The following is a 57,671-nucleotide window of genomic DNA, read 5'->3' on the forward strand; positions in this document are numbered from 1 at the left end:
GTCTTCAGCACTGCCACCGTGTCCGGTGCGGCGGTGGGCCGGGGGAGGATCCGGCGCTATAAGGTGCAGGTCGAGCGGGGGACCGGTGTCTCGGCCGACAGCGCGGCCCGCGAGATCGAGCGGATACTCGCCGACCCCCGCGGCTGGACCGCCGACCGCCACGACGCCTTCCAGCTCGTGTCGGGCGGTTCCTTCGACTTCGAGGTGAAGATCGCCAGTCCGGCGACCGTGGACTCCATCTGCGGGGCCGCCGGACTGCACACCCACGGCGAGGTGAACTGCGACGTCGGCGCCCAGGTGGTCGTCAACCTCAAGCGCTGGAAGACCGGCTCACCAGAATTCCCCGGCCCCGTCGGCGAATACCGCGCGCTGATCATCAACCACGAGGTGGGCCATCGCATCGGCCACGGGCACGAGGGCTGCCCCGGCCCCGGGCGGCCGGCTCCCGCGATGATGCAGCAGATCGACGGCCTGCACGGCTGTGTCGCCAACGCGTGGCCCTACGACTCCCGCGGCCGCTATCTGGGCGGGCCGCACGTGCCCTGAGCGTGCACCTGACCGCGGCCCCGCGTCCCGTCTTCGGGGGCGTGGGGCCGCGGTCCTCTCCTGTCGCCGCCGGGCGCGCTACTTGCCGATGCGCGGCAGGCTGTTCAGCTGGCCGGGAAGCGGGGTGCCGGTCTGCTGAGCGCGCATCAGGGCGATCACGGAGCCGGCGCCCGCGAGGATCAGGCTGATCCAGAAGCTGAAGGCGTGGCCGCCGCCCGGGCCGAAGTCCGAGTGCGCGAAGATCGCGACGAGGTAGAGCACGAAGCCCGCCGCGAAGGCCAGGAAGGACAGCGCCCTGGCCGGCGAGGGCAGCGTGACCGCGGGCGCGAAGAGGCTGACGGCCAGCACGGCCGCGCCGAGCACGGTGAGGACCATCGCGAACCAGGCTATGAACAGCCCGTGGTCGAAGTGCCAGGCGCCCCAACTCACACTCGGGATGTCGATGCCGAGTTGGTTGCCGAAATCCCAGGAGTAGTAGTCGAAGAACGAGAAGACGAACACGACGGCCCCGATACCGAGAATCGCCCAGTCGAGACGGTCGACCGATGCCGGGTCGAAAGAAGTTCCTGACGGGCCGCCTGCGTTCGGCGGCGGAGCCGGCGGGCCGGACGGCGGCGGCACATCGTGCGTCATGGTTCTGTGTCTCCCTGCTGAAGTCGTTCGACGTACACGTGGGGGCTGAGACTAGCGGCACCCCGCCGGTGCCGTAAGCAAGTTGGCCTGCCCGGATTCGCGTGGGTTCAATTGGCCGTATTGGTGCGGGTGGTGTTTTCCGTGGCGCAAGTCCATCCGCCGGGCGCGAGGTTCAAGCGCCCGCAAATTCGATATGCCCCGATTTCCCGGCGCGGACGCCCGGTCATCCGATGTGTGCGCCCATGGAGCGCACTGTTTCCAATGAACTGCGCAAAAATTTCTTTGACAGCGCGGAACCTTGCGAAGCGGTGAGGTGCTCAGTACGGTACGGACGCCCCTCCCCCCACCCTGAAGGAGCATCCGATGCATGCGATCCCAAGGCCGCTGCGGAAGGCGCGGGTCCTCCCACGTATGTCCGCCGCCCTTGCCGCCCTGGCCGGTCTGGCCTGGATGTCCGTCGCGCCGGCGGGCGCCGCCACCCCGCTCGCCGTCGCCGTACCGCGGGCGCAGGCGGTCGCCGCCGCCGGCGCGGCGACACCGTTCACCGTCTACGAGGGCGAGGCCGGGACGCTGGCCGGCGGCGCGACCGCCGTGGCGCTGACCTCGGCGCCCACCACGCAGTACTCCAGCGCGACCCTCGAGGCGTCCGGGCACGCGTACGCCCACCTCGGCGGCACCGGCCAGTCGGTGCAGTGGACGAACACCACCGGCCAGCCGATCAGCTTCGTCAACGTCCGTGCGAGCATCCCCGACTCGGCGTCCGGCGGCGGCATCACCGGCACGCTCGACCTGTACGTCGACGGCACCTTCCGGCAGGCGCTGAACCTCAACTCCAAGCAGACCTGGGTGTACGAGGGCAACAACAACTACAACACCAGCGACAACCAGAACCCGGCGGACGGCTCCCCGCGGGTGTTCTTCGACGAGTCGCACACCTTCGTCACCGGCGCCCCGATCGCCCCGGGCAGCACCCTCACGCTGAAGAAGGACGCGGCCAACTCCGCGCCCTCCTACGACATCGACTCCATCGACGTGGAGAACCCGCCGGCCCCGCTCGCCCAGCCGGCCAACTCGATCTCGCTGACCAGCTGCGGGGCGGTCTCCGACGGCAACCCGACCAACGGCGCCGGCGACAGCCAGGCGGTCGACAGCGGCCCCGCCATCCAGAGCTGCATCGACCAGGCCCAGTCGCAGTCCAGGACGCTGTGGATCCCGCCGGGCACCTTCTACGTGAAGGGCACCGCGGGGCTGCACGCCACGGGCATCACCATCGCGGGAGCCGGCCTGTGGTACAGCACGATCTACCGCGATGTGCCGGTCCCCAACAGCACGCCCCTGGCGGCACTCTTCTCGGTCACCTCGTGCACGGTGAGGAACTTCCACATCGACGCGAACGCGGTGAGCCGCAGCACCGTCGGCGGTGACGGCGGCGCCATGGACACCACGGGCACCAACTGGGTGGCCGACGGCATCTGGACCCAGCACACCATGTCCGGCTTCTGGGCCTCAGGCACCGGCGGCAAGGTCCAGAACAGCCGGCTCACCTCGATCTGGGCCGACGGGATCAACCTCAACAACGTCTCGCTCAACGCCGACACCGGCAACAACCTGACCGCGACCAACAACTTCGTCCGCGGCACCGGCGACGACGCGATGGCGATCAACTCGGTCAACTACAACACCGACAACGGCACGAACACGTACTACCACCCGATGACCGGCATCACCTTCACGGGCAACACCGCCATCGCCCCCTGGGGCGGCAAGGGCATCGGGATCTACGGCGGCAGCGGCCAGCTGGTCAGCAACAACTACATCAGCGACACCGCGCGCTACATCGGCCTGGGCGCCGGGCGTTTCGGCGTCAACGGCAGCGACCTGCTGTCCGCGACGGTCAGCGGCAACGTCGTCGTGCGCTCCGGCGGCAACGCCTACAGCCAGGGACAGCCCGCCCTGCACATCGGCAACGGCGGCGACGGCCAGAACACCGGCGTCGTCGACCACGTCACCGTCACCGGGAACACCGTCGCCGACTCGCTCTACGACGCCGTCGGCTTCTCCACCTCCACCAACACGCTGCTGCAGAACAACACCCTCACCAACCCCGGACGCAACGGTGTGGTGATCTCACCGCCGTTCTACCCGGCGCCCAGCGGGTCCGCCACCATCACCGGCAACACGCTGACCGGCCTGCACGCCGGCGCCACCGCCTACGCCGACAACTCCGCCGCCTTCACCGCCACCCTGAGCGGCAACAGCTGGCAGACCTCCACACCCCCCGCCACCGGCCCCTTCGGCGGCACGCCGGCCGCGGTGCCCGGCACCGTCCAGGCGGAGAACTACGACACCGGCGGCCAGGGCAGCGCCTACAACGCCACCTCCGTCAACGGCAACGGCACCGCCTACCGCGCCGACGGCATCGACCTGGAGGCCACCTCCGACACCGGCGGCGGCTACGACCTCGGCTGGACCAGCGGCGGGCAGTGGTTCCGCTACACCGTGAACGCCGCCTCGGCCGGTTCGTACACCGTCGGCCTGCGGGTGGCGGCGCCCGCCGCCGTCAGCGGCGCCCTGCACCTGTCCGACGCCTCGGGCGCCAACCTCAGCGGCGCGGTGAACCTGGCGGCCACCGGCGGCTGGCAGAACTGGGCCACCGCCACCACCACCGTCACCCTCCCCGCGGGCCGCTCGGTCCTCACGCTCAACCAGGACAACGGCGGCTGGAACCTCAACAGCCTGGTCTTCGCCACCTCCGGCGGCACCACGCCCGCCACCGACCTGGCCGCGGGCCGCCCCACCAGCGAGTCCAGCCATACCCAGGCCTACAGCGCCGCCAACGTGACCGACGCGGACCGCTCCAGCTACTGGGAGAGCGCCAACAACGCCTTCCCGCAGTGGGTCCAGGTCGACCTCGGCTCGGCGCAGAGCGTCTCCCGCATCGTGCTCCGGCTGCCGTCCGGCTGGGGCGCCCGCACCCAGACGCTGTCCGTCCAGGGCAGCACGGACGGCTCCACCCTGAGCACCCTCAAGGCGGCCGCCACCTGCACCTTCGACCCGGCGGCGGACAACACCGTCACCCTCACCTTCCCCGCGGCCACCCAGCGCTACCTCCGGGTGACCATCACGGCCAACTCGGGCTGGCCGGCCGGCCAGCTCTCGGAATTCCAGGTCTGGAAGGCCTGACCTCACCGGCCCCGGGCCGTCGCCTCCTCGGGGGGCGGCGGCCCGTACGTGCCGGCCGCCGTCGCGGCCGCGGGCCGCACACCGGTGGGCCGGGACCCGCCCTCGGCAGCCGCTTCCGGCAGCGGCAGGGACAGCCGTACCAGCGGGCCGTGGCGGAGCATCACCCGGACCTGGCCGAGCGTCAGCGCCAGCAGCGCGGCCGGCACCGCGGCGCACACGAGGGGCGACCAGCCCAGCGGCAGCATCGACTCGTGGGCCAGCAGCACGAGCAGCATGCCGCGGCCGAGGATCGCCGCCGCCGTGATCAGCAGCTCCTCGCGGCGCGGATGGGCCTGCGCGGCGAGCCGGCGCAGCACCCACAGGACCGCCACGAGGTGGACGCCCCACACCGCGACCAGCGCCGGTGTGGGCGACGGGGCGCCGGCGAGCACCAGGGCGCAGCCGACCGTCCAGCCGGCCGCGCTGAAACGGCAGGTCCAGACCCTGCCGTGGCGGACCAGGAAGGTGCGCTTGCCGAACAGCGCGTCGCCGCGCACGTCGCGGAAGTCCTTGAGCAGGATGCGGCCGACGAAGCCGACGTAGAGCCCGGCGGGCAGCAGCAGTCCCCGCCCGTGCGGCGCCGGGGCCGCCGCCAGCCACCCCAGCAGGTAGGGGACCGCGACATAGCAGCCGGGCAGTACGAGCGCCGCCACCGCGCCCCGGTCGGACAGCCGCACCGGCCGCAGCGAGTAGCCGGCGCTCAGCAGGAGCCCCGCCGTGACCACCAGGCCCGGCCACGGGCCCAGCAGGAAGCCGCCGGCTGTCGCGACGGCCGCGCAGACCACCGCGACCGCCGTCATCTCCGCGCGCAGCGCGCCCGCACCGACCAGCGGCCGGCGCGGGTCGCCCGGCAGGTTGACCCGGTCGATCCGCTCGTCGGCCAGGTCGTTGACCGCCACCGAGAACATCAGGAACGCGGCGACGGGCACCAGCGCGCGGCCCAGCAGCAGGTGGTCCTCCGGGCGCCCGGCGCCCGCCGTCCCGAGCGCGGTGTAGACGGCGAGGAGCAGGAAGACCGGTGGCCTGGCCACCGCCACCAGCATCCGCAGCCGGTTCGCCGGCGTCCGCAGCCGCTGTGGGCGCCGCACCGGCCGCCTCACTTGTTCGAGCCGTAGTTGTTCATGCCGACCGCGATCAGCACCACGGACCCGAGGAACGCCAGCCCGGACACCACCAGCACCGTGCACAGCAGCACCCCCGAACACGTCAACGCGGCCCGCGCCGGTGTCTGCCGGGTCCGGCGGCCGTCCGGGACCGGCCGCGCCGGATCGGCGATTCCCGGCGGTCGACGTCGGTGATGCATGAGGCCCCCCGGCGCTCGTGGTCGTATCGGACTCCCTGTCCGCTACGCAGCCTGCCCGCGGGCGCCGGGCGGCACATGAGCACCCGTACTCATATCGCGTGGCGCGCGCCGCGGTGGTGAGCCGCGCGGGGCGAGCGCATAGCATCGGGCGATGCGTTCAACGCCCGCTGGGATATGCGTACTCGCCGGCCTGCTGGCCGGCACCCTGCTGACAGGTTGCGGTGGCTCCGGCGGTGGGGGAGGGGCCACCGGGGCGCCCCCGCCCCCGTCCCTGTCGGCTACGGCTACGGCGACCTCCGCCTCCGCGAGTGCCGCGCCTTCGGCGACCTCGGCCGGCACCCACCGGCCCAGCCCCGCGCCCGCCACGACCGCGCCCGCCACGACCGCGCCCGCGGCGGCGGAGCCCGCCTCCGCCGGCAATCCCGGCGGACACGCGGCGGTGCCCGCCGCCGCGCGGGCGGTCGACACCTCGAAGCCGACCAGGACGGTGGGCGACGGGACGCCCGCGAGCTGTACCTCGGCCGCCGTGGTGGCCGCGGTCGCCGCGGGCGGTGTCATCACCTTCTCCTGCGGGCCGCGCCGGGTGGTGATCACCATGAAGGCGACGGCCAAGGTGCGCAACGCCTCGGCGCGCGTCGTCCTCGACGGCGGGGGGAAGGTCACCCTCAGCGGCGGGGGACGGCGGCGCATCCTCTTCATGGACACCTGCGACCAGGCGCAGGGGTGGACCACCTCGCACTGCCAGGACCAGAGCACGCCGGAACTGACCGTGCAGAACCTGACCTTCGCCGACGGCGACTCGACCGGGGAGACGGCCGAGGGCGGTGGCGGCGGTGCGATCCTCGTCCGCGGCGGCCGCTTCAAGGCCGTCAACGACCGCTTCGTGCGCAACCGTTGCGACCGCAGCGGACCGGACCTCGGCGGTGCGGCGATCCGCGTCCTCGACCAATACCACGACCTGCCCGTCTACATCACGGCGAGCACCTTCGGCGGTGCGCCAGGGCTGGGCGGCTCCTGCTCCAACGGCGGGGCCCTCAGCAGCATCGGGGTGTCGTGGGTGGTGCTCAACAGCGTCCTCACCTACAACTCGGCGGTGGGCAGCGGCGCGAACCCGGCCCGCGGTGGCACCCCCGGCGGCGGCAGCGGCGGCGCGGTCTACACCGACGGCAACCTCTACACCGTCCGCGTCGAGGGCTCGCTCGTCGCGCACAACGACGCCAAGGAGGGCGGCGGCGCCTTCTTCTTCGTCAGCAACGACCGCACCGGCACCCTGGCGGTGCGCCGCTCGACCCTGCACGCCAACCCCAGCCACGGCTTCTCCACCGCCGGCTACCCCGGCGTCTTCTTCCTCGGCGCGGGCAGGCCGGACGTGTCGGGCAGCACCCTGGACTGACCGTCAGGAAGAGGGCTTGCCGTCCGGCTCCAGGGAGAGCAGGGCGAGCAGCGCGGCCACCGTCGGGCCCGCGTCGGCGGGGTGGCGCAGTGACGTGCCGTCCGGGATCTCGTAGCTGTTGGTGCGCCCGTTGCGGGTGTGGGTGAGATACCCGTCCGACTCCAGGTCGGCGATGATCTTCTGCACGGCGCGTTCCGTCAGCATGCAGTGCCCGGCGATGTCGCGGACCCGGATGTCGGGATCACGGGCGATGGCGGCGAGCACGCGCGCGTGATTCGTCAGGAAAGTCCATCCGGTCCTCGGGGTGGCCACGTCATCCATGCGCACATCGTACGACGGAGGATTCACGCCACGCAAAACACGAAACGGATTTCGCGTATCAGTTGACAGGAATGCTCGCGGCCCGCAATGTGGAGCCGTCGAGTTCGGAGCCCGAGGAGGTCAGCCATGTCTGGTGGAAGGAGTTGCTCGATCCCGCCCGCGCGGTCCGGCACCGTCACCGTCACGTCGGCGACGCGGGCCGTGCGCGTCGTCAGGCATCTGCGGTCCGGACTCGTGATGCGGCTCACGGAGGCGGGCGGCCTCGTGCGGGTCGCCGTCCACGGCGAGGTCGACCTGGACTGCGCGGACCTGCTGGAGCATGTGCTGACCGACGCCCTGCGGTCGTCCCCCGACGGGCTCCACCTCGACCTGAGCGGCGTCGGCTTCTTCGACTGCGCCGGGCTCAACACCCTGCTGCGGGCCCGCGCACTGGCCGTCGCCGAAGGCCGCGAGATGAGCGTGACCTCGGCGTCCGCCGCGGTGGCGCGCGTCCTGGACCTCACCCGCACCTGGCCCGCCTTCACGCCGCCCGCCGATGCCCGCGTGGTGCCCGCCGATGCCCTCACGCCCGCCGACGCGCGCGCGGTGCCCGCGCCACGGACCATCGGCCACACCCACCTCGCCTGAGGTCGCGGCTCTCCCTAGACCTGGGCCGCCAGCGCGATCAGCAGGCCGGCCAGGCCCACCGTCAGCCAGGTGACGTAGTCGCCGAGGTGTCCCGAGTGCAGCCGGCGCAGCGGGACGACCAGGCGGCGGTCGGCCAGCCGGACCGCGGTGCGCCAAGGACGTGGCGCGTCCGACACGGCACGGACGGCCGCGCACGCAAGGGCCACCGCCAACGCGGTGGACAGCACGCCGAGCAGCACCCCCGGCACATTCCAGGCCGCCTCCGGCGTCGGGCCGGCCGGCGCGTGCGCGGGCAGTCCCGCGACCTGGGCCAGATAGCCGGCCCGGTCCTGGAAGGCGACCGCCGCGGACGCCAGCGCCCGCCCCACGCCCGGGAAGACCCCGACCGCCAGCGCCCCGGCCAGCAGCACCGCGGGGACCACCGTCATCGTGACGGGCACCGGCCGCAGCGGGTCGCGGACCTCAGGCTCCTCGCTCTCCCCGCCGGTCTCCACCTCCGAGCGGCGGCTCTCGGGCACCGGCCCGGCACCGTGGAAGATCCGCAGCCCGGCGCGCAGGACGGCGCCGCCGGTCAGTGCCGACACCACGACGTACAGGGCCGGCAGCCACGCCGCGTGCCCGCCCGCCGCGTGCTCCGCGACCGCCTTGCCGAGGCCGAGGCCGAAGGGCGGCAGCCCGGCGAGCGCCAGGCCGCTGGTCATGAAGAGCGCCCCGGCCCACGGCGAGCCGCGTTCGGTACCGTGCAGCCCGTGCTCGTCGACCGAGCCGTGCCGGTCGAGCAGGACGCCGGTCAGGCCGAACAGCGCGGCCTTCACCCCGGCGTGCCCGGCGACGTAGAGGGTGGTTCCCGCGGTGGCGGCCGGGTCGAGCAGGCTCAGGCCGAGCAGCCACAGGCCGGTGTGGCCGATGGTCGAGAAGGCCAGCAGCCGCTTGAGGTGCCGCTGCTGCCAGCACATGACGGCGCCGACGAGCGCGGTCAGCCCGCCGAGCGCGCCCAGCGTATGGGTGAAGGCCGCCGCCGGGATGCCGCCGGGGCCCCCGAAGACCGTCAGGTAGACGCGGGCGATGCCGTACACCCCGAGTTCGACCATCACCCCCGACATCAGCATGCAGACCGGCGTGGGCGCGACCGCGTGGGCGTCGGGCAGCCAGAAGTGGAAGGGCACGGTCGCGGACTTCACCAGCAGGCCCGCCATCACCAGGACGAACGCGGTGACGGTGAGCGCGTCGGCGCGGTGGCCGGCGAGCGCGCCGCCGATCTGCGCCATGCCCAGCTCACCGGTGCGCGCGTAGAGCAGGCCGATGCCGAGCAGCGTGCCGTACGCGGCGAGGGAGTTGACCACCCCGAAGGTCAGCGCGCCGTGCAGCGGCCGCGGGTCCTCGATCCGGTAACCGGTCAGGGCGTAGGCCACCACGCCCATCAGCTCGAAGAAGACGAACGCGTTGAACAGGTCGCCGGTCAGGGCGAATCCGCACATGCCCGCCTCGAAGAGCAGCAGCAGCGCGGGGAAGCTGCCGCGGTGCCGTGCGGGCGGTTCGTCGAAGTACCGCCAGGAGTAGACCAGGACGGCGACCACCAGGGCGGCGACCAGCAGCGCGAGTCCGGCGCCGAGCCGGTCGCCGACCAGCACGATGCCGACGCTGTGCCCGTTTCGCGGGGTCCAGCCGCCGAGCCAGGACACCGCACGCCCGCCGCCGGCGTCTCCCACCCGGCTCCACAGCAGGGCCAGTTCGGCCAGCGTGGCGGCGGCGAAGGCGGTCGCCACCGCGTCGAGCGCGGTACGCGGCAGCACGCGGCCCGCCAGTACCAGGACGGCCGCGCCGAGCAGCGGGGTCACGACGGCGAGCGGCAGCAGGTCGGCGCTCTGCCAGCCGGGGTACGGCACGGGCGCCCTCAGCCCTTCAGCTCGGAGAGCGCCTCGGGGTCGACGGTCCCGGTGCGTTTGCGGATCTGGATGACCAGGCTGAGCAGCAGCGCGGTCACGGTGGCGCCGACCACGATGTCGGTGAGCACCAGGGCCTGCACGACCGGGTCGACCACGGGTGTGCCGACGGGGATGTCGGAGAAGACCGGGGCGGTCCCGCCGCGCCGGAATCCGACGCCGAGCAGCAGGACGTACGTCGAGGACTGCGCGACGGCCAGGCAGCCGACCGCGTGGACCAGGTTGCGGCTGGTGACCATCCCGTACACGCCGACCAGGAAGATCCAGGCGGCCGCGAGGAAGGGCAGTACGGTCATCGGTCGTCCTCTCCCTGCCCGGTGGCGCGTGGCGTCTCCGGGGACTCGATCTCCACCGCCTGGTCGAGGAACTGGGCGACCAGCACGATCACGCCGGAGGCCACCTCCACGCCGACCGCGGCGTTCAGCAGCGGCACCAGGCCCGCCGACGACAGCTGGTTGAAGGTGCCCAGCGGCAGCACGTTCTGCAGATACGCGGCCCCCGCGAACAGCCCGGCGAGCCCCAGCGCGGTGAAAGCGCCGGCGGCCACCGCGTCCAGCGCGGCGAAGGCCGCCAGCGGGCGCACCCGGCGCAGCACGCGGTAGTCGGCGGCCACGTAGGCCAGATGCAGCCCGGTGGCCAGCACCACCCCGCCCTGGAAGCCGCCGCCCGGGCTGAGCTGGCCGTGCGCCACGACGTAGCCGCCGACCAGCACCGTGACCGGCAGCAGGGCGGCGCCGAGCAGCACGGTCGACGGCAGCACCCGGCCCGGCTCGGGCTCGGCCCGGTCCTCGTCCCGCGCGCGGCGCAGCAGGACGACGGCGCCCAGCACCGAGCCGAAGAGGATCGACTCCTCGCCGAGGGTGTCCAGGGCGCGCTGGTCGAAGTTGACCGAGGAGATCACGTTGGCGGTGCGGTGCCGCACCGCCGCGGCGACCGCCTTGCTGCCGTAGGGGTGGACGGCGGTGCCGAAGTGCGGCAGCCCGGTGCAGGCCAGGGCGAAGGCGACCGCGAAGACGGCCGCGGCGAGCAGGAAGACCACCTTACGGACCCGCCCGCTCACCGCTCGTCCCCCTCGCCGCGCCCCTCGTCCCGCTCGGGCCCGGCCCGCGGGCCGCGCCGGACCTTGCGGACCGTCAGCAGGAACAGCAGCGGTGTCACCGCGCTGCCCACCGCGAGCTGCGACAGCGCCACGTCGGGCGCCTGCAGAGCCAGGAAGAGCAGCGCCAGGCACACGCCGAGCACCGAGAGCAGCACCGACTGGCGTACCGGGTCGCGAGTGAGCGCCGCACAGGTGGCGGCGGCCCCCACCAGGACGAGGCCGACGGCCACCAGGAAGTCGACCGCTGAGGTGCTCATGCCGGCGGCCCCTGCGGCTCGCCGCTGCCTGCGGCCCGGTCCTCGGCCGCCATCGAGCGGCCGATGACCATGGTGGTGACAGGGCCCGACACGGCCGTCAGGGCGCCGATGACCAGCAGCTTCGCGGCCTGTCTGCCGGCGCCGGCGTCCACCGCGAGCGCGAGGCAGAGCAGCGGCACGCCGAGGCTCGTCGCCGGGGCCAGCGCGTGCAGCCGGCCGTACGGCGTGGGCAGCAGCGCCAGTGCCGCCGCGGACAGCAGCAGCGCCGCGCAGCCGCACCACAGCAGCGCCAGGGCCAGAACGTGGGTCGCGGTCATCTCAGTCCCCTCCCCCCGCCCCTTCTGCCCGGGCGCCGCCGGCGAGGCAGCGGGCGAAGACCAGCGTCCCGGTGGGCGCCAGCACGGCCGTCACCAGGGCGACGTCGACGTACGAGGTGCGGTGCAGGCCGCGCGCCGTCAGCAGGAAGACGGCGACGGCCATCACTCCGGCCAGGGCCATCGCCGGGAGCCGCCGGGCCGGCTCGCCGCGGCAGGCCCGCCACAGGCACGGCCCGAGACCGGAGGGCAGCAGGACGCAGGCGGCCAGCAGCCAGGCGTTCACGCCGGCCTCCGGCCGCCGAGGGCGCGCTCGACCGCCGAGGGGGCGGCCTTGTCGCCGAGCAGATGGACGGTCAGCTCCCGCCCCGCGATGTCGAGTACGCAGGCCCCGGGTGTCGCGGTCAGCAGCGCCGCGGCCAGGGCCGGGTCGGTGTCCGCGGGCACCCGGACGGCGACCGGCCGGTCGCCGTCGTGCCCGCCGGGCCGGGCGGGGGTAGCCGCCGGCCCCACGGCCGACGGGTCCCCGCGCCCGGCCGCGCGGGCGACCGCGACCGCGAGCTGCGCCGTCTCCGCGAACAGCGTCCACGGCAGCGCGGCGAAGGCGGCGGCGAGGCGGCGGCGGCCGTGCACGCGCGGGTGCTCGGCCCGGCGTACCGCCTCGGCGGCCACCCCGCCGAGGACGGCCAGTGAGCCGCCGACCACGGCCTCCAGCGGTGTGACGTCGGTGATGAGGACGAGGTAGAGGACGAAGAGCAGGCCCGACCACCCGCCCACGGTGGCCGCAGTGGCCAGGACCCGGTGTGCCATCCCCGCTCGCCTCCTCACCTGGGGGCCGCTGCGCCTGCGCCGCGCATGCCCCGCTGCCCCGGTATACCGGCCGGCCGGCGCGCACACGGCAGAAGCGGGGGACACGCCTGAGCGTGCCACTCCTCTGCCATGCGCACCGTCTGTCCCGACCGGGCGCGGGGAAACCCCGGCGCCCGGTGGCGGGTCACCGCCGGGGCGGCTCGTCCTGGGAGGCCTGCTGGGCGACCGCCCGGTCGACCTCCTCCCTGCGGACCCGTGCCCGCTCCCGGTCCTGGTGGTCCGCGTCGACGATGTCGAGGAAGACCTCGGCCAGCTCCGGGAACCTCTCCCGCAGTTCGCGCTTGATCCGCTCGCTGACCTCCTCGACCTCCTCGCTGTCCATGCCCTCCCGCAGGTCGACACGCGCGGCCAGCAGCGCCGAGTCCACCCCGAGCCGCATGGTCTGCAGGACGGCCACGGTGTCGATCTCCGGCTGCGCGGCGAGGAGTTCGTACGCCTCCTGCTGCAACCGGGGGTCGACGGCCTGCCCCACCAGGAGGTCGCGCGCGGAGCGGCCGAGCCAGTAGGCGACCAGGACCAGCAGCAGGGCGATGGCCAGGGCGGCGGCGGCCTCCCAGCGCGGCGAGCCGGTGAGCTGGTGGCCGAGCACGCCGCCCGCGGCCAGCAGGACGCCCAGGACGGCCGTGGCGTCCTCGGCGAAGACCGTGCGGACGGTGGGGTCGACGCTTCCGGTGATCTCCCGCAGGAGGGAGTGCCCGTGGGAGCGGGCCTGACCTCGCAGCTGGACGACCGCCCGCAGCAGCGAGGTGCTCTCGGCGACGAGCGACACGGCCAGGACGACATAGGTGGCCAGGAAGCGCTCGGAGCCCCCCGACTCCGGTGACAGCCACCCGTGCAGACCCTGGTAGAACGAGAAGCAGCCGCCCGTCACGAAGATGCCGACCGCCGCGAGCAGCGCCCAGAAGTAGCGTTCCTTGCCGTAGCCGAAGGGGTGCTGCGCGTCCGGACTGCGGCGGCTGGCGCGCACGGAGACCAGCAGGAAGACCTCGTTGAGGGTGTCCGCGACCGAGTGCGCCGCCTCGGCGAGCAGCGCGGGGGAGGCGGTGATGGCGCCGACGACGGCCTTGGCGACGGCGATGGCCACGTTCGCCAGCAGCGCGATCAGTACGGTGCCCCGGGTCTCCTCGTCGTTCTTCGGACGTCCGGCGCCCGCGTCGGTGTCGGTGTCGGTGCTCATGGGTGGTGGGATCCACTCCTCGCCGCGGTGGTGCGGCTTCCGCCGCTCTGTCCGGGCTCGGCTACCCGAGGATGTGGCAGGTTACGCGGGTGCCGGGCGATCCCGCTCGTACGGAGGCGGCGACGTCAGCGGGCGGGCATGACTGCGGCGAGCGGGGGCACACGGCCGCTTGTGTGCGGCCGGCTCCCGCGTGGGGTGAGCGTATGGCGCCGGTGCGGTCAGCCGGCGGTCACCGTGGTCTTCTTACGGGCCCGGTAGGCGGCCGCCTTGATCCTGTTGCCGCAGGACTCCATGCCGCACCACTGGCGGCGCATGCCGCGGGACCGATCGATGTAGACGCGGGTGCACTCGGGATTGCCGCACTCCTTGAGCAGCGGCACGTCCGGACCGCCGAGCAGTTCGACGCCACGGCGGGCCACGGTCGACAGCGCCTCGGCGGGCGTCGCCTCGGTCCGGCGGCCCGCAGGGGTCAGTTGCGGTACCGCGGCCGGGGTGCGTGCCGTGGCGTTGACCAGGGCCAGCGCCTCGGGGTCGTAGTCCTCCCCGAGGCGTCGCGCGGTGATCAGCCGGTAGAGCGCCTCCCGTACGGCCCTCGCCCGGTCGACGTCCCCCTGCCCGCCCGGGGTGACCGCGTCGACCACCCCGGACTCCGCATACCAGGCGTCCAGCCGGCCGGGCGTCGCGAACATCTCGAAGCGCAGCGACCGGCGGGCCCGCAGCGTCGCGGCGAAGTCGAGCGCCGGGTCGCCGCAGACGAAGACGTGCTCAAGGTTCATGTCACCACCCTGGCAGGTGACCGTCGCGGTCGCAAGATTCGCCCCGCCAGATCGGTGCTATGCGGGCAGCGCCGCCTCGCTCACCCCTCGGGCGCCCCGGTCTCGGCCAGTTCGCCGCCGGCCAGCCGCAGCCACCGGTCCACGCCGATCTCGCGCAGGAAGCGTGTGTCGTGGCTGACCACCACGAAAGCACCCCGGTAGGCGTTCAGGGCGCCTTCCAGCTGGCCCGTGCCGAGCAGGTCGAGGTTGTTGGTCGGTTCGTCCAGCAGCAGCAGATGCGGTGCCGGCTCCGCACACAGCACGCAGGCCAGGGTGGCGCGCAGCCGCTCGCCGCCGGACAGCACGCCGACGGGCAGATGGGCGCGGGCACCGCGGAAGAGGAAGCGGGCCAGCAGGTTCATCCGCTCCGCCGCCGGCCGGCCGGGCGCGTAGGCGGCGAAGTTCTCGGCGACCGTGCGGTCCGGGTCGAGCAGGTCGAGCCGCTGTGACAGGTACGCGATCCGCCCGTCGGCCCGCCTGACCTCGCCGCCCTCGGCGGTGAGGTCGCCGTGCACCAGCCGCAGCAGCGTGCTCTTCCCCGCCCCGTTGGGACCGGTCAGCGCGATCCGCTCGGGACCGCGGATCGCCAGGTCGACGCCCTGCCCGGCGAAGACCCGGCGGCCGCCGAGCGCCACCCGCAGCCGCTCGCCGAGGAAAAGGGTGCGTCCCGCGGGTACCTGGGTCTCCGGCAGGTCCAGGGTCAGGCGCTGCTCGTCGCGCAGCGACCGCCCCGCCTCGTCCAAGCGCGCCCTGGCCTCGTCCACCCGCCCTGCGTGCACCTGGCCGGCCCGGCCCGCCGACTCCTGGGCGCCGCGTTTCATGTTCCCGGCGAAGATCCGGGGCAGGCCGGCGCTCTTGAGATTGCGGGCGGCGTTGCTCGCACGGCGCTCGGCGCGCTCGCGGGCCTGCTGCAACTCCCGCTTCTCCCGCTTCAGTTCCTGCTCGGCATTGCGGACGTTCTTCTCCGCGACCTCCTGCTCGGCCTGCACGGCCCGCTCGTAGTCGGTGAAGGTCCCGCCGTACGCGCGCAGTTCGCCTCCGTCCAGCTCCGCGATGCGCTCCATGCGGTCGAGCAGCGCGCGGTCGTGGCTGACCAGCAGCAGGCAGCCGGTGAAGTCCTCGACCACGTCGTAGAGCTTGTTCCGCGCCTCGCGGTCGAGGTTGTTGGTGGGCTCGTCGAGCAGCAGCACGTCGGGCCGCGCGAGCAGCCTGGCCGCCAGGCCGAGGGAGACGACCTGGCCGCCGCTGAGGGTACGCAGGCTGCGGTCCAGGTCCAGGCCGGTCAGGCCCAGGCGATCCAACTGGGCGCGGGTGCGCTCCTCGACGTCCCAGTCGTCGCCGATGGCGGTGAAGTGCTCCTCGCCGACGTCGCCGGACTCGACGGCGTCCAGGGCGCGGATCACCTCGGCGATGCCGAGCACCTCGGCCACCGTGAGGTCGCCGGTCAGCGGGAGCGTCTGCGGGAGGTAGCCGAGCGTGCCGGCGGTGGACACCGACCCGGCGGTGGGCCGCAGCTCACCGGCGATCAGCCTGAGCAGGGTGCTCTTGCCGGAGCCGTTGGGCGCGACCAGGCCGGTGCGGCCGGCGCCGAGGGTGAAGGACAGGTCCTGGAAGACCGGTGTGTCGTCGGGCCAGGAGAAGGACAGGGCGGAGCAGACGACGGATGCGTCGGACATGGAGGTGACCTCGGGGGAGCGGGGCAGCCACAGATTTCTGCCCCGGTGGCGGGCATGGAAGAGGGGGACGACGACATGGCCACGGCGGCGGCGCTCCTCGGCGCCGGCCGGTGGCCGGTCGGATCCGGGTCTCACCCGGAGATGTCGTCGTCCACCACCATGTCCGCACTCCTCGACAAACGATCAACGTCGCCGGCCATTTTATCAGCGGGCGCCTTCCCGCCCGCGGATATCAGGACCGGCCCGTCTGCCCGGAGCCTGACCGCCCCCGCCCGCGGGGGCCGGCGGCGCGGAATCGTACGGTCTCCCGGCGCGTTGAGTCCACAGGAGCCGGTGGGCCGGCGGCGGCGGTGAGCCGCGCCCCCACCCCGGCGGCTGTCCACGACGTGATGACTGGGAGAGGATCGAGATGGCCACGCAGTTGCAGAAGGCGGTTCTGGCGGGCGGCTGCTTCTGGGGGATGCAGGACCTGCTGCGCAAGCTGCCGGGAGTGACCGGGACCCGGGTCGGCTACACGGGTGGTGACGTGCCGAACGCCACCTACCGCAACCACGGCACCCACGCCGAGGCCATCGAGATCACCTTCGATCCCGAGCGGACCGACTACCGCGCGATCCTGGAGACCTTCTTCCAGATCCACGACCCGAGCACGAAGAACCGTCAGGGCAACGACATCGGCCTGAGCTACCGCTCGGCGATCTACTACGTGGACGACGAGCAGAAGCGGATCGCCGAGGACACCATCGCCGACGTGGACGCCTCGGGCCTGTGGCCCGGCAAGGTGGTCACCGAGGTCGAGCCCGCGGGGCCCTTCTGGGAGGCCGAGCCCGAGCACCAGGACTACCTGGAGCGGTATCCCGACGGTTACACCTGCCACTTCCCCCGGGCCGGCTGGCGGCTGCCCGCCCGCTCCCAGGGCTGACCCCGCCCGTCCCGCGGCCGAGCCGCTGCGGGACGGCGGCACCCGTGTTGTACTGGCCAGATGGAGCGCAAGCACCCACTGGCCGGCTGGCGGTCCGGACACTCCGGGCGGACGGGAGCGGCGGCCGAAGAGGCCGCCGCCGCCGCCCGGCAGGCCGAGCAGGTGCGCGACAGGGTCCGGCTCACCATTGAGATCACCGCACGGGCCGGCGCGTACCGCAAGGGTCTGCTCGCCGCCGTCGGCCGCCTGAGCCCCGAGGAAGCGGTGATCGTCGCCGACCTGGAGCAGCACGGCCTGCAGGTCCCGCAACTGCACGACGTGCTGTGCGGCGGTCACGTGCTGGTGGACGACCCGGCGCTGTACGAGAAGTGGCGGGCGGCCAAGGGCAGCCACCCGCGGCTGTCCAGCCACCACCGCGACATCGACAAAGCGCGCTACCCCGACATCGGCATGCGCGGCCACGTCGTTCGCGAGAAGCTGCACGGCCGCACCGCGACCGGGACCTGGGTGCAGCTGGAGAAGACGCCGGCCGCCTTCGGCGGCAGCAAGATGCCCAGCGTCGACGACCTGCGGCACCTGATGGACTATGTGGTCTACCGCTTCACCGGCAGCAACGTCGGCCCCTGGGGTCTGTCCCGGATGACCGAGCGGCGCCCGATGTACCTGTCGCCGATCGTGGCCGTCCCCACCTCGCTGACCCCGCCCGTCGCACGGTCGCTGACCCGGGCGCTGCGCAGGATCGAGGAGTCCGACGACGTCACGGCGGTCTCCCAGCAGCTCGCGGCCCGCTTCCCGCCCCCGGACCGGGAGGACCTGGCCGGCGAGCTGGGTCAGGCGCTGTCCGACAGGGGCGGCCGCGGGCTGTTCGGCAATTCCGAGGTGTGGATCACCCAGACACCGTCCCGCACCGCTGCCGCCGTCCTGCGCGGGCGCAGCGACCAGGCGTCCGCCGGGACCGTATGGCCGACGGGAGGCCCGCGATGAGCGACGAGCAGAGCGACGGCGAATACCGGCCCGCCACCCCCGAGCAGCCGCCGGGCCAGGGACCGGGTGAGGCGGCCGTACCGTCCGGGCTGGTCACCGCCGTGGTCAACCTGGTGCACACCGGGCCCGTCATGCTCGGCGCCTACACCATCGCCGAGCTGACCGCGGTCGACGCGATCGTGGACTTCCTTGAAGCCAGGCCCTCCGAGGACGAGCTGACCGAGGCCGTCAGGTCGCTGGCCGCGCGGGAGCTGCTGCTGGCCGGCGAGAGCGGCGAGCAGGTGCAGGTGCGCGGCGACCTGGGCATCGCGGTGGCCTTCCAGCAGCGGGCCCGCATGGTGCTCGACGCCCGTATCACCGGCTCGGAGCCGGGGGAGCCGTGGCGCATCCTGCTGATGCCGCAGCCCGAGCGGATCTGCCTGATGGTCCGCATCGACGCGCTCGGCGTCCACCAGATCGGCCTGTACGTCCTGGACGAGGCCCTGCGGATGCTCGCCGAGTGGCTGCCCAGGGGCGCCGCGGCCGAGCACGACCGCGCCTTGGACGTCGACGCGCTGCTCGCGGGGGCGTCGCGCTCCGCCCTGGTCACCGTCACCCACTACACGGCGGAGGGGTCCGCGGAGATCGCCGGTGTGAGCACCGACCTGGTGCTGGCCCGGCACGACGGCCGCCTGCACGCGCTGGCCCGCGACCCCGACCGCCACGACCAGCTGGGCCCGACCCCGCTGGAGGGCAAGGAAGGCGTCCGCGACCGGCTCGCGGACCTGCTGGCGTAAGTCCCGGGGCGCCGGCTGACCCCTCGGGCCCGGCGGGACGGCCGAAGGGGCCGGTGCGGTTCGCGCGGGCGCGAACCGCACCGGCCCCACGGCAGGGCAGGAGGGGTGTCAGGAGCAGGTGATGGCGGCGCCCGCCCAGTCGGCGTGGTCGCTGTCGTTGCCGTCACCGCCGTCGGTGACGAGCAGGTGGACCTCCTGGGCGCCGGTGACGTCGGCGGTCAGCGGCCTGCTGCCGTCGGCGTTGGTCAGGACGCCGCTGTCGGCGACCTGCTTGCCGTCGGCCACGACCTGGAATTCCACCGAGCCCTTGCTGTTCTTCTTCTCGTCGTCCACGCCGACGGTGGCCGTCAGCGTGGTGCACTTGCCGGCGGTGTAGTAAGCCACGTCGCTCGGGGCGTGCACGCCGAGGCCCTTGGCGTAGACGGTGCCCTGCAGGGTGATCGGGTGGCCGTCGCCGGCCTGGCTCTCACCGTTGCTGGTGTCCAGCTCCACCGGGCCGTAGCCGTTGGCGGCCGACTCCCACGGCAGGTCGCTGAGGTAGGAGGTGCCGGCCGGCGGCGGTACCGCGACCGAGACCTGGCCGTTCAGCGGCCGGCTCACGGCGCTGTGCGGCAGCAGGCCGCTGTAGCCGACCGTGCCGGACAGCGCGTATGTGCCGGTCGTGGTCCCCGCGGGCACGTCGATGTGCCAGGTGGTGGCGAAGGTGCGGCCGCCGGGCAGCGCGACGGTGCTGGTGCGGCCCTGCGGCCGTATCGTCCAGCCCTCGGGCGCGGTCAGCTTGACCTTGACGTCCAGTGCCGGGGCCGTGCCGAGGTCGGTGGCGTAGGTGGTGACGTCGGCGCCCTGGCCGGGCTGGAGGTGGACGGTGGTGCCGTCGACACCCGAGTCGACCAGCGGCGCGTCCTGCAGCGGGCGACCGGGCCTGCTCACCCGCAGCAGGGTGGTGCCGTGCGCGGGCACGGTCGCGGCCAGGGTGCCCGCCGACTGGTAGGAGCGGTGCTCCCACAGGTCCCGTACCTGGTAGCCGAGCGCGGAGCGGGACAGGCCGATCGCGGCGGCGGTGGTGGAGAGGTGCTGCGGCTGGTCGGACTCGTTGTAGAGGGCGACCGCGCGGTCGCCGTTCGCCAGCTGCTTGACGACCACCGAGGCGCCCCCTGCGGAGGACAGCACGGCGGCCTGCTTGCCGAGCGGGTCCTGGTCCAGGGCGATGACCTCCTTGTTGAGCAGGATGTCCATCGTCGCGGGGGTGGCCTTGCGCAGGTCGGTGCCGATGAGCAGCGGCGCGTCCATCATCGACCACAGCGAGAAGTGGGTGCGGTATTCCGTGTCGGTCATGCCGCCGTTGCCGACCTCCAGCATGTCCGGGTCGTTCCAGTGGCCCGGTCCCGCGGCGGCGGCCAGCGGCAGGTTCTGGGCGGTGATGGACTTCAGGCTGGCCCAGTTGTCGCTGATGTCGCCGGTGGTGCGCCACAGGTTGCCGACCGCGGCGGCCCATTCCCACGGCTGCTGCTGGCCCCACTCGCACAGCGAGTAGACGATCGGGCGGCCGGTCGCCTTGAGCGCGTCGCCCATGGCGGTGTAGCGGTTCACGAAGTCGGCGCGGGTGCCGTCGCTCTTGTTGTTGCAGTTGTCGTACTTGAGGTAGTCCACGCCCCAGTCGGCGAAGCTCTGGGCGTCGGTGGTCTCGTGGCCGAGGCTGCCGGGGTAGCCGGCGCAGGTCGCGGTGCCCGCGTCCTCGTAGATGCCGAGCTTGAGGCCTTTGCTGTGGACGTAGTCCGCCGTGCCCTTGATGCCGTCGGGGAATTTCACCGGGTCGGGGACCAGGCGCCCGTCGGCGTCGCGGGAGTGGGTCAGCCAGCAGTCGTCGATGTTGACGTAGGTGTAGCCGGCCGCCTTGAGCCCCGAGCTGACGAAGTAGTCGGCGGTGTCCTCGATCAGCTGCTCGTTGACGTCGCAGCCGAAGGAGTTCCAGTCGTTGAAGCCCATCGGCGGGGTGATGGCCAGGCCGTTGTCCAGTGCCGCGGCGGAGGGCGCGGTGGCGACGCCGGCGGTGAAGGCGGCCAGACCGAGCCCGCCTGTCCACAGGGTTCCGGCGGTGACGCAAGCGAGGAGCCTGCGGGGGATCGGCATACGGGGTCCCATCGTTCGTTCCGGGAGGATCGGTGTTCCTTGAGGGCGGCCCGGCCGGATGCGGCTCCTCCGGGCCTGTCAGGTCGGAACATAATCCGACGCAACTCAACAGTTGGCCACATGACAGCCCTCAACAGCCCGAGCTGTCAAGGGATCTGACGTGAACCGTTCCAACTCGTCACCCCTGCCCCATGCCTGGCCCTGTGCCTCGTTCGGGCAACCTTCGTCCGCACTATTGTGCCGTCGTTCACCCGCTCCTATTGTTCGACTCCGATTGAATCTGTTTGGACTTGGCTCATCGGGCAGTGTGGAGGCCGCAGTGCACAGACAGCAGAACCGTTCCGGGGCGGCAGGACCGGGCCGCCGCGCGCGATGGTGGGCGGCCATCGCGGCGGGCACGGCCATCGCCCTGTCCGCGGGCATGACGGCGCCCGCGATGGCGGCCGGCGCCGCGCGCCACGACACCGCCGCGAGCGCTGATGCGGCGCCGGCGGCCACCACCGCGTCCAAGCCGCGGACGGTGACCTTCGACGGCTACTCCTTCCTGGTCGACGGCAAGCGCACCTACCTGTGGTCGGGCGAGTTCCACTACTTCCGGCTCCCCAGCCCCGACCTGTGGCTGGACATCTTCCAGAAGATGAAGGCGGCCGGCTTCAACGCCACCTCCCTGTACTTCGACTGGGACTACCACTCGCCCGCGCCGGGGGTCTACGACTTCACCGGCGTGCGCGACGTCGACAAGCTGCTCGACATGGCCGAGCAGGCGGGGCTGTACGTGATCGCCCGCCCCGCGCCGTACATCAACGCCGAGGTCGACAGCGGCGGGCTGCCCGGGTGGCTGACCACCAAGGAGGAGAAGAACCGCACCGACGACCCGCAGTTCCTGAAGTACGCCGACGAGTGGCTGACCCAGATCGACCGGATCATCGCCCGCCACCAGGTGACCAACGGCACCGGCTCGGTGATCGCCTACCAGGTCGAGAACGAGTACTACAACGGCTCGGCCGACGCCCGCGCCTACATGAAGCACCTGGAGGACAAGGCCACCGCCGACGGCATCACGGTGCCGCTCACCGGCAACAACAACGGCACCTTCAACGCCGGTGACGGCGCCCTGGACGTCGACGGCCCCGACTCCTACCCGCAGGGCTTCAACTGCTCCAACCCCACCAAGTGGAACGGCGTCCCCGACCTCAGTTATGACCACCCGGCCGGCAAGCCGCTGTACTCGCCGGAATTCCAGGGCGGCGCCTTCGACCCGTGGGGCGGCCCCGGCTACGACAAGTGCGCCCAGCTGATCAACGACCAGTTCGCCGACGTCTTCTACAAGCAGAACATCGCCGTCGGCGCGACCGCCCAGAGCTTCTACATGACCTACGGCGGCACCAACTGGGGCTGGCTGGGCGAGCCGCAGAACTACACGTCCTACGACTACGGCGCCGCGATCCGGGAGAACCGGCAGCTCGACCCGAAGTACGACGAGGACAAGCTCATCGGCTACTTCACCCAGTCGGTGGCCCCGCTGACCAAGACCGACGCGATCAGGGCGACCCCGCCGGACAACAGCGCCGTGGTCGACACCGCCCGGAAGAACCCCGACACCGGGACGCAGTTCCACGTCCTGCGGCACGGCGACTCCACCTCCACGACGGTCGACACGACCCACATCTCCCTGGACTTCAACGCCCAGCCGGTCACCGACACCACCTACACCTGGGACGACACCGACGCCGCCCTGCAGTACGCGGGCACCTGGTCGCACGTGGCGAACCAGAGCTACACCGGCGGCGACTACAAGAAGACCGAGTCGTTCTCCAACCAGGCCGGCGACTCCGTCACCGTCCCCTTCGACGGCACCGCGGTCCGCTGGATCGGCCCGAAGACCGGCAACCACGGCTACGCCGACGTCTACATCGACGGTGCCAAGGCGGCCACCGTCGACGACTCCGGCAGCGAGAACCAGGCGGTGGTCTTCCAGAAGTCCGGCCTGGCGGCCGGGGCGCACACCCTGAAGATCGTCGCCACCGGCACCCACAGCTCGGCGTCCACCGACAACTTCGTCTCCGTCGACGCCGTCGACGTGCCGGCCGCCGGCACCGCGACACCGACCTACCCGGTCGTGCCGCAGCAGCCGGGCACCGCGATCACCCTCGACGGGCGCGACTCGCACATCATCGTGGCGAACGACAAGCTCGGCGACTCGCAACTCCAGTACTCGACCTCCGAGATCATGACCACGGCGACCATCGGCGACCGGGACGTCTCCGTGCTCTACGGCGACGCGGGCAGCGACGGCGAGACCGTGCTGCATTACACCTCCCGGCCCACCGTGACCAGCAGCGGTGGCCAGGTCACCACCACCTGGGACGCGGCCACCGGCGATCTGCGGCTGAACTACCGGCACCAGGGCCTGATCCGGATCGCCGTCAGCGGCGGCGGCCCGCGCCCGCAGTTGCTGCTCGTCGGCGACAAGGCCACGGCGGCGACCTTCTGGCGCCAGGACACCGCGACCGGCCCGGTACTGCTACGCGGCAGCCACCTGCTGCGCACCGCCACCAGCGGGGACCACGGCCGTACGGTCGCGCTCACCGGCGACAACGCCGACGACAAGGACATCGAGGTCTTCACCTCGGCCGACCGCGTCAGCTGGAACGGCCGCGCCCTGAAGACCGAGGCGTCGGCCACCGGCAGCCTCACCGGGCAGATCCCCGTCGCCGCCCCGGTGCAGCTGCCGTCGCTGACGAACTGGAAGCACCAGGAGGAGTCCCCGGAAGCCGCGGCGGCCTTCGACGACTCCAGCTGGCAGGTGGCCGCCAAGACGACCACCAACAGCTCCTCGGGCGTCAACTCGCTGCCCGTGCTCTACGCCGACGACTACGGATTCCACACCGGCAACACCTGGTACCGCGGCCGCTTCCGCGCGGACGGCGGTGAGACCGGCGTCCACCTGGTCTCCGACTCCGGCGGCAAGGCACAGGCCTTCTCCGCCTGGCTCAACGGCACCTTCCTCGGCAGCTCCACCACCGGCAGCGCCGACTTCACCTTCCCCGCCGGGTCGGTGAAGCCGACCGGGGACAACGTCATATCCGTCCTGACGGTCAACATGGGCCACGAGGAGGACTACAACTCCTCCAACGGCAACAAGACCGCCCGCGGCCTGACCAGCGCCTCGCTCGTCGGGGCGCCCCTCACCCCGGTCACCTGGCGGCTGCAGGGCGTCCGCGGCGGCGAGGACCTGCTCGACACGGTCCGCGGCCCGCTGGCGAACGGCGGCCTGTACGGCGAGCGCGCCGGCTGGTCGCTGCCCGGCTACCCGGACGGCAAGTGGAAGACGGTCTCGCTGCCGACCACCGACGACCGCCCCGGCGTGTCCTGGTACCGCACCGACGCCGCCCTGGACCTGCCGCGCGGCCAGGACACCTCGCTCGGCCTGACCTTCACCGACGACCCGTCGCGCCGCTACCGCGCCACGATCTTCGTCAACGGCTGGCAGGTCGGCAACTACGTCAACTACCTCGGCCCGCAGCACACCTTCCCGGTGCCCGACGGCATCCTCGATCCCCATGGGCACAACAGCATCGCCATCGCGGTGTGGAACCTCGACGGCAGCACCGGCGGGCTCGGCAAGGTGGCGCTGACGAACTACGGCAGCTACGCCTCGTCGCTGCACGTCGCGCAGAACGCGAGCCCGCGCTACGACGGCGCCGCGTACGCGATGCCGGCCGCGCCCGGGGTCGGCGTGACGCTCGACGTGCCGAACACCGTGCAGTCCGGGCAGGCCTTCACCGCCTCGGCGACCGTGGGCGTCCCGGCCGGCCGGCCGGCGGCGGCGGCGCTGACCGCGTCGCTCGCCGTGCCCGACGGCCGGACCGCGGCCGCCGACGGACCCACGTCCGCGGCCGTGCTGCTGCCCGGCAGGTCGGCCACCTTCCACTGGACGGTGAAGCCACCGGCCGGAACGCTGCCCTCCGCGTCGGTGCTCGGCGCCACCGTCCACTACGTGCAGCGCGGCCGCGAGGCGACCGCCGGTGACGAGCGCGTCGTCGGCGCGATCCCGCCGGCCCCGGCGGCGGGCGAGGACGCGGTGAGCGACCTGCCGTTCCTGTCCTCCACCAACGGATGGGGACCGGTGGAGCGCGACAGCAGCGTCGGCGAGCAGTCGGCCGGCGACGGCCGACCGCTCAGCATAGCCGGCACCGCCTACGCCAAGGGCCTCGGCACCAACTCCGTGAGTGACGTGCAGCTCTACCTCGCGGGCACCTGCACCCGGCTGACCGCCCGGGTCGGCGTCGACGACGAGACCGGCGGCGGCGGTACGGTCACCTTCTCGGTGATCGCCGACGGCAGGACGCTGGTCACCACCCCGACGGTCCGCGGCAAGCAGGCGGCCGTACCGATCGACGTCGACGTCACCGGAGCCAAGGTGCTCGACCTGGTGGTCGGCGACGCGGGCGACGGCAACGGCAACGACCACGGCGACTGGGGGACGCCCGTCGTGACCTGCGGCTGACGCCCGCTCATGCGGCCACGGGCCGGCGGGGGACCTTTCCCCCGCCGGCCCGTCCGGCATGCGCGCCACACGGTCCTCGCCGCCGGACCGGCGGGCGTCAGGCCAGGAAGGCCGCGGTCGTCGCGGTGAAGGCGGCGGGGTCGTCCAGCCAGGGGTAGTGGCCCGCGGCCGGCTGGACGGTGAGGGCGGCGCGCGGGAGGAGGGCGGCGACCTCGGCGGTCGGCTGCGGGGGGCTGTTCAGGTCGAACTCGCCGGTCAGCAGCAGGACGGGGGAGGGGAGGGCGGCCAGGGCGGCGCGGGTGGCGGCCGGGGTGAAGGCGTCGCCGGCGCCGAAGAGGGCGACGGCCGTGTCGTTCGCCGGGCGGCCCAGCGCGTGGTGCTCGCGGGCCGCGGCGTCCCAGCGGCCGTAGCGGAAGGGGACGACGGCCTCGGCGTCGGCGGGGGTGCCCGCACCCGAGGTGAGCGCTTCAAGGGCGGTGAAGGCCGCGGGGAACCACGGCTCGTGCGCGCGGCCCCGGGCGACCTCGCGGCGGGTGGCGCCGCTGATCGTGATGCCGACTGCCCGGGTGCTGGGCCCGATCAGGGCGAGCCTGCGCAGCCGCCGCGGGTGGCGGGCCGCGTACTGCATCGCGGTGTTGGTGCCGCCGGAGTGGGCGAGCAGGTCGATCAGCGGCAGGCCGAGGTGGACGCGCAGCGCCTCGACGTCCTCGACCTGGCGGTCGCTGCGGTAGGAGGAGGTGTCCGCGGGCACGGCGGAGCCGCCGGTGCCGCGGGGGTCGAGGAGGATCAGCCGGCGGTGCGCGGACAGGCCGCCCAGGTCGCCGAGGTAGCGGGCGTCGGTCGGGCCGCCCGGCAGGCAGAGCAGCGGGTCGCCGTCGCCGGCCGTGCGGTAGGCGAGCAGGGTCCCGTCGGGAGCGGTGAAAGTGGGCACGGAGCGCAGTCTGGCAGGCCATCACCCGGTTGTACAACCAGGTTATATTCGGTGGGCTCGGGTATACACCCCAGATATGGCAGAGCACACGCACCGCACGCCCGAGACGCTGACCGAGGAGCAGGCCGCCCGCATGCTCGCGGACATGAACGACGTCATCCGGGCCGGCGAGGAGATGCGCAAGCTGCGTACGGAGATGATCAGGGTCTTCGCCGGCTTCGGCTGGACCCAGGACAAGATCGCCCGGCTCACCGAGGTCAGCCAGCCCGCGGTGTCCAAGCAGATGGCCAGGCACCGCACGGGCGAGCAGCCGCCCCCGCTAGGGCTCGACCTCGACCAGCACGACACGCCCTGGCTCGAAGGGCGGCTGTGGGCGCTAGCCGAGGCGATCGCCGAGACCTGCGACGCGGCCGCCTGCGCACGCCTGGTCCACGCCATGGCCAGGGGCCGCAGGCGCTTCACCCCGCAGCACGTGGACGAGCTGCGCCGGCTGGTCGAGGAGGACCTGCGGCTGCGCCACGCGGAACTGCCCGCCGGCTACCGGGCCGCGTACGACACGATCAGCCGCGGCCTCGACGTGCCCGCCACCGCGCCCGCCGCCCCCGCCGCGCCGGCCTCGGTGCGCCGCGCGCTGGCCCGCCAGGTCCAGCGCGACCGGCTCGCCGGGGGCTGACCGCCCCCGCGGTCACAGGCTCGCGAAGAGCCCCTCCAGCGGGGCCGGCACGCGGTCGGGGTCGAGCGCCTCGACCAGGACGCGGCCGTAACGGATCTTGCGCCCCTTCTTCGTCCCGAGGAAGCGCCGCAACCGCTGCTCCGCGGTGCGGCCGCGCTGGGCCGGCTGGCCCAGGAAGGTCTGCAGCGCCCGCGCGTCGCCCTCCGCCCGGACCAGCTCGGCCACCCGGGCCGCGCCCAGGGCCCGGATCAGCTCGTCCTCCAGGTCCGCCGCGCACACGAAGAAGTCGCGCTCCGGCAGGCCGGCCGCCGCCAGCGCGCGGGCGTAGAAGCGGCGCTCACCCTCGTCGCACAGCCCCGTCAGGCGCAGGCCGAGGCCCGCCGGCCCGAGCAGCCGGACGAAGCGCCCGACGCTCATCGCGCCGCCCATCGGCAGCACGCAGACCCCCTCGGCCGCCAGGTCCCTGCCGCGGCTCGCGGCCAGCGCGTCGACCGCGGCGGCGTCGCTCGGCCCTTCGAGCAGGACCGCCGTCGTCGCCGGCAGCGGCCCCGCCAGCTCGCGGGCCCGGTCGCCGGGGCCACCGGCCGCCCACGCGGTGACCGCCTCGCGGAACGCCGCCATGTCAGCCATGGCAGGAGTCTGCCCCCTCCGCGGCCACCGCGGTACGGGATTTCCCCCGTCAGGGCGGCCCCAGCGCCCCGGTCCTCACAGGCCGCCGCCCGTGGCGCCGCCGTTCATCGCCGCGTGGAAGGGGTCGCCGGGACCGACCTCACCGGCCTTCACGGTGGTGTCGGTGAAGGCGGACTTGTAGAGCGCGGCGGCCAGTTCGAGACTCGTGCGCCCGTCCGCGCCGCTGGCCCGCGGCCGCCGCCCGGCCCGCAGGTCGGCGACCAGCGGGCGCAGCTGGGCCAGGTGGGAGCTGGGCACGTTCTCACCCATGCCGCGCCAGGCGGCCAGCTCCTCCAGGGCGACGTCGGGCGCGGGGGTGATCCGCCAGTCGTCGTTGGAGTGCTGGTAGAGGTGGGTCAGCTCCACGGTGGCCCGCTCGCAGTCGATCCTTATCCGGCTCACCTCCTGCGGGCTGAGCACGCTGTTGACCACGGTGGCCAGCGCGCCGCTCTCGAAGCGCACCAGCGCGGTCGACACGTCCTCGGTCTCCACGTCGTGCACCAGCCGCCCGGTCATGGCCCGTACCTCGGACCACGGCCCGAGGAGGTCGAGCAGCAGGTCCATCTGGTGGATGCCGTGGCCCATGGTGGGGCCGCCGCCCTCCGCGGCCCAATTGCCGCGCCAGGGCACCCGGTAGTAGTCCGCGCCGCGGTACCAGGTGGTCTGGCAGTGGGCGACCAGCGGCCGGCCCATCGCCCCGCGGGCGATCAGCGACCGGATGTGGCCGGCGCCCGAGCCGAACCGGTGCTGGAAGACGATCGCCGCGTACGGCCCGCCGTCACCGCCCTCGGCCGCCTCCATGGCGGCGTACTCCGCCAGCGAGCGCGACGGCGGCTTCTCGCACCACACCCACGCACCCGCCCGCAGCGCCGCCACCGCTTGCTCGCGGTGCACCGCGGGCGGCGTGCAGACGCTCACCAGGTCGGGGCGCTGCTCGGCGAGCAGCTTGCCGAGGTCGGTGTAGGCGTACGGCACGGAGCCCGCGGAGCAGAAGGCGCGGCAGGCCGCCTCGTCGATGTCGAAGGCCGCGACGACCTCCACCTCGCCGCCCAGCGCGCGGTAGGCCGGCAGATGCGCCTCGCGCGCGATGGCGCCCGTCCCGACGATCGCGACCCGTACCGGCCGGCCCTCCAGGCCGCTGGTGCGCTCAGGCATCGGAGTCCTCCGGCAGGCTCGCGTTCCGGTTGCGGGCGACGACGGCCGAGACCGCGAAGGCGAGAGGTCCGGCCATGAAGCCGGCGAAGGCCGGCACGATGGCGATCAGCGCGGCCGTGAAGGCCATCGCGGTCACCACCAGCGGCAGCGTGGACAGAGTCGCCCGCGCGTGCTCCGCGGCGTCGCGGACCGCGTCCCGCCAGGTCAGACCCGCACCGGCACGGCAGGCGACCGCCAGCAGCACGAAGCCCGCGAGCAGCCCGCCGAGCAGCACCAGTGCCGCCGCCTCCAGCGCGTAGCCGGGCATCCGGGCGCCGAGGACCACATGGACCTCGAACCAGGTCGCCGCGGCCACCGCGAGCAGCACGCCCTCCACCGCGAGGCCGGCCGACAGGTCCCGGCGTACGACGGCGGCGAAGGTGCGCAGCAGCGGCAGTTCCCGCTTGCGGTGCCAGCCCGCGACCACCTCGGCCGCGGCGCACCACGCGGCGCCGGCGGTGACCACCGGCAGCGCGAACAGCAGGAAGAGCGCTCCGACGGCCATCGTCTCGGCCGCCGTCCGCACCTGCTCGCCCCGCTCGGGGCTCAGCGCCCAGCCCGGCCGCCCCCGGCGGCGGGCGTCCGGCGATCCCTGGAAAGCCATCGGCGTCATCCCTTCAGACCGCTGGACGTGGCCCCGTCGACCAGCAGCCGCTGGAAGGCGAGGAAGAACAGGAACACCGGCAGCAGCGCCAGGATCGACATCGCCATCATCGGGCCGTACGACGTCGCCCCGGTCTGGTCGACGAAGAGCGACAGACCGATCGGCACGGTGAACCTGTCGGTGTCGTTGAGATACACCAGTTGCGTGAAGAAGTCGTTCCACGTCCAGATGAAGCTGAAGATCGCGCTGGTGATCAGCGCCGGCCGGGTCAGCGGCAGCAGGATGTAGAGGAACGTGCGGTACGGGCCGCAGCCGTCGATCCTGGCCGCCTCGTCGATCTCCCGCGGGATGCCGCGCATGAACTGGACCATCAGGAAGATGAAGAAGGCCTCGGTGGCCAGGAACTTCGGCGCGACGATCGGCAGGTCGGTGTTGATCCAGCCGAACTGCTTGAAGATGGCGTACTGCGGCACGATCAGCACGTGGTAGGGCAGCAGGATCGTCACCACCATGCCCGCGAAGAGCACGGACCGCCCGCGGAATTCCAGCCGGCTGAAGGCGTACGCGGCGAACGAGCAGGACAGCAGGGTGCCCACCACCGCGAGCACCGAGATGAACAGGGAGTTGAGGAAGAACCTCCCGAAGGTGACCCCCGGGTTGGCGTGCCAGCCGTCGGGGAAATTCTGCAGCGTCCAGTGCAGCGGCCAGGGCCGGTTGGACGTGACGATCTCGGTGGCCGGCTTGAAGGACGTGCCCAGCATCCAGATGACCGGGTAGATCACCACGAGGACGATGACCACGACCCCCACGTGCCACAGCACCGTACGGCCGGGCCGCCGCCCGGCGTTCCGGCGCGCGGCGGCCGGTGGACCGGGCAGCGCGGCCGCGGTACGACTGCTCATCGGTTTCCTCCATCCCCGTAGAAGACCCAGACCCTGGAGACCCTGAACATCAGCGCGGTCAGCACCGCGACAGCCGCCAGCAGGACCCAGGCCATGGCGGACGCGTAGCCGAACTGGAAGTCGGTGAAGCCCTTCTGGTACAGGTACAGCGTGTAGAAGAGCGTGGAGTCCGCGGGCCCGCCGGTGCCGCCGCTGATCACGAACGCCGGGGTGAAGGCCTGGAAGGAGTTGATCGTCTCCAGCAGCACGTTGAAGAAGATGACCGGCGACAGCATCGGCAGCGTGATGTGCCGGAACCGCTCCCACTTGTTGGCGCCGTCGACGTCCACCGCGTCGTACAGCTCCGACGGGATCTGCTTCAGACCGGCCAGGAAGATCACCATCGGCGCCCCGAACTGCCAGCAGGCCAGCAGGATGATGGCGGGCAGCGCCCAGCTCGGGTCGTTGATGAAGTCGGTCTTCGGCAGTCCCAGCGAGGCGAGCCCGTCGCTCACCGCGCCGCCCTGCGAGAACAGTGAGCGCCACACCAGCGCCACGGCCACGCTCGTCCCCAGCAGCGACGGCAGGTAGAACAGCGAGCGGTAGACCCCGATGCCGCGCCGCTTGCGGTTCAGCAGCATCGCCACACCCAGCGCGAGCGCGAGCTTGACCGGCGTCACCACGACGACGTAGATCAGCGTCACGCGCACCGAGTGCATGAAGCGGGGGTCGGCCGTGAACATCTGGTGGTAGTTGGCGAAGCCGACCCACTTCGGCGACTGCAGCAGGTCGTAGTTCGTGAACGAAAGATACAGCGAGTACACCAGCGGCCCGATAGTGAAGATCGCGATCCCGGCGAGCCAGGGCAGCAGAAATACATAACCGGCGGTTCGATCGGCGAAGCCCTGCTTCCGATTCGTGCGGTGTTCCCTCGTCGCAGGCGTCGGCGACGCCGATGCCCGCTTGTCAAGCCTGGCCGTCGAACTCACCAGCTTCCTCCTTCTCCTGTCAGGCCCCTGGGCGAACGGCCGTCAGCTGCCGAGGATCTGCTCGGCCTGCTGCATGAAGGAGCCGCCGCCGTCGGCGGGGCTCTGCTGGCCGAAGCTGACGCCGCCGTAGATGCGCTGCATCAGGGTGATCAGCTGGCCGTCGCCCTTCGGCGGGGCGGTCGGCGTCGCCGCCAGCTGCGAGGCGTTGGCCGCCTCGAAGTCGGCGACGACCTTGTCGTTGCCGGTGGCGGTGGCCGCCAGCTGCTTGCGCACGGCGACGTTGGGGAAGAGTCCGCGGCTGGTGCCCAAGGCGGCGCCCGCCGCCGGGTCGTTGATCAGGAAGCTCAGCAACTTGGCCGCCTCGGCGGGGTGCTTGGACTTGGAGTAGACCGACAGCAGCATCGACGGCTTGGCGTACATCCCCGTCCGGCCGCCGACCGTCGGCAGCGGCACCAGCGCCAGCTTGTCCTTGGTCGCGGCCGCGTGGCTGGCGTAGATGCTGTCGTAGTCCCACTCGGCGGCAGCGGTGCCCTTGGCCAGCGGGTCCTCGGCGGGGCCGTTGGTCAGCGTGGCGGTCAGGTTCGCCGCCGTCGCCGCACCGGACTTGCGCAGGTTGTCGCAGTACGTCCAGAAGGCCGCCAGCTCGTCCTTGCCGAAGCCGAGCTTGCCCTCGGGGGTGTAGAGCTGCTTGCCCTGCTGGAGCAGCCAGGACTGGAAGGCGGCCCAGGTGGTGCCGGGGTCGGTGATGCCGTACAGCTTCCCGCCGGACTTGGCCTTCACCTCGGCGCCGTACGTCGCCACGTCGTCCCACGTCCAGCCCGCCTTCGGGACGGCCACGCCGAGGGCTTCGAGCTTGGTGACGTCCACGACGATGCTCTGCGTGGCCTGCCCGAAGGGGATCGCGACCTGCTTGGCGCCGGCCTTGCCGCTGCCGGCGAACTTCGGGTCGAGCCCGGAGATGCCGACGGCGCCGGGACCGGCGGCCAGGTCCAGCAGGGTGTTGCTCTGCGCGTACTGGCTCTGGTTGCCCCAGTCGATCTGCATCAGGTCGGGCGCGCCGCCGCCGGCTATCTGGGTGGCGAGCTTCTGGTTGTACGGCCCGAAGGTGGCGTACTGCGTGCTCACCGTGATGGTCGGGTTGGCCTTCTCGAAGGCCGCGACGGCGGCCTGGGTGGCCTTGGCCCGGGAGGCGTCGCCCCACCAGGAGAAGGACAGTTTGACCTTGCCGCCGGAGCCGCCCGAGCCGCCGGAACCCCCTCCGCACGCGGTGAGCGACAGCGACGCGACCACTGCCGCGGCGACGGCTGTGACCTGGACCGAGCGACGGTGCGCGGTGGTGGTCTGGGTTCTCATGGGAGGTGCCTTTCTGGGAAGTGCCTGATTTCGGGTGACGGGGGGGCGGTGCGGGGGTGCGGCCGGCCGCGTGCACGGCGGCCGGCGGTGCATGCGGGGGTAAGCGCTTGCACTGCGGGCGTGCGGACGGCGGCGAGGCGATGGCCCGGTTCAGCGCGGTGCGGTCACCAGGACCTGACCGTTTCCGCCTCGATGTAGTCCAGGTCGAAGCTCTCGCCGAGGCCCGGCTCGGGGCTGAGGTGGACGTAGCCCTCGGCGTCGATCGGGTCCACGGCTCGGGTCAGGTGCGGTGGCACCTCGTCGAAGTCGTGGAAGGGGTGCAGCAGGCCGCGTTCGTACCAGCGGCTGTTGGAGACCGCCCCCAGCACGGCGAGCGTGCCCGCGCCGCCGCCGTGCATCTCGCAGTCCATGCCGAAGGCCTCGGCGAGCTGCACGGTCTTGAGCGCGGGGCCGATACCGCCGGCGGTGTGCACCCCGATCCTGAGGATGTCGCAGGCGCCGGCCATGACCCACTCGGCTCTGGCCTGCAACCGGCCCTCGACGCTCTCCGGGCCGATGACCAGGGTGTCCAACTGGTCGGCGAGCCAGCGGTAGGACTGGGTGGAGTGCTCCTCCATCGGCTCCTCGAACCAGTGGAAGCCCAGCCTGTCCAGCGCGCGCCCCAGGTCGAGCGCGTCGGACCGGCTGTACCAGTGGTTGGCGTCCAGCATCAGCGGTACGTCGGGTCCGACCGCCTCGCGGACCGCCGCGCAGGCCCTGATGTCCATCGCCACGCTGGGCGCGAAGGACACCGGCGGCATCCAGGTGTGCAGCTTGATCCCGTGGTAGCCGTCCGCGACCAGCTTCTCCGCGAAGGAGGCGTAGTCCTCGGGGGTGGCGAGCCCGCCGGGGATCTCGTCGCCGCACATCGTGCTTCCGTAGGCGGGGACGCGGTCGCGCATCCCGCCGAGCAGCTTCCACACCGGGAGCCCGAGCCGCCGCCCCGCCAGGTCCCACAGCGCCTGCTCGACGGCGGCGAGCGTACGGTCGCCCAGCGTGCCGGCGCTGCCCCGCTGCCGCCGCGCCAGCTCCTGCCACAACCGCGCCCGGTCGAACGGATCCTGCCCGAGCAGCACCGGCCGTACGTGGTGCGCGAGTTGGTCCTCGCCGGTATGAGCGGCGCCGGCCAGGCAGCGCCCCTGGTTGCCCTCGCTGTCGGTGAGCGTGAGCAGCACCCGGTTCACGCTCCGCCGGTCTCCGGGGTGGGCGTGCCCGTCGGAATCGCTCACCAGCCGGGTCGTCGTACGGAACAGCCGGGCCGACACGGCCACGATCGTGGTGGGAGCTATACCGGACACCATAGCGCCCCTCATTTCATCCATGTGAACGTAGTTCATCGCTCTAGATGGTTGGGGACGCTACGGGGCCTCCGTCAGCAACGTCAATAGGCTGCGTTGAATCGATTTTGCACCGGGGATGGCCTCGGCGTCGAGAGGTGCGGCAGGATTGCCCGATCCCGCGATCGCGACTGCCGACCACCGTCTGACCGGGGCGTAGGCCGTGCGGGTCGGGCTGGCGCCTGGGCCCTGCGGGAGCCCGCGACGACCGGACCTCGGCGCGGGGTCGAACCCGTGGCGTGCGAACGTATGGATGCGGTATGAATCGATGCAGAGGTGCCGGCACGCTCCCGCAGGTGGGCGGGGGCCGGGCCGCCGCGGGCCGGGCGCGGCACGGGCCACCGGATGCCCGCGGGGGCCTGGTCCCGGCGTGGCAGCAGCAGCCGCAACCGCCGCCGCACCACCCGTATTACACGAACGAGGTCGCAGACATGCAACGCACCCTGCTGGTCACCGGAGCCGCCGGCATGCTCGGCAGGTTCCTGCTGCGCCGACCGCCGGAAGGCTGGGCGCTGCGGCTCTCCGACGTCGCCGTGCCGGAGGCGGCGCCCGGAGAGGACTGGCGGCAGCTGGACGTCACCGATCCGGTCGCGACCGCCGCGGCCTGCGACGGGGTGGACGCCGTGCTGCACCTGGGCGGCGTCGCCAACAACCTCGCGGCGACCCGCGACCGGCTGATCCCCGTCAACGTCGGCGGTACGCGCAACGTGCTCGACGCCGCCACCGCCGCCGGGGTCCGCCGGGTCCTGCTCGCGAGCAGCAACCACGCGGTGGGCTTCCACCGCAGGCCGCCCGGCGGGCGACCGCTGCCCGACGACGTCGCGTGCCGCCCCGACTCGCTGTACGGCGTGACCAAGGCGGCGATGGAGTCGCTCGGCGGCTTCTACGCCGACCGGTACGGCACCGAGGTGGTGCTGCTGCGGATCGGCTCCTGCTTCGAGCGGCCGACCTCGGCGCGCATGCTCGCGACCTGGCTCTCGCCGGGCGACTTCTGCCGCCTGGTCGGCGCCGCGCTCCGCGCGCCGGTCACCGGCTGCGTGCCGGTGTGGGGCGTGTCGGCGAACACCCGCCGCTGGTGGTCGACCGAGGGCGGCGACGCCCTCGGCTACCACCCGCGCGACGACGCCGAGGCCTTCGCCGCCGAGGTGCCGCCCGAGCCCGCCGAGCAGGTCCCGGCCGCCGAAACGGTCGGCGGCTCCTTCCCCGCCGGCACCCGGTGACGTCGGGGCCGACGGCAGGCCGGCCTGGCCCCGGGAGCGGGGCCAGGCCGTAGAGGGTTCCTGACCAGCGGGTCAGCGGGTCAGCGGGTCAGCGGGGTTCGGGTCCGCGGGGCGGCTGGTCAGCAGGCGCCGAGGTCCTGCCAGACACCCCACTCGCCGGTCGTGCCGGGCTCCTCGCCCTGCGTCCACCACTTGGCGTTCCAGTTGTGGCCCTTCCAGGAGGCCTTGTTGCCGGCGGTGTAGATCTGCGTGGAGCTCCAGGAGGCGGTGGTGCAGGTCGTGCCGCCGGTGGTCCCGCCCGCGGTGGTGCCGCCGGTCGTGGTCCCGCCCGCGGTGGTGCCGCCGGTGGTGGTGCCGCCCGTGGTCGTCCCTCCGGTGGTGCCGCCCGAGCCGCCCGCGTACCGCATGAAGGTGTCGGTGAAGGCCAGGCTGCTCTGGCTGATCTGGCTGCACGTCGGCAGCGAGTTGGCGCTGCCGCCGCACGGCTGGTCGCGGTTGATCGACCAGAAGGCCAGTCGCGCGATGCTGTGCTGCGCCGCGAAGGTCTCCACCGTCTGGGCGTCCGCCAGGGTGAAGGTGGACCCGTCGTCGTTCTTGCCGATCATCGGGGTGATCCCGAGGTTGGCGTAGCCGTAGCCCGAGTCGACGGACTGCATCTGGGCCAGCGTGGCCTGGGCCGCGGAGACCGAGCCCTGGCCCATCTCGGTGCCGGTGCCCGCGTAGAAGTCCATGGTCATGATGTTGACCACGTCGATCCTGACGCCCGCGTTCTTGGCGGCCTTGAGGATGTTCACGCCGTCGTTGGTCAGCCCGCTCGTCAGGACGGGCAGGGTCACCGAGAACTTGAGGTTGGGGTTGGAGGCCTTGAGGTCCTTCATCGCCTGCATCTGCCGTGCCGTCGCGGCCGTGTCCGCGATCGCGGCGCCCTCGATGTCGAAGTCCAGCTGGCTGACGCCGTAGTCGTTGACGAGGGCCTGGTAACCGGCGTCGATCGAGCCCTGGTTGGCACAGGTCCAGGCGAGCGGCAGGCCGCTGGCGCCGCCGGAGGAGATGATGAGGGAGGCGCCCTCGGATTTCGCCTTGGCGATCAGCGGGTCGGTGAAGGAGTCGGCGCCGATGGGGAGGGTGTCGCCCCATATCTGGTTGCAGCCGGAGCCGAGCACGAAGGCCGCCGTGTAGGCCTTGAGCCCATGCCCGGTGATGGCGGTGTCGAGCAGGCCTTCCTGGCTGTTCGACATGTCGACGTAGGGGGCCACGGAGTAGGCGCCGGCCGCCGCGGCATTGCCGGCGGGGGCCAGGGCGATGACCGCGCCTGCGGTCGCGAGCGTGAGCACGGAGGCGGCAGCCGCCCATTTCGCAAGGTGCATGGGAGTCCCTCGGGCGTGGAAGCGGTGGGGGGAACGTGCGTTTCTCGGACCTGAGTTGGTACGTACCAAACAGCGCGCAGCCATGCCGCGTCAAGAGGACTAGACCAACTTCTCGGTTCTCTCCGCGTGCCGCGGCCGAGTGGCGGAATGGCGTCGGGAAGCGCCCGGACGCGGCGCGGGAGCCGCGTCGGCGGGCGGCCGTCCAGGTGGCGGCCGACGTCCCGTTCGCGGCGTGGCCGGACGACGAAGGCCCGGACCGGGGCCCCTTCGAAAGTGACCGCACGGCGCCTCGCGCCCAGTCGGCGGGTTGTGGTCCGCCCCTCCGGGCGGCGGCAGGTGTGCCCACGCCGTGCCGGAAGGGCCCTGATGGGCAGGATATTTCAACCGATTCAATGGCCGGACCCCCGCCGGCCCCCGCTGTCCGGCTGCGGCCGCCGATCTGAGTGCGGGCCGGATGCGCGCCCTCCCGCTCGCGCGGGCGCGCGGTGCGGCTCGCCGTCAAGGCTGTTGACCTGCGCTTTCGTCGTGCGGCATCGGTAGCGCGCCCGCAGGTCGGTGGCAGGGCGCACTGGCCGGGGCACCGGCGGTGCGCCCGGAAAGCGGCTTGCGGCACGCCTCTTCCCTTCCGGGGACCCACTCGCTAGCTTGGTCGCGAGAAAGCGCTTGCTACGTTTCAATTCCCCCACGGTGTCCCTGGCGGAGCTGTGTCCCGCACCGCCGTGCGCCCGATTCCGGGCCGGCGCCCTGATCGTTCGTGTGCCCGACCGTCACCAGCACGAGGAGCCTTGATGTCCTGGCAAGAAAGCCACCTGACGCGTAGATCCACGCTCGGCCTCATCGGTGCCGGCGCGGCCGCGACCGTCCTGGGCGCCGAGGGCACCGCGTCCGCGGAACCCGCCGCGCAGAGCGCGGGCCACGGCGCGGGCCACACCGCCGGGGTCACCCTCCTGGTCGACGGCGAGCCGGCCGCGGTCGGCAGCTACGCCTTTCCCGCCGAGGCCGGGGAAGTCGTCCTGGACAACGGCCTGGTGCGCTTCACCTTCGGGCGGGACGACGCGGCAGGCGGCGTGGTCACCGGCTGGACGGACACCTCGATCACCGCGACCTCCGTCGTGGTCGACGGCACCGAACTGGCGCACAACCTCAACGGCGTCGACCCCCGCGACCCGGACCGCCGGCACTCGTTCTACATCGACGCCGCGGGCGGCAAGTCCCGGCTGATCTGCGGCGAGGTCAAGGTCGTCCGGGTGAGCCGCGACCTGGTCGAGGTCGCGTTCGTCGACCTGACCAGCGAGCCGCTGCGCCACGAGCACCACCTGATCATGCGCACCGGCAAGCGCGGCCTGTACGGCTACGACATCCTCACCGCCACCGCGGCGACCTCGATCAGCGAGATCAGGATGAACACCCGCTGGGACCGCGCCATCCTCGACCACTGCTACAACTGGGAGCGCGGCAAGGGCCAGCAGCCCACGTACGCCTACCTCGCCACCCAGCAGAGCGTCGGCGACGAGACGTGGCTGGTGGACGGCGTCAACAACCCTGAGCTGCCCTCCCCGGGCAGCAACGCGGGCGGTACGAAGCCGGGGGACGTCTACACCAAGTACGACTGGAGCCACTACCACTACGAGAACCCGATGTTCGGCCACTACGGCAACGGCTTCGGCGTGTGGTTCACCCCGCTGAGCGGCGTGTCGGACAAGACCCTCGCGGGCTTCTACGGTGTCGGCCCGCAGCGCCAGGACCTGGCCATCCACCAGGACGCGCTGATCCTCAACTACTTCTCGCCCAACCACTACGGCCTGCCCTCCTACAGCCTGCCCGCGGGCTACCGGCGGCTGTACGGCCCGTGGTTCAGCTACGTCACGGTCGGCGACCCGGCGCACCCGGACGACGTGATCGACCAGGCCGCGCTCATCGCCCAGCAGGAGATCGAGGAGAACCGCGCGGGGTCGGCGTGGGTCAGCGACCCGCTGTACCCGCCCCCCGGGCGGCGGACCACGGTCACCGGCCGGATACGTATCGCCGACGGCCGCCCCGCCGCCGACCTGTGGGTGCTGCTGAGCACCCAGGACGTGGACGACGTCTACACCATCCACGAGGCCACGCACTTCGTGAGGACCGACGAGAACGGCTTCTTCACCATCCCCGGCGTGCCGCCCGCCTGGCAGCCGGGCACGACCGACGCCGGCACGTACGTCCTCTACGCTTTCGCCGCCGACGGCTCGATCACCGGCCAGTACAAGCAGACCGGTGTCCCGGTGGGCGGGCGCGAGCAGAACCTGGGCACGATCACCTGGTCGCCGGTCGAGCACTCCACCTTCCTGTGGCAGATCGGCCGGGCCGACCGCACCGGCGGCGAGTACGCGCTGGCCACCAAGTCGCCGGTGCGGCCCAGCCCGCGCGACTACTTCAAGCCGGGACTGATCCCGCCGAGCCTGTCATTCACCATCGGCAAGGACTGGGAGCCCGAGGACTGGTATTACGCCCAGGTCGGCTCCGGGATCTGGACGGTGCACTTCCCGCTCGACGCGCCGCTGGACGGCACCGCCTACCTGACGGTGTCCTCGTCCATGCAGTCGGGCAAGCCGCCGGTCGTCACCGTCAACGGCACGGCGGCGGGCATCGTCGGATCGCTGCCGAACCACAACGACTCCACGATCGGCCGGCAGGCCGACCGCAGCGGCTATCCGCGGCTCGCGGTGCTGACCTTCCCGGCCTCGCTGCTGAAGGCGGGCGACAACACCCTCACCTTCACCACCGGTGACGGCGGCGCGTCCGGCACCCCGCAGCCCAACCCGCCCTCCGGCGGCTTCGGCTGGGACACCGTCGTCCTGGAGGTCGACGGCACGCAGGCCGCCAGGCCGGCCCGGCTGGCCGGCAGGGTGACGAGCCTGGGCACGTCGCACGGGTCGAGCACCTGGCGGGTGGAGGTCGCCAACCACGGTTCTGGACCGGCCAACGACGTACGCCTGGTGTCCCTCGACTGGTCGGACGGCCGGCGGCAGGGCGGTACGGACCGGCCCGCCGTGGTGGGCGCCGACCCGAACAGCTTCCCGGTCCCGGTGGCCGCCACGATCCCGCCCGGCGGGACCGCGTCGCTGACCGTGACGACCCGCGGCGGCCGCCCGCCGGGCGGCTCGGGAGCGCTGGAGTTCGGCCTGTCCGCCAACGGCGGCCGCACCCGGGCCACCGCCGAAGGCCGCCCGGGGCACTGAGCGCGTACGGGCCCCCGCCCGGCAGGTGGCCGGACACGTCGTCCGGCCGCCGCCGGGCGGGGGACCCGCGGCCGTCCGCTCAGCGGCAGAAGGCCTCCCGCACCGTGCCGCCGACCACGGCGCACCAGGTGCTGAGGTCGACCTTGCCGTTCGGGGTCAGGCCGTGCAGGTGCTGCATGGACTGCACCGCCTTCATCGTCGGGTGGTCGAACTCCCCGCTGGCGGTCACCTCCGCGTAGCCCTTGCGGACCAGCATGAACTGGAGCGCGGTGACGGGCAGCCCGGTGGCGTGCTTGTCGAGCGGCGGGGCGAGCGCCTCCCAGGTGGCGGTGTCGAAGGTGGCGTCCGGGGTCACCGGGATGCCGTGGGTGGTCTGGAAGTCGGCGAGCGCGGCATTCATGTCGCGACCGAAGACGCCGTTCGCGGTGAGCGCGTATCCGGCGTTGTCGAGCAGGTACTGCCCCACCTGGACGACCGGGCTGTCGACGAAGCGCCAGATGTCCGGCCACCGCCGCTCGGGCGCCGCGGAGGACGGGACGCCCAGCTCGTGCAGCACCCGCGTGCGGATCGTCGGGAACTGCGCGTAGAAGGCGATGCCCGGGCAGTCGGTGATCCGGAAGTCCCAGTGGCCGAAGATGTCCCACGCGTTGAGGCGGAACTGGCGGCACACCGCGACGCACAGCTGCACGAGCGAGTCGAGCAGCGCCTCGGGCGGCGTCTCGGTGATGTACGTGCCCTCGTTCTCGATGCCGATGGCGTTGCCGTTCTCACCCGGACAGTGGGCCGACACCACCTGGTGCCCGCCGGCGTCCAGGGTCTCCAGGCTGCGGTGCCTGCCCTCCAGGACGTAGCCGCCCCGGCTGACGGTGAAGTGCTGGCCGGTGTCCGCCCAGCCGTTGGTGTCCATGTGCAGGTTCTGGCAGTCCTTGGCCAGCTGGACGGCGTGCTCGCGCGAGTAGTCCGTGACGTTCGGGAACGCCATGTGGTGCAGGATGATCTTGTTCGTCGTGTTGCCGGTGATCTGGATCGGGCTGGACGGCGGCCGGGCGCCCCAGCTGTCGCAGTCGATGATCCAGGGGAACTCGGCCGAGGGCGCTGCCTCGGCGGTACCGGAGAAGGCGAGTTCGGTGCCGACAACCGCGGCGACCGCGGTTCCCAGTCCGACCCTGAACAGCGTTCGGCGATCCACCTCGTGCTCGTGCAAGGCCATGCATACTCCGCAGTGGACAGTGGGCGGCAGCTTTCGACTGCCGATGACTACCGGAGAATAAGGAGCGAGCGGGCGCCCGGCCGGGAACTTCTCAAGATTGGGGTCCGCTTGAGGGGAAGATCCCCTTTGCGGCCCGCCCCGCGCCGTTCCCGCGCCGTCTCCGTGCCGCGCCTGCGCCGTCCACGTGCCCGGAATGGGTAGCCGGACCGCGCATGGGTAGCCGAGGTGCGCACGGAGTTTCCCCGGCCGAGCATCGGAGGACCCACCATGGCGGTCACCCACCCCGCACAGCCAGTGAACCCGCACCTGCCGGACGAGGGGCTGAGCGTCCCGGAGGACGCGGTGCAACTGGCCGGTCACACCTCGCCCGCCGAGTCGGGCGTCTCCTCGCTCGACGCGCCGGAGCGCGACCCGCTCAGCCGCGGCTGGGCCACCGCCCCGGTCATCGGCATCATGCTCGTGGTCGCGGTCTTCGCCGCGGGCGCGCTGGGGATGGCGATCGAACTCATGCTGTGACCTGCGGTGACTCCTTGTCGCGAGAGGGCCCCCGACGTGGCGGTTGTCACGCCGGCGCCGGGAATCGATCGGTCCGCCGGGCGGCTGTCCCAGTCGGCGGGCCGCGGACCTCTGGGGCCCCTTCGGGCAAGGAAGTTGATCGTATGTACAAGAACATCCTGGCCGCCGTCGACGGTACGTCCCACGGCGCAGGGGTGCTGGACACCGTGGCGTCGCTCGCCGGACTGACCGGGGCGGCCGTCCACGTCATACACATCAGGCCCGCCCAGGTCGTCACGGACGGCATCTCCGGCGGCGTCTACACCACCGAGGAGGCCGCCGAGGGCCGTCAGGTCGTCGAGGAGGCCCTGGCCCGCCTGCGCGCCGACGGCGTCAGCGCCGACGGCGAGGTGGACGAGGGCCTGCGCGAGGACCTGGCGGGCATCCTTGTCGACCGTGCCTCGGCTCTCGGCAGCGACCTAATCGCGGTCGGCCCCGGCCACTACAGCGGTATCTCCGCGCTGCTCCACAGCAGTGTCAGCCGCGGTGTCGCGAAGACGTCCCCGGTCTCGGTCCTCCTCGTCCGCACCGAGGCCTGACCCCGGAGGCAACGCATCGGCCCGGCCCGACCGCGCATCCGCGGTCGGGCCGGGTCGATCCGTTTTCCTCGTGCGGCGAGATGTCCCCTCCTGGGCCCCCCGCACGAGCTGGGCGACCCGCTAGGGCCTGTCCGGCGGATCTTGCCGGGCCTGCGACGCCCGGCACCGCACCCCTCCCCCTGCCTTCGGCGGGAGGTGCCCCCAGCGTTGTCGAATCATCCTTGTACGACCCGGTACGAGGACGATTCTCCGCCTTGCGATGTACGGCACCGGACGCCGCAGGCTGATCCGCCAAGATCCGCCGGACAGGCCCTAGGCGGTGACCGCGGTCCGGAGGTGCGAGTCGGCCTGAAACGGTTCACCGTTTGACGAACTCGTGCCGGCGGCCTCTCGGCCCCCGCAACGCCGCGCTGACCTGCGGCGATTGACGGGCTGCCACCTTCCGGAGCGGCTCGAATCACCGGCTCGGCAATATTGATGCGTGTTGCATCATTGACGCTGCCGGGTACGGAGTACAGGATTCCTCACGGCTCACTTGTGTGTCCGGCACCTCAGGCCTCTGGCGTGACAGGTGTAGTTGACCCTCTGACAACGTTGTCAGGGGGGCGGAGAGAGGAAAGTATGGCTCCACGAACGCAGCGCCTGCGGACCGCCGCGGCGACCGCGGCCACAGCGCTCCTCGCCGCGGCGGCGGCGATGCTTCCGGCCCAGCCCGCCGGTGCCACCGGCGCCGCCGGAAGCGGCGGCGACCTCACGCACCTCGTCGACTCCTTCATCGGCACCCAGAACGACGGCAACACCTACCCCGGCGCGGCCGTCCCCTTCGGCATGGTGCAACTGTCGCCCGACACCGGGCACAACACCGGCTACGACTACAACCAGGACCACATCCTCGGCTTCAGCGCCGTCCACCTGTCGGGCGTGGGCTGCGGCCTCGGCGGCGACCTGCCGGTGCTGCCGACGACCGGCGCGATCACCGCGACCGACGACACGCAGTACGCGGCCCGGTTCAGCCACGCCGACGAGACCGCGTCGCCCGGCTCGTACAAGGTGAAGCTCGGCACCGGCATCACCGCGGAGCTGACCGCCACCGACCGCACCGGCTGGCAGCGTTACACCTTTCCCGCCACCGACCAGGCCAACGTCCTGCTCAACTCCGGCCAGGCGCTGCACAAGGTCACCTCCAGCACCGTCAGGGTGCTCGATGACCGCACGGTCGTCACCGCCATCACCGGCAGCGGCTTCTGCCAGGACACCCGGCCGTACACGGTGTACACCGAGACCCGCTTCGACCGCCCCTTCACGGCCTACGGCACCTGGAACGGCGCCGACGTGACCGCCGGGAGCCGCACCTCCACCTCCACCGGCCTCGGCGGCGCCTACGTCCGCTTCGACACCACCGCGAACCGCAGCGTCACCGCGGTCACCTCGCTGTCCTGGGTGGACGCCCGCGGCGCCGCCGCGAACCTCGCCGCCGAGGGCCGCGGCGGCTTCGACGCCACCGCTGCCGCCGCCAAGCGGGCCTGGCAGGACCGGCTCGGCCAGATCCGCGTGCAGGGCGGCACCGACGAGCAGCAGCGCACCTTCTACTCCTCGCTCTACCGCTCCTTCCTCGCGCCGAACATCGGCAGCGACGTCGACGGCCGCTACACCGGCTGGGACGACAAGGTGCACTCCGGCGACGGCTCGACGTACTACCAGAACTGGTCGCTGTGGGACACCTACCGCACCCAGCAGCAGCTGCTCTCGCTGCTGGCGCCGCGCGAGTCCCGCGACATGGCGCTGTCGCTGCTGCGGGTCGCCCAGCAGAGCGGCAGCCTGCCGCGCTGGGGCTACGCCACCGTCGAGACGAACATCATGACCGGCGACCCCGTCACACCCTTCCTGGTCGACGCCTACCGCCAGGGCCTGCTCAAGGGCCACGAGGAGGAGGCCTACCAGGCGCTGAAGAAGCACGTGGACACCGTCCCGCCGGCGTCCTCGCCCGCGGCCGGGCGGCAGGCCGACGCCGAGTACCTGGCCGGCGGCTACGTCCCGTACGACCCGGCGCACCCGGGCAAGCCGGGTGACAACGACTTCCAGCACGGGCCGTCGGCGACGCTCGAGTACGCCCTCGCCGACGCGGCACTGGGCGGTATGGCCCGCGACCTCGGCCACACCGCCGACGCGCGGCGGTACCTGGCCAGGGGCCAGAACTACCGCAACGTCTTCGACCCGCGCACCGGCTTCTTCCGCGCCCGCGACACCGACGGCGGCTTCGTCGGCCCCGCCGACCCGGCGGCGAGCACCGGCTTCCACGAGGGCACCGCCTGGCAGTACATGTGGCTGGTCCCGCAGGACGTGCCCGGCCTGGTCGGCCTGATCGGCAGCAGCCAGGCGGCCAACGCCCGGCTGGACTCCTTCTTCGCCTACGACCAGCTGGTCGCGGACCCCGCGGGAACCGCCCGCGACGTGTGGGTCAACGGGCCGTACTCGTACTACAACCAGGACAAGTACAACCCGCAGAACGAGCCCGACCTCAGCGCCCCCTACACCTACCTGTCGACCGGTCAGCCGTGGAAGACCACCGACGTGGTGCACGCCGCGCTGACCCTCTTCACCGACGCGCCGAACGGCGTCACCGGCAACGACGATCTCGGCACCATGTCGGCCTGGCAGGTGCTCTCCGCGATCGGCGTCTACCCGATGGCGCCGGGCACCGACCTGTGGGGCCTGTCGACCCCGCTGTTCAGCCGGGTCGACCTCACCCTCGACCGGCACTACTACCCGCACGGCCGGCTGGCGATCACCGCGCCCGGCAGCTCGGGCACCGACCGCTACATCCAGTCGGCGCGGCTCGGCGGCCGCGGTCTGACCCACACCTACGTCACCACCGGCGACATCAGGGCGGGCAAGGACATCGCGCTCACCGTCGGCGGCTCGCCCTCGGCGTGGGGCACCGCGCCCTCCGACGCGCCGCCCGCCCTGGACACCGCCACCGACACCACGCGCCGCACCGCCGCCTCGGTCTCCCCGTCCCCGGTCGGCGTGCTCGGCGGCGGCACCGCGGCCGACGTCACGGTCGACGCGGTCCTCACCGCGCCGGGCACGGCGTCCGGCACCGTCACGGTGACCGCGCCCGCCCCGCTCACCGCGGACCCGGCGCACAGCTCCTTCACCGTCGCCTCCGGCATGCTGCCCGCCACCCACGAGGTGCCGGTGCACATCACCGCCCCCGCGGGCACCCCCGACGGGACCTACCCGGTCACCGTCGGGGTTGCGCAGGCCGGCGGCCCCGCCGTCACCAGGACGGTGCAGGTCTCGGTGACGACGGCGACCTGCCAGGGCGCCACCGGCTCCTGCCCGCAGGACCTGTCGGCCCAGTACACGGTCGACGGCGTCGGTACGGCGGGCGGCACCGGCGCGGACTTCGACGGCACGGGGACGAGCTTCCCGGCCGAGCAACTGCCCGCGCCCGGCACGGGCGTGCTCGGCGGGCACGCCTACCGCTTCCCCGACACCGCGGGCAGCGCGCCGAACTTCGCGACCGCCCACGGCCAGACGGTGCCGCTGACGGCCCGCGCCTACTCGGCGCTCGACGTCCTGCTCACCGCCCACCACGGCGACGTCCGGGCCACCGGCACCGTCCACTACGCCGACGGCACCACCGCGGACGTCCCGCTGACCGCGACCGACTGGGCGGCCGGCGGCCCCCGGCTCGGCGAGGACCGGGCGGTCCACGCCGGCAGCCGCTACAACGCGCAGGGCGCACCGGACGGCGTCGCGGTCGACATCTGGCATCTGACCGTACCGCTGGACCCCGCGCGGACCGCGGTCTCCCTCACCCTGCCCGACGACCCGCGTCTGGCCCTCTACGCGCTCAGCGGGCGCAACGCATGACGCGGACGGACCGCCGGCTCACCGGCACGAGCACCGCCGGCACCAGCGCCGCCGGCACGAGAACAGAGAGCACGAGAACAGAAAGGCAGCACCGCATGAGAAGTGGCCGAACCCGCCGCACGCTCACCAGACCACTGCTGGCCGCAGTGGTCGTCCTGGGCCTGACCGCACCGGCGTCCGCCCTCGCGCACGCCGAGTCGGCCGGCTCGGGGCAAGGCCCCGCCTTCGCGACGTCCTTCGAGTCCGGTGACCCGCAGCCGACCTGGACCGATACCGCGGAGACCGACGCCAAGGGCGACCCGGAGGTCTCCGGGGTGACCGCGGGCACCCTGCCCGTGCTGCCCGGCAGCGTCAAGGACAAGATCGCCGAGGTCACGGCCAGTTCGGACAACCCGCCGAACGAGGTCGCCAAGAACGCCGCCGACGAGGACGCCAACACCAAGTGGCTCACCTTCGCCGGCACCGGCTGGCTGCAGTACAAGCTGTCCGAGGACGTGACGGTCAAGAAGTACGCCCTCACCTCCGCCAACGACTCCCCGGAGCGCGACCCGAAGGACTTCACCCTCCAGGGCTCCGCCGACGGCGCCGGCTGGACCACCCTCGACACCCGCAGCGGCGTGAAGTTCAGCGGCCGGCTCAAGAGCAACGTCTACGACGTCGCGAACCCCGGCGCGTACCGCTACTACCGGCTGAACGTCACGGCGAACACCAGCGGCGGCATCGTGCAGCTCGCCGACCTGATCCTGTCCGACGGCTCCGCGCCCCCGCCCCCGGTGTCGGGCATGACCAGCGACATCGGCGCCGGCCCCTCCTCGGGTCCGAACGTCAAGCCGAGCGTCGGCTTCACCGGCCTGAAGGCGCTGGAGTACGCGGGCAGCCACACCCGCTCCGGTGCCGTGCACGCCTGGAACAAGCTCTACGACGTGCACATCCCGGTGCACCGTGACACGCAGCTGTCGTACGACATCTTCCCCGAGCTGACCGGCGGCGACCTGAAGTACCCCAGCACGTACGCCTCGATCGACCTGCACTTCACCGACGGCAGCTACCTCAGCAGGCTGCGGACCCCGGCGCAGGACCAGAACGGCGTCACGCTCAGCCCTGACGGCCAGGGCGCGGGCAAGATCCTCTACGCCTCGCAGTGGAACGCCGTCGCCTCGGCGATCGGCAAGGTGGCGGCCGGCAAGACGATCGACCGTATCCTGCTCGGCTACGACGACCCGGCCGGCAGCGCGGAGGCGGGCGCCAACACCCAGTTCAAGGGCTGGATCGACGACCTCGCCATCGGCGCGGCCCCGGCCCGCGACACCTCGGCGAGCTACGCCGAGCACGTCGACACCCGGCGCGGCACCAATGCCTCCGGCTCCTTCTCGCGCGGCAACAACCTGCCGCTGACGGCGGTTCCGAACGGCTTCAACTTCTTCACGCCGGTCACCGACGCGGGCTCGACCGGCTGGGAGTACAGCTACGCCGCGCAGAACAACGCCGACAACCTGCCGACCCTCCAGGCGCTCGGCATCAGCCACGAGCCCAGCCCCTGGATGGGGGACCGCGACACCTTCCAGGTGATGCCGTCCGCCGCGGCCGGCACGCCGGACCTGAACCGGAGCAAGCGGGCGCTGGCCTTCGACCACAAGGACGAGGTGGCGCAGCCGCACTACTACGGCGTCACCTTCAAGAACGGCATCAAGGCCGAGATAGCGCCCACCGACCACGCCGCCGAATTCCGCTTCACCTTCCCCGGCGACAACGGTGACCTGCTGTTCGACAACGTCAACAACAACGGCGGTCTCACCTTCGACGCCGCCGCGGGCACCCTCGACGGCTACTCCGACGTCAACACCGGCGGCGGCGAGGCCGCGACGCGGATGTACGTGCACGGCGAGTTCGACCGGACCCCGGGCACGGCCACCAAGGTCACCGGGCAGGGCCGGGACAACGTCACCGGCTACGCAGGGTTCGACACCTCGGGCGACAAGACGGTGACGATGCGGATCGCCACCTCGTTCATCGGCGCCGACCAGGCGAAGAAGAACCTGGACCTGGAGATCCCCAAGGGCACCTCCTTCGACACCGTCAAGAACCGGGCCGAGCGGCAGTGGAACGCCAAGCTCGGCAAGGTCGAGGTCCAGGGCGCCGGTGACGACCAGCTCACCACGCTGTACTCGAACCTCTACCGGATGAACCTGTATCCCAACTCCGGTGCGGAGAACACCGGTACGGCCGCCAAGCCGGTCTACCAGTACGCCAGCCCGTTCTCCCCGGCCACCGGGGCCAGCACGCCCACCCGGACCGGCGCGAAGATCGTGGACGGCAAGGTCTACGTCAACAACGGCTTCTGGGACACCTACCGCAGCGAGTGGCCCGCCTACTCGCTGCTGGAGTCCGACACCGCGGGCGAACTCGCCGACGGCTTCGTCCAGCAGTACAAGGACGGCGGCTGGACCGCCCGCTGGTCCTCGCCGGGATACGCCGACCTGATGACCGGCACCAGCTCCGACGTGGCCTTCTCCGACGCCCTCGCCAAGGGCGTCGACAACTTCGACGCCAAGGCGGCCTACGAGGCGGCGGTGAAGAACGCCACCGTCTTCCCGACGGCCGGCGGCGTCGGCCGCAAGGGCCTGGACACCTCGGTGTTCGACGGCTACACCGACACCTCGGTCGACGGCAGCGTCTCGTGGTCGCTGGACGGCTACATCAACGACTACGGCATCGGCACGATGGCCGCCAGGCTCGCCAAGGCCCCGCACACCTCCGAGGCCGACCGCGAGCGCTACCAGGAGGAGTCGGCGTACTTCCTGGGCCGCGCCCGGAACTACACCACGCTGTTCAACCCGAACGTCGGCTTCTTCGAGGGCCGCACGGCGGACGGCTCGTGGCGCGTCCCGGACGCGCAGTACGACCCGCAGCAGTGGGGCAACGAGTACACCGAGACCAACGCGTGGAACTACGCCTTCACGGTGCCGCAGGACCCGAACGGCCTTGCCGCGCTCTACGGCGGCCAGAAGGGCCTGGAGAAGAAGCTCGACGCCTTCTTCGGCACCCAGGAGACCGCGGACGGCGACGCCGGCGGCTACGGCGGCACCATCCACGAGATGCTGGAGGCCCGCGACGTCCGGATGGGCGAGCTGGGCATGAGCAACCAGCCCTCCTTCGGCATCCCCTACATGTACGACTACGCGGGGGCGCCGGCCAAGACGCAGGCCGCCGTACGGCAGATCCAGCAGCGGCTGTTCACCGGCAGCTCGATCGGCCAGGGCTACCCGGGTGACGAGGACAACGGCGCCACGTCCACCTGGCAGATATTCAGCGCGCTGGGCTTCTACCCGCTCCAGGTCGGCAGCGACAGCTACGTGATCGGCTCCCCGCTGTTCACCAAGGCCACCGTCCACCTGGACAACGGCAAGGACATCGTCGTCAACGCGCCGAACAACAGCCGCGACAACGTCTACGTCCAGTCGCTCAAGGTCAACGGCAAGAGCTGGGACAAGGTCTACCTGACGCAAGGACAGCTGTCGGCCGGCGCGGTGCTCGACTTCACGATGGGCGCCAAGCCGTCCTCGTGGGGCACCGGGAAGAACGCGCTGCCGGCCTCGCTGACCCCGGCCGGCGGCACCCCCGACCCGCTCACCGACACCACGGGACCCGGCCTCGGCGCCGGCTCGGCCGCCGGCGGCACGGACGTGGCCGGCCTGTTCGACAACACCTCGGCCACCCAGGTGGACCTGCCGGGCGCCAACCCGGCCGTCACGTACGCCTACAGCGGTACGGGCGGCAAGCCCGCCACGGCGAGGAAGGCGGCCTTCTACACCCTCACCTCGGGCAGCACCGCCGCCGCCCAGGACCCGAAGAGCTGGCAGCTCCAGGGCTCCTCGGACGGCACGCACTGGCGGACGCTGGACACCAGGAGCGGCCAGGCCTTCACCGACCGGCTGCAGACCCGACCGTTCGAGATCGCGCACCCCGGCGCGTACACCTCCTACCGGCTGGTGGTGACCGCCAACAACGGCAGCAGGGACACGACCTCACTGGCGGAGGTGGAGCTGCTGGCCCACCGCTGACGCCACGCCGGAACGCCGGACCCCGCCGCCCGTCCAGGGCGGCGGGGTCCGGCGTGCCCGCACGGACTACTCGCCGCGCCACACGTTGTCGAAGGCCGCCTGCTCGATGTCCCGCCGCTGCCGTACGGCGTCCAGCTCCATCACCGCCTCGCCGGTCGTCGCCAGCACCGTCACGACCTCCTCGTCGGCGACCGCGGGGGCCGGCTCCACCGCTTCCGCGGGGATGCCCAGGGTGGCGGCCAGCAGCGTCAGCACCGGCTCGCGCGAGGTCCAGCGCTCGGCCGCGGCGCGGCGGGCCGGCGAGTCCACCAGCTCCGCCGGACCCGGGCGGCCCGGGAGCAGCCGCCGGTGCCCGCGGGTGACCAGCCCGCCGTCCTCCAGGGCGGCAAGATAGGCCGCGGACAGCGCCCGGCCCCTGCGCCACAGCCAGTCCTCGACCGACTCGTACGGCAGCCGCCGCACCAGCGCCGCCTCGGCCTCGGCCAGCAGCCGGTCGCCCGGCGTCGCCCCTACGCCCGGCACGATCAGGTCGCCGTCCAGCGAGGCGAGGCCGCCGTCGAGCAGGTCGACCAGCTCCGCGCCCGCGAGGGCGAGCGAGAGGTCGCCCGACTCCACGGGGCGGCCGGACTCCACGTCCATGGCGACGATCATCAGGTCCTGCGCTGTGGTCATGGGGCACTCCACGTCAGGGTGGGGGCGGCTGGTGCTCCGCCCGGCCGGGCGACACGTCCTTGCCTACAGCACCGACGGTAACCCGGCAGGGCGGGTCGCCGTGCCGAGCGCCCTGTTCAGGTGGCCTGTAGCGTGAGGAGGAGGATTCCGGGCGGGATGCCGGGACGGGCGATCGACGGCCGGGGACGAGTGGAGAAGGGGCTCTGCATGGGAGCGGATGCGGCCGGCGCCGACCGTGCCGGGCGGCCCGACGGGCAGGCCGGGCAGCCGGACGGGCAGGCCGGCGGGCACGGCGGCCCCGCGGACGCGCGCGGGCCGAAGATGGCCTCCGTGGTGGTCTTCGTGCGCGACCTCGACCGGGCCGTCGACTTCTACCAGGACCTGCTGCTGATGCGGGTCGCGGTCCGCGCGACCTCGGCGACGCTGCTGGTCGGCGCGGACGACACGCAGCTGTACCTGCGCGTCATGGGCTCCGGCGGCGAGCACCCGCTCGGTGCCATCGGCGTGCAGTACGTCATCTGGACCGCGGACAGCGCCGAGGACCTCCAGCGCTGCGAGCGGCTGCTCAAGGAGCGCGACGCGCACGTCGCCTCCAGGGAGTCCGGCGAGGGCGTGACGGTGGTCGAGGGCCGCGACCCCGACGGCCTGCCGCTGGTCATCACCCATCCCGGGCCGCACGGTGCGGCCCGGCAGGAGATCATGGCGCGGATCTACGCCTGGTGACGGGCGCGGCGGTCCTGCCGGTCCGCCCGGCGAGGAGGTGCGGGCATGACCGAGGACACCGCGGACGGCGAGCCGCGCCGTGACCGGTCGGTGGCGTCCCTGGAGGAGAGGCTGCGCCGGCTCACCGACGGCCAGGGCAGGCAGCGCCGGCTGCTGGACGCGGTCGTGGCCATCAGCGCCGACATGGACACGCGCACCGTGCTGCGCCACATCGTGACCGCGGGGACCCACCTGATCGACGCCCGCCACGGCGCACTGGGGGTGCTCGGTGAGGACGGCGCCGTCGTCGACCTCATCACGGTCGGCGCGCCCGAGTGCGACACGTCGGGCGCCCCGGCGGGCCACCCGTCGACCCGCGCGGTGCTGGGCGTACCGCTGACCGTACGCGGCACCGTCTACGGGAACCTGTGCCTGACCGGCAAGAACGACGGCACGCCCTTCACCGACGACGACGAGGCCCTGCTGACCGCGCTGGCCAGCGCCGCGAGCGTCAGCATCGAGAACGCCCGGCTCTACGAGCGGCTCAAATACACCACCGAGCAGTTCCAGCGGCGCATGCTGCCCGACCTGCCCGACCTGGGGCCCATCGAGGTACGCGCCCGCTACCAGCCGGCCTCCGAGCTGCCCAGGCTCGGCGGCGACTGGTACGACGTGCTGGTGCTGCCCGACGGCGTGCCGTGCGTCGTGGTCGGCGACGTCACCGGGCACGACCCGGGCGTCGCGCCTGTCATGGGGCAGTTCCGCTACATGCTGCACGCCCTGGCCCACGACCGGGGCGGGCCGCCCGGCACCGTCGTGTCGAAGCTGGACGACGTCGTCGGCACCCTCGACGACCCGCCCGCCGCCACCCTGGTGTTCGGCCGGCTGGAGGAGCGGCACCCCGGGCGGTACACCTTCCACTGGACCAACGCCGGCCACCCGCCGCCGCTGCTGATCCCGCAGGAGGGCGCCGTCCGCTTCCTCGCCCCGCCCCGGCACGGCATCCCGGTCGGCGTCGACCCCCGGCTGCCGCGCCCCGACCACGAGCACCCGCTGCCGCCGGGCAGCACACTGGTGCTGTTCACCGACGGCCTGGTCGAGCGCCGCGACCAGGACATCGACGAGAGCCTGCGCGCGCTGGCCGCGCACGCGGGCTCGCTGGCCACGGTGACGCCGGACGCGCTGTGCGACGAGCTCCTCGCCCACCACGGCCAGGTCTTCGACGACGACGTGGCGATCCTGGTCGTCCGCGTCCCGCCGCTGCCCGGCAGCAGACCCGGTCCCCAGCCGCGGTCCCAGTCCTGGTCCCCGTCCTAGCCCTGGTCCTCGCCCGCCAGCCACTGCGTGAGGACCGCGGCCTGGCTGTGGTCTACGTCCTTGGTGGCCGTCAGCAGTGTCAGCCGCCGGCCGTCGCCCGCGAGGCCGCGCAGGTGCTCGGCGGCCGCCTGGTGCTCCGCGTCGCGCAGTTCGGCGCGGTAGCGGCGGCGGAATTCGGCGAAGCGGTCCGGCTCGTGGCCGTACCAGCGGCGCAGGTCCGTCGAGGGGGCGACGTCCCGCAGCCACTCGTCCAGGTGCGCGTCCTGCTTGCGCAGGCCCCGCGGCCAGACCCGGTCCACGAGCACCCGCGTACCGTCTCCGGGCGCGGCCTCCTCGTAGACTCGGCGGTAGGTGATCGACTCGGCCATGGCGGCACCTCTCCCTGACGGGTCGCCCCCGGCGGGTCCCATTTCACCGGCGGTCCACGCCGCCGGTCCGGTACGCGGGGGAGAGGCGGAGGAGGCCATGGCAGCCGGTACGCCGGGCGCCGTCCCGGATGACCCGGACGCCCCGGGCTTTCCCGCGGCGGCCGCCGCCCGGGCCGGCTCGGTGCCCGCGCTGGACGGCGCGCTGACCACCTGCCGGGCCTGCCCGCGGCTGGTCGCCTGGCGCGAGGAGGCCGGCCGGGTCAAGCGGCGGGCGTACGCCGACTGGACGTACTGGGCCAGGCCCGTGCCCGGGTTCGGCCCGCAGGACGCCCCGCTGGCGATCGTCGGGCTCGCCCCCGCCGCGCACGGCGGCAACCGCACCGGGCGGATGTTCACCGGCGACCCGTCGGGCGACGTGCTCTACGCCGCCCTGCACGCGGTGGGCCTGGCCTCCCGGCCCACCGCCGCGGACCGCGGCGACGGCCTCGAACTGTTCGGCGTACGCGTCACCGGCCCCGTGCACTGCGCCCCGCCGGACAACCGGCCCACCACCGCGGAACGCGACACCTGCCGCCCCTGGCTGGCCCGCGAGTTCCAGCTGCTGCGCCCGACGCTGCGGGCCGCCGTCGTGCTCGGCGGCTTCGGCTGGCAGGCGCTGCTGCCGGTGCTGCGCGACGCCGGCTGGCAACTGCCGCGGCCTCAACCGGCGTTCGGGCACGCCGCCCATGTGCTGCTGCACGACGCCGGCGGCGAGCTGCACCTCTTCGGCAGCTACCACCCGAGTCAGCGCAATGTCTCGACCCGCACGCTGACCCCCGCGATGCTCCGCGACGTGTTGCGCACCGCGGGCCGAACAGCAGGTCTGCCGGTGCGCGACTGACACGGACCCAGGCAGAGGGATTGACAAGCGGCGGCGGGGGTTCCAGTCTATGGCAACGTTGTCAGTCTCGATCAGGGCTTCGGTTCCACCGCGCTACGGCAACGTTGTCATCAGGGGTCGGCGTACCTGCCCCTGACCGCTGGTCAGCAGGACTCGTACTCGTGATTGGACCTCGCGCATGGCGCATCAGTCGCAACCGTCGGCCCACCCCTCCCGGCGGACCGTCGTCGCCAGCGGCTCGACCCTGCTGGCCGGATTCGGACTGGCCGCCGTCCCGGGAGTGAGCGCCGCCGCGGACCCCGGCGACCGGCCGGCCGGGCCCGCGGTGCCGGGTGGACCGGCCGCGCCCGGCGAACTGGCCGCCTACCGACCGGTCGAGGTCTCCTCGACCGACTACGCGCCCACCCCGGCCGCGTTCGCCGTCGACACGGTCAACTCACCCGGCGTGCGCGGCACCGGATGGCGGGCGGCGGACGGCGACCCCCAGTGGATCTCCGTCGACCTGCAGGCCGACTGCCAGGTCACCGCGATCCGGCTCACCTTCGAAGGCGAAGCGCACGACCCGGTCTTCACCAGGCCCGCCTCGGGGAACTGGTCCGACGGCACGACAGGGCAGGAGATCCTGTCCAGTTACGCCGTCGACTTCGTCGTCGAGACCTCCCGCGACCGGCGCTCGTGGACCAGCGTCCACCGCACCACCGCCGGCACCGGCGGCGTCGTGGACATCGCCCTCGACCAGCCGGTCGTCGCCCGCTGGGTGCGGATGACCTCGCGCAAGCGGTCGAACCCCAACCCGCTGGGGCTCAACGGCTTCGAGGTCTACGGCACCCCGCCCGCCCACCGGGCCGTCGCCACCGGCTGGACCGACTGGGGCCGCCACGACCACCGGCCGCCCGCGCTGACCGTCGCCGCCGACGGGACCGTGCCGCTGGAGTCCGGCTGGACGCTGACCATGGACGACTGGGCCGGCGGCGAGGGCGCGGACCTGTCGCGTACCACCGTCGACACCAGCGGCTGGCTGCCCGCGACCGTACCCGGCACCGTGCTGGCGTCCCTGGTCGACCAGGGCAAGCTGCCCGACCCGGTCGCGGGCCTGAACAACCTGCACATCCCCGAGGCGCTGTCGCGCCACTCCTGGTGGTACAAGCGGGACTTCGAGCTGCCGAGCGGCCTGCGCACCGGCGCCGGCCGCCGGGTCTGGCTGGAGTTCGACGGGGTCAACCACCAGGCCGACATCTGGCTCAACGGCCGGCACGTCGGCGGGCTGACCTACCCCTTCGCCCGCTCGGCCCACGAGGTCACCGGCCTGCTGGCGGCCGGCGGCAACGGGCTCGCCGTGAAGATCACGCCGATGCCGATCCCCGGCAGCCCCGGCGACAAGGGGCCCGCGGGGGAGTCCTGGGTGGACGCGGGCGCCGGGCAGATGAACCTCAACTCGCCCACCTACCTGGCCGTCTCCGGCTGGGACTGGATGCCGGCGGTGCGGGACCGGGTCTCCGGGATCTGGAACCACGTCAGGCTCCGCTCCACCGGCGACGTCCTGATCGGCGACCCGCGGGTGGACACCGTACTGCCCGGTCTGCCCGACACCTCCGTCGCGGAGCTGACCCTCACCGTGCCGGTGCGCAACGCCGCGGACGCCGACCGCACCGCGACGGTCTCGGCCTCCTTCGGCGACGTCCACGTCTCCCGTACGGTCACCGTCCCCGCCGGGCAGAGCCTCGACGTCACCTTCGCCCCCGACGCCTTCAGCCGGCTGCGGCTGCGCGACCCCGAGCTGTGGTGGCCCAACGGGCTCGGCGACGCCGTCCTGCACGACCTCGCCACGACGGTCTCCGTCGGCGGCACCGTGAGCGACCGGCGCACCACCCGCTTCGGCATCCGCCAGTTCGGCTACGAGTACGCGGTGCCGCTGCCCTTCACCGGCGGCGGCGACGCCTGCACCCAGTCGGTGGACGTCGGCCCGCGGACCGCCCGCCACGTGCGGATCCACTGCCTGACCAGGGCGACCAACTGGGGCGCCTCACTGTGGACGGTCGCTGTCGTGGACAGCTCGCAGCCGTCCGTGGACCTCGCGCTGCACGCGTCCGCGACCTCCTCCACCGTGGACGAGGACGACCACGGACCCGGCAACGCCACCGACGGCGACCCCGCCACCCGCTGGTCCTCCGCCTTCCAGGACGACCAGTGGCTCCAGCTGGACCTGGGGTCCGTCCGCTCCTTCGACCGGGTCGACCTCACCTGGGAGCAGGCGTACGCCAAGACGTACGTGGTGCAGGTCTCCACCGACGGCTCGGCCTGGACGGACGCCGCGGCGGTGGACAACTCCGCCGTGCCGCTGCCCTTCAACGGCGGTGACGCGAGCCTGCAGACGGAGGAGTTCGGCGCCCGGACGGCCCGCTACGTGCGGATCGACTGCGGTGTGCGGCAGACCAGTTGGGGCAACTCGCTGTGGTCCCTCTCGGTGGTCGACAGCAACCGCCCCGGCACCGACCTGGCCCTGCACCGCGGTGTCACCGCCTCCAGCGAGGACCCGTCCAACCCGGCGGCCAACGCCACCGACGGCGATCCGAACTCCCGCTGGTCGTCCCTCTACGCCGACCACCAGTGGATCCAGGTCGACCTCGGCTCGCCGCAGGCCTTCGACCGGGTGGTGATCCTCTGGGAGGCCGCCTACCCCAAGACCTACACCATCCAGGTCTCGGACGACGGCCAGGCCTGGACGGACGTGAAGTCCGTGAAGAATTCACCCGACCCGCTGCGCATCAGCGTCAACGGCGTACGGGTGCTGTGCCGCGGCGGCAACTGGGGCTGGGACGAACTGCTGCGCCGGATGCCCGCGGAGCGGATGGACGCGGCCGTGCGCATGCACCGCGACATGAACTTCACCATGATCCGCAACTGGGTCGGCAGCAGCGACCGCGAGGAGTTCTTCGCCAGCTGCGACGAGCACGGCATCCTCGTGTGGAACGACTTCCCGAACGCCTGGGGCATGGACCCGCCGGACCACGACGCCTACAACGCCCTCGCCCGCGACACCGTGCTGCGCTACCGCAGCCACCCCTGCGTGGTGGTCTGGTGCGGTGCCAACGAGGGCAACCCGCCCAAGGCGATCGACGACGGCATGCGCGACGCCGTGCGGTCCCAGGCCCCCGGCATCCTCTACCAGAACAACTCGGCCGGCGGCGTCATCACCGGCGGCGGCCCGTACAACTGGATCGAGCCCGAGCGCTACTACGACCCGGCGTCGTACGGCAGCAACAGCTTCGGCTTCCACACCGAGATCGGCATGCCGGTGGTCTCCACCGCCGAGAGCATGCGCAACCTCGTCGGCGACAGCCCCGAGTGGCCGATCGGCGGCGCCTGGTACTACCACGACTGGAGCGAACGCGGGAATCAGGCCCCGCAGAACTACAAGGCCGCGATCGAGGCCAGGCTCGGCACCGCACGGGACCTGGACGACTTCGCGCGCAAGGCGCAGTTCGTCAACTACGA

At 72.7% G+C, this 57,671-nt stretch carries 45 protein-coding genes and 1 pseudogene (2 of these 46 running past the window's edge); 19 read left to right on the forward strand and 27 right to left on the reverse strand.

All coding sequences use genetic code 11. From position 1 onward, the window contains the following. Positions 1–546 carry the 3' portion of a DUF3152 domain-containing protein gene (locus tag BUE44_RS14800; protein WP_079189741.1) on the forward strand. Its footprint begins 243 nt before the window's first position, so 546 of the gene's 789 nt are visible here — the last part of the coding sequence; the start codon falls outside the window, past its left edge; its stop codon occupies positions 544–546. A gap of 78 nt (positions 547–624) precedes the next feature. Here BUE44_RS14800 and BUE44_RS14805 read toward each other — a convergent pair whose 3' ends face one another. Then, positions 625–1,179 (reverse strand): hypothetical protein, encoded by a 555-nt coding sequence (locus BUE44_RS14805; RefSeq protein ID WP_073498259.1) that lies wholly within the window; start codon positions 1,177–1,179, stop codon positions 625–627. Between the two features lie 363 nt (positions 1,180–1,542). Between BUE44_RS14805 and BUE44_RS14810 the strand changes: the two genes are divergently transcribed. After that, positions 1,543–4,362 (forward strand): galactose-binding domain-containing protein, encoded by a 2,820-nt coding sequence (locus BUE44_RS14810; RefSeq protein WP_235002162.1) that lies wholly within the window; start codon positions 1,543–1,545, stop codon positions 4,360–4,362. Between the two features lie 2 nt (positions 4,363–4,364). Here the strand turns inward: BUE44_RS14810 and BUE44_RS14815 are convergent, their stop codons facing one another. Both BUE44_RS14815 and BUE44_RS37460 read right to left on the reverse strand, forming a co-directional pair. Next, a complete protein-coding gene (locus tag BUE44_RS14815; protein WP_159450253.1) occupies positions 4,365–5,489 on the reverse strand; it encodes a UbiA family prenyltransferase in 1,125 nt (374 codons plus the stop codon). A gap of 8 nt (positions 5,490–5,497) precedes the next feature. After that, positions 5,498–5,704, reverse strand: coding sequence for a hypothetical protein (locus tag BUE44_RS37460; protein ID WP_159450254.1), 207 nt, complete (start codon positions 5,702–5,704; stop codon positions 5,498–5,500). A 151-nt stretch (positions 5,705–5,855) separates the two neighbouring features. Between BUE44_RS37460 and BUE44_RS14820 the strand changes: the two genes are divergently transcribed. Further along, a complete protein-coding gene (locus BUE44_RS14820; RefSeq protein ID WP_073498264.1) occupies positions 5,856–7,097 on the forward strand; it encodes a hypothetical protein in 1,242 nt (413 codons plus the stop codon). A 3-nt stretch (positions 7,098–7,100) separates the two neighbouring features. On the opposite strand, the gene BUE44_RS14825 is transcribed toward BUE44_RS14820, so the two are convergent. After that, the gene (locus BUE44_RS14825; protein WP_073498267.1) at positions 7,101–7,418 is read right to left on the reverse strand and encodes a helix-turn-helix transcriptional regulator; all 318 of its coding nucleotides are present in this window, start codon (positions 7,416–7,418) and stop codon (positions 7,101–7,103) included. Positions 7,419–7,544: 126 nt separating this feature from the next. Between BUE44_RS14825 and BUE44_RS14830 the strand changes: the two genes are divergently transcribed. After that, positions 7,545–8,045, forward strand: coding sequence for an STAS domain-containing protein (locus BUE44_RS14830; RefSeq protein WP_073498269.1), 501 nt, complete (start codon positions 7,545–7,547; stop codon positions 8,043–8,045). 14 nt (positions 8,046–8,059) lie between these two features. Here the strand turns inward: BUE44_RS14830 and BUE44_RS14835 are convergent, their stop codons facing one another. From BUE44_RS14835 to BUE44_RS14880, 10 genes are all read right to left on the reverse strand, one after another. Next, positions 8,060–9,931: a complex I subunit 5 family protein gene (locus BUE44_RS14835; protein WP_200804421.1), complete on the reverse strand. Its 1,872-nt coding sequence runs from the start codon at positions 9,929–9,931 to the stop codon at positions 8,060–8,062. Positions 9,932–9,939: 8 nt separating this feature from the next. Then, positions 9,940–10,284 carry a sodium:proton antiporter gene (locus tag BUE44_RS14840; protein WP_073498271.1) on the reverse strand — a complete coding sequence of 115 codons (345 nt, stop codon included), beginning with the start codon at positions 10,282–10,284 and terminating at the stop codon, positions 9,940–9,942. Next, the gene (locus tag BUE44_RS14845) at positions 10,281–11,048 is read right to left on the reverse strand and encodes an MnhB domain-containing protein (RefSeq protein ID WP_073498273.1); all 768 of its coding nucleotides are present in this window, start codon (positions 11,046–11,048) and stop codon (positions 10,281–10,283) included. Before BUE44_RS14845 ends, BUE44_RS14840 begins: the two co-directional genes overlap by 4 nt. Next, positions 11,045–11,344, reverse strand: a complete 300-nt coding sequence (locus tag BUE44_RS14850) for a Na(+)/H(+) antiporter subunit B (RefSeq protein ID WP_073498275.1) — start codon at positions 11,342–11,344, stop codon at positions 11,045–11,047. Before BUE44_RS14850 ends, BUE44_RS14845 begins: the two co-directional genes overlap by 4 nt. Then, positions 11,341–11,661 carry a cation:proton antiporter gene (locus tag BUE44_RS14855; protein ID WP_073498277.1) on the reverse strand — a complete coding sequence of 107 codons (321 nt, stop codon included), beginning with the start codon at positions 11,659–11,661 and terminating at the stop codon, positions 11,341–11,343. Before BUE44_RS14855 ends, BUE44_RS14850 begins: the two co-directional genes overlap by 4 nt. A gap of 1 nt (position 11,662) precedes the next feature. Continuing rightward, a complete protein-coding gene (locus BUE44_RS14860) occupies positions 11,663–11,944 on the reverse strand; it encodes a monovalent cation/H+ antiporter complex subunit F (RefSeq protein WP_073498279.1) in 282 nt (93 codons plus the stop codon). Further along, complete coding sequence (locus BUE44_RS14865) at positions 11,941–12,468, reverse strand: Na+/H+ antiporter subunit E (protein ID WP_073498281.1); 528 nt, start codon at positions 12,466–12,468, stop codon at positions 11,941–11,943. Before BUE44_RS14865 ends, BUE44_RS14860 begins: the two co-directional genes overlap by 4 nt. Before the next feature lie 184 nt (positions 12,469–12,652). Beyond that, positions 12,653–13,705: a cation diffusion facilitator family transporter gene (locus tag BUE44_RS14870; RefSeq protein WP_073498283.1), complete on the reverse strand. Its 1,053-nt coding sequence runs from the start codon at positions 13,703–13,705 to the stop codon at positions 12,653–12,655. A gap of 218 nt (positions 13,706–13,923) precedes the next feature. Next, a complete protein-coding gene (locus BUE44_RS14875) occupies positions 13,924–14,481 on the reverse strand; it encodes a CGNR zinc finger domain-containing protein (protein ID WP_073498285.1) in 558 nt (185 codons plus the stop codon). An 80-nt stretch (positions 14,482–14,561) separates the two neighbouring features. Then, positions 14,562–16,196 (reverse strand): ABC-F family ATP-binding cassette domain-containing protein, encoded by a 1,635-nt coding sequence (locus tag BUE44_RS14880; protein ID WP_073498287.1) that lies wholly within the window; start codon positions 16,194–16,196, stop codon positions 14,562–14,564. 409 nt (positions 16,197–16,605) lie between these two features. Between BUE44_RS14880 and msrA the strand changes: the two genes are divergently transcribed. Genes msrA through BUE44_RS14895 form a run of 3 tightly spaced genes read left to right on the forward strand, consistent with a single transcriptional unit; the run spans position 16,606 to position 18,878 of the window. Next, a complete protein-coding gene (gene msrA / locus BUE44_RS14885) occupies positions 16,606–17,118 on the forward strand; it encodes a peptide-methionine (S)-S-oxide reductase MsrA (protein WP_073498289.1) in 513 nt (170 codons plus the stop codon). A gap of 60 nt (positions 17,119–17,178) precedes the next feature. After that, on the forward strand, positions 17,179–18,102 hold the full coding sequence (locus BUE44_RS14890) for a hypothetical protein (protein WP_073498292.1): 924 nt from the start codon (positions 17,179–17,181) through the stop codon (positions 18,100–18,102). After that, positions 18,099–18,878, forward strand: coding sequence for a hypothetical protein (locus BUE44_RS14895; RefSeq protein ID WP_143172507.1), 780 nt, complete (start codon positions 18,099–18,101; stop codon positions 18,876–18,878). Before BUE44_RS14890 ends, BUE44_RS14895 begins: the two co-directional genes overlap by 4 nt. A gap of 108 nt (positions 18,879–18,986) precedes the next feature. On the opposite strand, the gene BUE44_RS14900 is transcribed toward BUE44_RS14895, so the two are convergent. Next, positions 18,987–21,008: an NPCBM/NEW2 domain-containing protein gene (locus BUE44_RS14900; protein WP_073498296.1), complete on the reverse strand. Its 2,022-nt coding sequence runs from the start codon at positions 21,006–21,008 to the stop codon at positions 18,987–18,989. Between the two features lie 421 nt (positions 21,009–21,429). Here BUE44_RS14900 and BUE44_RS14905 point away from each other — a divergent pair, with 421 nt between their 5' ends. Then, entirely contained in the window at positions 21,430–25,518 is a 4,089-nt protein-coding gene (locus BUE44_RS14905) for a beta-galactosidase (protein WP_073498487.1), read from the forward strand. A 97-nt stretch (positions 25,519–25,615) separates the two neighbouring features. On the opposite strand, the gene BUE44_RS14910 is transcribed toward BUE44_RS14905, so the two are convergent. After that, positions 25,616–26,449, reverse strand: coding sequence for an alpha/beta fold hydrolase (locus BUE44_RS14910; protein WP_073498298.1), 834 nt, complete (start codon positions 26,447–26,449; stop codon positions 25,616–25,618). Between the two features lie 76 nt (positions 26,450–26,525). Here BUE44_RS14910 and BUE44_RS14915 point away from each other — a divergent pair, with 76 nt between their 5' ends. Continuing rightward, complete coding sequence (locus BUE44_RS14915) at positions 26,526–27,122, forward strand: hypothetical protein (protein ID WP_073498300.1); 597 nt, start codon at positions 26,526–26,528, stop codon at positions 27,120–27,122. A gap of 12 nt (positions 27,123–27,134) precedes the next feature. On the opposite strand, the gene BUE44_RS14920 is transcribed toward BUE44_RS14915, so the two are convergent. From BUE44_RS14920 to BUE44_RS14950, 7 genes are all read right to left on the reverse strand, one after another. Further along, positions 27,135–27,752 carry a TOPRIM nucleotidyl transferase/hydrolase domain-containing protein gene (locus BUE44_RS14920; RefSeq protein WP_073498302.1) on the reverse strand — a complete coding sequence of 206 codons (618 nt, stop codon included), beginning with the start codon at positions 27,750–27,752 and terminating at the stop codon, positions 27,135–27,137. 75 nt (positions 27,753–27,827) lie between these two features. Beyond that, positions 27,828–28,946 (reverse strand): Gfo/Idh/MocA family protein, encoded by a 1,119-nt coding sequence (locus tag BUE44_RS14925; RefSeq protein WP_073498305.1) that lies wholly within the window; start codon positions 28,944–28,946, stop codon positions 27,828–27,830. Then, complete coding sequence (locus BUE44_RS14930) at positions 28,939–29,589, reverse strand: DUF624 domain-containing protein (RefSeq protein ID WP_073498308.1); 651 nt, start codon at positions 29,587–29,589, stop codon at positions 28,939–28,941. Before BUE44_RS14930 ends, BUE44_RS14925 begins: the two co-directional genes overlap by 8 nt. 5 nt (positions 29,590–29,594) lie before the next feature. Then, positions 29,595–30,491 (reverse strand): carbohydrate ABC transporter permease, encoded by an 897-nt coding sequence (locus BUE44_RS14935; RefSeq protein WP_079189746.1) that lies wholly within the window; start codon positions 30,489–30,491, stop codon positions 29,595–29,597. Beyond that, the gene (locus BUE44_RS14940) at positions 30,488–31,459 is read right to left on the reverse strand and encodes a carbohydrate ABC transporter permease (protein WP_073498310.1); all 972 of its coding nucleotides are present in this window, start codon (positions 31,457–31,459) and stop codon (positions 30,488–30,490) included. Before BUE44_RS14940 ends, BUE44_RS14935 begins: the two co-directional genes overlap by 4 nt. Positions 31,460–31,501: 42 nt before the next feature. Beyond that, the gene (locus tag BUE44_RS14945) at positions 31,502–32,812 is read right to left on the reverse strand and encodes an ABC transporter substrate-binding protein (RefSeq protein ID WP_079189747.1); all 1,311 of its coding nucleotides are present in this window, start codon (positions 32,810–32,812) and stop codon (positions 31,502–31,504) included. Between the two features lie 164 nt (positions 32,813–32,976). After that, positions 32,977–34,152 (reverse strand): enolase C-terminal domain-like protein, encoded by a 1,176-nt coding sequence (locus BUE44_RS14950; RefSeq protein WP_073498312.1) that lies wholly within the window; start codon positions 34,150–34,152, stop codon positions 32,977–32,979. 467 nt (positions 34,153–34,619) lie between these two features. Here BUE44_RS14950 and BUE44_RS14955 point away from each other — a divergent pair, with 467 nt between their 5' ends. Then, positions 34,620–35,408, forward strand: coding sequence for an NAD-dependent epimerase/dehydratase family protein (locus BUE44_RS14955; RefSeq protein WP_073498314.1), 789 nt, complete (start codon positions 34,620–34,622; stop codon positions 35,406–35,408). A gap of 119 nt (positions 35,409–35,527) precedes the next feature. Here BUE44_RS14955 and BUE44_RS14960 read toward each other — a convergent pair whose 3' ends face one another. Continuing rightward, positions 35,528–36,775: a chitinase gene (locus BUE44_RS14960; protein ID WP_073498316.1), complete on the reverse strand. Its 1,248-nt coding sequence runs from the start codon at positions 36,773–36,775 to the stop codon at positions 35,528–35,530. A 788-nt stretch (positions 36,776–37,563) separates the two neighbouring features. Between BUE44_RS14960 and BUE44_RS14965 the strand changes: the two genes are divergently transcribed. Further along, positions 37,564–39,993, forward strand: coding sequence for a polysaccharide lyase family 4 protein (locus BUE44_RS14965; protein ID WP_073498318.1), 2,430 nt, complete (start codon positions 37,564–37,566; stop codon positions 39,991–39,993). Positions 39,994–40,072: 79 nt separating this feature from the next. Here BUE44_RS14965 and BUE44_RS14970 read toward each other — a convergent pair whose 3' ends face one another. Continuing rightward, complete coding sequence (locus BUE44_RS14970; protein ID WP_073498320.1) at positions 40,073–41,203, reverse strand: peptidoglycan recognition protein family protein; 1,131 nt, start codon at positions 41,201–41,203, stop codon at positions 40,073–40,075. A 267-nt stretch (positions 41,204–41,470) separates the two neighbouring features. Between BUE44_RS14970 and BUE44_RS37465 the strand changes: the two genes are divergently transcribed. The 4 genes and pseudogenes from BUE44_RS37465 (at position 41,471) to BUE44_RS14990 (ending at position 50,237) form a co-directional block, all read left to right on the forward strand. Then, positions 41,471–41,719 (forward strand): DUF6480 family protein, encoded by a 249-nt coding sequence (locus BUE44_RS37465; RefSeq protein ID WP_159450255.1) that lies wholly within the window; start codon positions 41,471–41,473, stop codon positions 41,717–41,719. Between the two features lie 143 nt (positions 41,720–41,862). Then, positions 41,863–42,297, forward strand: coding sequence for a universal stress protein (locus tag BUE44_RS37470; RefSeq protein WP_073498324.1), 435 nt, complete (start codon positions 41,863–41,865; stop codon positions 42,295–42,297). A 621-nt stretch (positions 42,298–42,918) separates the two neighbouring features. Next, positions 42,919–45,264: pseudogene (locus BUE44_RS14985) on the forward strand (GH92 family glycosyl hydrolase); the annotation flags it as partial. Positions 45,265–46,271: 1,007 nt separating this feature from the next. Further along, positions 46,272–50,237, forward strand: coding sequence for a GH92 family glycosyl hydrolase (locus BUE44_RS14990; RefSeq protein ID WP_073498326.1), 3,966 nt, complete (start codon positions 46,272–46,274; stop codon positions 50,235–50,237). A 66-nt stretch (positions 50,238–50,303) separates the two neighbouring features. Here the strand turns inward: BUE44_RS14990 and BUE44_RS14995 are convergent, their stop codons facing one another. Beyond that, positions 50,304–50,909: a GPP34 family phosphoprotein gene (locus BUE44_RS14995; protein ID WP_073498328.1), complete on the reverse strand. Its 606-nt coding sequence runs from the start codon at positions 50,907–50,909 to the stop codon at positions 50,304–50,306. A gap of 207 nt (positions 50,910–51,116) precedes the next feature. Here BUE44_RS14995 and BUE44_RS15000 point away from each other — a divergent pair, with 207 nt between their 5' ends. Both BUE44_RS15000 and BUE44_RS15005 read left to right on the forward strand, forming a co-directional pair. Continuing rightward, positions 51,117–51,632 carry a VOC family protein gene (locus BUE44_RS15000; protein WP_079189765.1) on the forward strand — a complete coding sequence of 172 codons (516 nt, stop codon included), beginning with the start codon at positions 51,117–51,119 and terminating at the stop codon, positions 51,630–51,632. 45 nt (positions 51,633–51,677) lie between these two features. Beyond that, positions 51,678–52,928: a PP2C family protein-serine/threonine phosphatase gene (locus BUE44_RS15005; RefSeq protein WP_073498330.1), complete on the forward strand. Its 1,251-nt coding sequence runs from the start codon at positions 51,678–51,680 to the stop codon at positions 52,926–52,928. On the opposite strand, the gene BUE44_RS15010 is transcribed toward BUE44_RS15005, so the two are convergent. Continuing rightward, the gene (locus BUE44_RS15010; RefSeq protein ID WP_073498332.1) at positions 52,925–53,296 is read right to left on the reverse strand and encodes a DUF488 domain-containing protein; all 372 of its coding nucleotides are present in this window, start codon (positions 53,294–53,296) and stop codon (positions 52,925–52,927) included. The genes BUE44_RS15005 and BUE44_RS15010 overlap by 4 nt on opposite strands. 97 nt (positions 53,297–53,393) lie before the next feature. On the opposite strand from BUE44_RS15010, the gene BUE44_RS15015 reads away from it, so the two are divergent. Together BUE44_RS15015 and BUE44_RS15020 are read left to right on the forward strand one after the other, a co-directional pair. Then, positions 53,394–54,176 carry a uracil-DNA glycosylase gene (locus BUE44_RS15015; protein ID WP_073498334.1) on the forward strand — a complete coding sequence of 261 codons (783 nt, stop codon included), beginning with the start codon at positions 53,394–53,396 and terminating at the stop codon, positions 54,174–54,176. Positions 54,177–54,354: 178 nt separating this feature from the next. Beyond that, positions 54,355–57,671 carry the 5' portion of a discoidin domain-containing protein gene (locus tag BUE44_RS15020; protein ID WP_073498336.1) on the forward strand. 778 nt of this gene lie beyond the right edge of the window, so only the first 3,317 of its 4,095 coding nucleotides appear in the window; the start codon lies at positions 54,355–54,357; its stop codon lies beyond the right edge, outside the window.

Origin of the sequence: Actinacidiphila paucisporea (assembly GCF_900142575.1) — a bacterium.
Lineage (GTDB): Bacteria > Actinomycetota > Actinomycetes > Streptomycetales > Streptomycetaceae > Actinacidiphila > Actinacidiphila paucisporea.

Bases quoted from the DNA above. Each gene is read 5' to 3' on its own strand.
- BUE44_RS14805 (WP_073498259.1), bottom strand. From the start codon at position 1,179: ATGACGCACGATGTGCCGCCGCCGTCCGGCCCGCCGGCTCCGCCGCCG.
- BUE44_RS14810 (WP_235002162.1), top strand. From the start codon at position 1,543: ATGCATGCGATCCCAAGGCCGCTGCGGAAGGCGCGGGTCCTCCCACGT.
- BUE44_RS37460 (WP_159450254.1), bottom strand. From the start codon at position 5,704: ATGCATCACCGACGTCGACCGCCGGGAATCGCCGATCCGGCGCGGCCG.
- BUE44_RS14820 (WP_073498264.1), top strand. From the start codon at position 5,856: ATGCGTTCAACGCCCGCTGGGATATGCGTACTCGCCGGCCTGCTGGCC.
- BUE44_RS14825 (WP_073498267.1), bottom strand. From the start codon at position 7,418: ATGGATGACGTGGCCACCCCGAGGACCGGATGGACTTTCCTGACGAAT.
- BUE44_RS14830 (WP_073498269.1), top strand. From the start codon at position 7,545: ATGTCTGGTGGAAGGAGTTGCTCGATCCCGCCCGCGCGGTCCGGCACC.
- BUE44_RS14840 (WP_073498271.1), bottom strand. From the start codon at position 10,284: ATGACCGTACTGCCCTTCCTCGCGGCCGCCTGGATCTTCCTGGTCGGC.
- BUE44_RS14850 (WP_073498275.1), bottom strand. From the start codon at position 11,344: ATGAGCACCTCAGCGGTCGACTTCCTGGTGGCCGTCGGCCTCGTCCTG.
- BUE44_RS14855 (WP_073498277.1), bottom strand. From the start codon at position 11,661: ATGACCGCGACCCACGTTCTGGCCCTGGCGCTGCTGTGGTGCGGCTGC.
- BUE44_RS14865 (WP_073498281.1), bottom strand. From the start codon at position 12,468: ATGGCACACCGGGTCCTGGCCACTGCGGCCACCGTGGGCGGGTGGTCG.
- BUE44_RS14870 (WP_073498283.1), bottom strand. From the start codon at position 13,705: ATGAGCACCGACACCGACACCGACGCGGGCGCCGGACGTCCGAAGAAC.
- BUE44_RS14875 (WP_073498285.1), bottom strand. From the start codon at position 14,481: ATGAACCTTGAGCACGTCTTCGTCTGCGGCGACCCGGCGCTCGACTTC.
- BUE44_RS14880 (WP_073498287.1), bottom strand. From the start codon at position 16,196: ATGTCCGACGCATCCGTCGTCTGCTCCGCCCTGTCCTTCTCCTGGCCC.
- msrA (WP_073498289.1), top strand. From the start codon at position 16,606: ATGGCCACGCAGTTGCAGAAGGCGGTTCTGGCGGGCGGCTGCTTCTGG.
- BUE44_RS14890 (WP_073498292.1), top strand. From the start codon at position 17,179: ATGGAGCGCAAGCACCCACTGGCCGGCTGGCGGTCCGGACACTCCGGG.
- BUE44_RS14895 (WP_143172507.1), top strand. From the start codon at position 18,099: ATGAGCGACGAGCAGAGCGACGGCGAATACCGGCCCGCCACCCCCGAG.
- BUE44_RS14900 (WP_073498296.1), bottom strand. From the start codon at position 21,008: ATGCCGATCCCCCGCAGGCTCCTCGCTTGCGTCACCGCCGGAACCCTG.
- BUE44_RS14905 (WP_073498487.1), top strand. From the start codon at position 21,430: ATGACGGCGCCCGCGATGGCGGCCGGCGCCGCGCGCCACGACACCGCC.
- BUE44_RS14915 (WP_073498300.1), top strand. From the start codon at position 26,526: ATGGCAGAGCACACGCACCGCACGCCCGAGACGCTGACCGAGGAGCAG.
- BUE44_RS14920 (WP_073498302.1), bottom strand. From the start codon at position 27,752: ATGGCTGACATGGCGGCGTTCCGCGAGGCGGTCACCGCGTGGGCGGCC.
- BUE44_RS14925 (WP_073498305.1), bottom strand. From the start codon at position 28,946: ATGCCTGAGCGCACCAGCGGCCTGGAGGGCCGGCCGGTACGGGTCGCG.
- BUE44_RS14930 (WP_073498308.1), bottom strand. From the start codon at position 29,589: ATGGCTTTCCAGGGATCGCCGGACGCCCGCCGCCGGGGGCGGCCGGGC.
- BUE44_RS14935 (WP_079189746.1), bottom strand. From the start codon at position 30,491: ATGAGCAGTCGTACCGCGGCCGCGCTGCCCGGTCCACCGGCCGCCGCG.
- BUE44_RS14945 (WP_079189747.1), bottom strand. From the start codon at position 32,812: ATGAGAACCCAGACCACCACCGCGCACCGTCGCTCGGTCCAGGTCACA.
- BUE44_RS14950 (WP_073498312.1), bottom strand. From the start codon at position 34,152: ATGGTGTCCGGTATAGCTCCCACCACGATCGTGGCCGTGTCGGCCCGG.
- BUE44_RS14955 (WP_073498314.1), top strand. From the start codon at position 34,620: ATGCAACGCACCCTGCTGGTCACCGGAGCCGCCGGCATGCTCGGCAGG.
- BUE44_RS14960 (WP_073498316.1), bottom strand. From the start codon at position 36,775: ATGCACCTTGCGAAATGGGCGGCTGCCGCCTCCGTGCTCACGCTCGCG.
- BUE44_RS14965 (WP_073498318.1), top strand. From the start codon at position 37,564: ATGTCCTGGCAAGAAAGCCACCTGACGCGTAGATCCACGCTCGGCCTC.
- BUE44_RS14970 (WP_073498320.1), bottom strand. From the start codon at position 41,203: ATGGCCTTGCACGAGCACGAGGTGGATCGCCGAACGCTGTTCAGGGTC.
- BUE44_RS37465 (WP_159450255.1), top strand. From the start codon at position 41,471: ATGGCGGTCACCCACCCCGCACAGCCAGTGAACCCGCACCTGCCGGAC.
- BUE44_RS37470 (WP_073498324.1), top strand. From the start codon at position 41,863: ATGTACAAGAACATCCTGGCCGCCGTCGACGGTACGTCCCACGGCGCA.
- BUE44_RS14990 (WP_073498326.1), top strand. From the start codon at position 46,272: ATGAGAAGTGGCCGAACCCGCCGCACGCTCACCAGACCACTGCTGGCC.
- BUE44_RS14995 (WP_073498328.1), bottom strand. From the start codon at position 50,909: ATGACCACAGCGCAGGACCTGATGATCGTCGCCATGGACGTGGAGTCC.
- BUE44_RS15000 (WP_079189765.1), top strand. From the start codon at position 51,117: ATGGGAGCGGATGCGGCCGGCGCCGACCGTGCCGGGCGGCCCGACGGG.
- BUE44_RS15005 (WP_073498330.1), top strand. From the start codon at position 51,678: ATGACCGAGGACACCGCGGACGGCGAGCCGCGCCGTGACCGGTCGGTG.
- BUE44_RS15010 (WP_073498332.1), bottom strand. From the start codon at position 53,296: ATGGCCGAGTCGATCACCTACCGCCGAGTCTACGAGGAGGCCGCGCCC.
- BUE44_RS15015 (WP_073498334.1), top strand. From the start codon at position 53,394: ATGGCAGCCGGTACGCCGGGCGCCGTCCCGGATGACCCGGACGCCCCG.